The sequence below is a fragment of the Nostocoides sp. F2B08 genome (genome assembly GCF_009184895.1).
Taxonomy (GTDB): domain Bacteria; phylum Actinomycetota; class Actinomycetes; order Actinomycetales; family Dermatophilaceae; genus F2B08.
In genome coordinates, this window is record NZ_WESE01000009.1 from 173,015 (window position 1) to 230,685 (window position 57,671).

At 70.9% G+C, this 57,671-nt stretch carries 50 protein-coding genes (2 of these 50 running past the window's edge); 28 read left to right on the forward strand and 22 right to left on the reverse strand.

Features of this window, described 5'->3' with window-relative positions:
* Both GA707_RS17245 and GA707_RS17250 read left to right on the forward strand, forming a co-directional pair.
* Positions 1-1,514: the 3' portion of an acyl-CoA carboxylase subunit beta gene (locus GA707_RS17245; protein ID WP_152179677.1), read on the forward strand. 112 nt of this gene lie to the left of the window's left edge; only the last 1,514 of its 1,626 coding nucleotides appear in the window; its start codon lies beyond the left edge, outside the window; it ends in the stop codon at positions 1,512-1,514.
* A complete protein-coding gene (locus GA707_RS17250) occupies positions 1,511-1,732 on the forward strand; it encodes an acyl-CoA carboxylase epsilon subunit (protein ID WP_152179678.1) in 222 nt (73 codons plus the stop codon). Before GA707_RS17245 ends, GA707_RS17250 begins: the two co-directional genes overlap by 4 nt.
* A gap of 125 nt (positions 1,733-1,857) precedes the next feature.
* Here the strand turns inward: GA707_RS17250 and GA707_RS17255 are convergent, their stop codons facing one another.
* The gene (locus GA707_RS17255) at positions 1,858-2,808 is read right to left on the reverse strand and encodes a DUF559 domain-containing protein (protein WP_152179679.1); all 951 of its coding nucleotides are present in this window, start codon (positions 2,806-2,808) and stop codon (positions 1,858-1,860) included.
* A gap of 86 nt (positions 2,809-2,894) precedes the next feature.
* A complete protein-coding gene (locus tag GA707_RS17260; RefSeq protein WP_226963907.1) occupies positions 2,895-4,577 on the reverse strand; it encodes a DUF885 domain-containing protein in 1,683 nt (560 codons plus the stop codon).
* Positions 4,578-4,660: 83 nt separating this feature from the next.
* Here GA707_RS17260 and GA707_RS17265 point away from each other — a divergent pair, with 83 nt between their 5' ends.
* Positions 4,661-5,311, forward strand: a complete 651-nt coding sequence (locus GA707_RS17265) for a nucleoside triphosphate pyrophosphatase (RefSeq protein ID WP_226963908.1) — start codon at positions 4,661-4,663, stop codon at positions 5,309-5,311.
* On the opposite strand, the gene GA707_RS17270 is transcribed toward GA707_RS17265, so the two are convergent.
* The 3 genes from GA707_RS17270 to GA707_RS17280 are packed head-to-tail and all read right to left on the reverse strand — an operon-like array spanning position 5,295 to position 11,676.
* Entirely contained in the window at positions 5,295-6,320 is a 1,026-nt protein-coding gene (locus GA707_RS17270; RefSeq protein WP_152179681.1) for a dihydroorotate dehydrogenase-like protein, read from the reverse strand. The genes GA707_RS17265 and GA707_RS17270 overlap by 17 nt on opposite strands.
* Positions 6,311-9,949, reverse strand: coding sequence for a pyruvate:ferredoxin (flavodoxin) oxidoreductase (nifJ, locus tag GA707_RS17275; protein ID WP_152179682.1), 3,639 nt, complete (start codon positions 9,947-9,949; stop codon positions 6,311-6,313). The genes GA707_RS17270 and nifJ overlap by 10 nt, the downstream gene beginning before the upstream one ends.
* Complete coding sequence (locus tag GA707_RS17280) at positions 9,946-11,676, reverse strand: NAD(P)-binding protein (RefSeq protein WP_152179683.1); 1,731 nt, start codon at positions 11,674-11,676, stop codon at positions 9,946-9,948. Before GA707_RS17280 ends, nifJ begins: the two co-directional genes overlap by 4 nt.
* A gap of 140 nt (positions 11,677-11,816) precedes the next feature.
* On the opposite strand from GA707_RS17280, the gene GA707_RS17285 reads away from it, so the two are divergent.
* The gene (locus GA707_RS17285) at positions 11,817-13,706 is read left to right on the forward strand and encodes a Na+/H+ antiporter (RefSeq protein WP_152179684.1); all 1,890 of its coding nucleotides are present in this window, start codon (positions 11,817-11,819) and stop codon (positions 13,704-13,706) included.
* Between the two features lie 133 nt (positions 13,707-13,839).
* Here GA707_RS17285 and GA707_RS17290 read toward each other — a convergent pair whose 3' ends face one another.
* The 5 genes from GA707_RS17290 to GA707_RS17310 form a co-directional block, all read right to left on the reverse strand.
* A complete protein-coding gene (locus GA707_RS17290) occupies positions 13,840-16,755 on the reverse strand; it encodes a tetratricopeptide repeat protein (protein WP_152179685.1) in 2,916 nt (971 codons plus the stop codon).
* 74 nt (positions 16,756-16,829) lie between these two features.
* On the reverse strand, positions 16,830-17,726 hold the full coding sequence (locus GA707_RS17295) for a hypothetical protein (RefSeq protein WP_152179686.1): 897 nt from the start codon (positions 17,724-17,726) through the stop codon (positions 16,830-16,832).
* Between the two features lie 98 nt (positions 17,727-17,824).
* Positions 17,825-18,538, reverse strand: a complete 714-nt coding sequence (locus GA707_RS17300; RefSeq protein ID WP_152179687.1) for a hypothetical protein — start codon at positions 18,536-18,538, stop codon at positions 17,825-17,827.
* 139 nt (positions 18,539-18,677) lie between these two features.
* Positions 18,678-20,255 carry an acyl-CoA carboxylase subunit beta gene (locus tag GA707_RS17305; RefSeq protein ID WP_226963909.1) on the reverse strand — a complete coding sequence of 526 codons (1,578 nt, stop codon included), beginning with the start codon at positions 20,253-20,255 and terminating at the stop codon, positions 18,678-18,680.
* Positions 20,252-21,439, reverse strand: a complete 1,188-nt coding sequence (locus GA707_RS17310) for an acyl-CoA dehydrogenase family protein (protein WP_152179688.1) — start codon at positions 21,437-21,439, stop codon at positions 20,252-20,254. The genes GA707_RS17305 and GA707_RS17310 overlap by 4 nt, the downstream gene beginning before the upstream one ends.
* An 85-nt stretch (positions 21,440-21,524) precedes the next feature.
* On the opposite strand from GA707_RS17310, the gene GA707_RS17315 reads away from it, so the two are divergent.
* From GA707_RS17315 to GA707_RS17330, 4 genes are all read left to right on the forward strand, one after another.
* Positions 21,525-21,971 (forward strand): MerR family DNA-binding transcriptional regulator, encoded by a 447-nt coding sequence (locus GA707_RS17315; protein WP_152179689.1) that lies wholly within the window; start codon positions 21,525-21,527, stop codon positions 21,969-21,971.
* Positions 21,972-21,975: 4 nt separating this feature from the next.
* Positions 21,976-22,200, forward strand: coding sequence for a hypothetical protein (locus GA707_RS17320; RefSeq protein ID WP_152179690.1), 225 nt, complete (start codon positions 21,976-21,978; stop codon positions 22,198-22,200).
* A gap of 208 nt (positions 22,201-22,408) precedes the next feature.
* The gene (locus GA707_RS17325) at positions 22,409-23,335 is read left to right on the forward strand and encodes a MoxR family ATPase (RefSeq protein ID WP_152179691.1); all 927 of its coding nucleotides are present in this window, start codon (positions 22,409-22,411) and stop codon (positions 23,333-23,335) included.
* Positions 23,336-23,345: 10 nt separating this feature from the next.
* Positions 23,346-24,734 (forward strand): VWA domain-containing protein, encoded by a 1,389-nt coding sequence (locus tag GA707_RS17330; protein ID WP_152179692.1) that lies wholly within the window; start codon positions 23,346-23,348, stop codon positions 24,732-24,734.
* A 43-nt stretch (positions 24,735-24,777) separates the two neighbouring features.
* On the opposite strand, the gene GA707_RS20950 is transcribed toward GA707_RS17330, so the two are convergent.
* From GA707_RS20950 to GA707_RS17340, 3 genes are read right to left on the reverse strand one after another with little or no spacing between them, the layout of a single operon-like run.
* Positions 24,778-24,924 (reverse strand): hypothetical protein, encoded by a 147-nt coding sequence (locus GA707_RS20950; RefSeq protein WP_193315396.1) that lies wholly within the window; start codon positions 24,922-24,924, stop codon positions 24,778-24,780.
* A gap of 33 nt (positions 24,925-24,957) precedes the next feature.
* Positions 24,958-25,521, reverse strand: a complete 564-nt coding sequence (locus GA707_RS20955) for a GDYXXLXY domain-containing protein (protein ID WP_193315397.1) — start codon at positions 25,519-25,521, stop codon at positions 24,958-24,960.
* Positions 25,521-26,711 (reverse strand): DUF2157 domain-containing protein, encoded by a 1,191-nt coding sequence (locus GA707_RS17340; protein ID WP_152179694.1) that lies wholly within the window; start codon positions 26,709-26,711, stop codon positions 25,521-25,523. Before GA707_RS17340 ends, GA707_RS20955 begins: the two co-directional genes overlap by 1 nt.
* A 91-nt stretch (positions 26,712-26,802) precedes the next feature.
* Here GA707_RS17340 and GA707_RS17345 point away from each other — a divergent pair, with 91 nt between their 5' ends.
* The 8 genes from GA707_RS17345 (at position 26,803) to GA707_RS17375 (ending at position 36,661) form a co-directional block, all read left to right on the forward strand.
* Entirely contained in the window at positions 26,803-28,413 is a 1,611-nt protein-coding gene (locus GA707_RS17345; protein ID WP_152179695.1) for a S10 family peptidase, read from the forward strand.
* Positions 28,414-28,422: 9 nt separating this feature from the next.
* Positions 28,423-30,180 (forward strand): S49 family peptidase, encoded by a 1,758-nt coding sequence (locus tag GA707_RS17350; RefSeq protein ID WP_152179696.1) that lies wholly within the window; start codon positions 28,423-28,425, stop codon positions 30,178-30,180.
* 82 nt (positions 30,181-30,262) lie between these two features.
* Positions 30,263-30,766 carry an MFS transporter gene (locus GA707_RS21405; RefSeq protein WP_226963910.1) on the forward strand — a complete coding sequence of 168 codons (504 nt, stop codon included), beginning with the start codon at positions 30,263-30,265 and terminating at the stop codon, positions 30,764-30,766.
* 21 nt (positions 30,767-30,787) lie between these two features.
* The gene (locus GA707_RS17355) at positions 30,788-31,936 is read left to right on the forward strand and encodes an MFS transporter (protein WP_226963911.1); all 1,149 of its coding nucleotides are present in this window, start codon (positions 30,788-30,790) and stop codon (positions 31,934-31,936) included.
* Positions 31,937-32,146: 210 nt separating this feature from the next.
* Entirely contained in the window at positions 32,147-33,922 is a 1,776-nt protein-coding gene (locus GA707_RS17360; RefSeq protein WP_152179697.1) for a biotin carboxylase N-terminal domain-containing protein, read from the forward strand.
* A 242-nt stretch (positions 33,923-34,164) separates the two neighbouring features.
* Positions 34,165-34,395: a hypothetical protein gene (locus tag GA707_RS17365; RefSeq protein WP_152179698.1), complete on the forward strand. Its 231-nt coding sequence runs from the start codon at positions 34,165-34,167 to the stop codon at positions 34,393-34,395.
* Positions 34,396-34,507: 112 nt separating this feature from the next.
* Positions 34,508-35,764, forward strand: coding sequence for an IS256 family transposase (locus tag GA707_RS17370; protein ID WP_152179699.1), 1,257 nt, complete (start codon positions 34,508-34,510; stop codon positions 35,762-35,764).
* Positions 35,765-35,914: 150 nt separating this feature from the next.
* Complete coding sequence (locus GA707_RS17375) at positions 35,915-36,661, forward strand: ATP-grasp fold amidoligase family protein (protein ID WP_193315398.1); 747 nt, start codon at positions 35,915-35,917, stop codon at positions 36,659-36,661.
* A 47-nt stretch (positions 36,662-36,708) separates the two neighbouring features.
* On the opposite strand, the gene GA707_RS17380 is transcribed toward GA707_RS17375, so the two are convergent.
* From GA707_RS17380 to GA707_RS17405, 6 genes are all read right to left on the reverse strand, one after another.
* Positions 36,709-37,098 carry a DUF4260 domain-containing protein gene (locus GA707_RS17380; RefSeq protein WP_152179701.1) on the reverse strand — a complete coding sequence of 130 codons (390 nt, stop codon included), beginning with the start codon at positions 37,096-37,098 and terminating at the stop codon, positions 36,709-36,711.
* Positions 37,099-37,195: 97 nt separating this feature from the next.
* Positions 37,196-37,585 carry a hypothetical protein gene (locus tag GA707_RS17385; RefSeq protein WP_152179702.1) on the reverse strand — a complete coding sequence of 130 codons (390 nt, stop codon included), beginning with the start codon at positions 37,583-37,585 and terminating at the stop codon, positions 37,196-37,198.
* Between the two features lie 4 nt (positions 37,586-37,589).
* Entirely contained in the window at positions 37,590-38,432 is an 843-nt protein-coding gene (locus GA707_RS17390) for an FHA domain-containing protein (RefSeq protein WP_152179703.1), read from the reverse strand.
* Positions 38,433-38,897: 465 nt separating this feature from the next.
* Positions 38,898-39,617, reverse strand: a complete 720-nt coding sequence (locus GA707_RS17395) for a hypothetical protein (protein ID WP_152179704.1) — start codon at positions 39,615-39,617, stop codon at positions 38,898-38,900.
* A gap of 277 nt (positions 39,618-39,894) precedes the next feature.
* Positions 39,895-40,341 carry a hypothetical protein gene (locus tag GA707_RS17400; protein ID WP_152179705.1) on the reverse strand — a complete coding sequence of 149 codons (447 nt, stop codon included), beginning with the start codon at positions 40,339-40,341 and terminating at the stop codon, positions 39,895-39,897.
* Between the two features lie 68 nt (positions 40,342-40,409).
* Positions 40,410-41,276: a hypothetical protein gene (locus GA707_RS17405; protein ID WP_152179706.1), complete on the reverse strand. Its 867-nt coding sequence runs from the start codon at positions 41,274-41,276 to the stop codon at positions 40,410-40,412.
* Positions 41,277-41,407: 131 nt separating this feature from the next.
* Between GA707_RS17405 and GA707_RS17410 the strand changes: the two genes are divergently transcribed.
* Positions 41,408-41,749, forward strand: coding sequence for a metallopeptidase family protein (locus tag GA707_RS17410; protein ID WP_152179707.1), 342 nt, complete (start codon positions 41,408-41,410; stop codon positions 41,747-41,749).
* A gap of 39 nt (positions 41,750-41,788) precedes the next feature.
* On the opposite strand, the gene GA707_RS17415 is transcribed toward GA707_RS17410, so the two are convergent.
* Positions 41,789-43,213 carry an NAD(P)H-quinone dehydrogenase gene (locus GA707_RS17415; RefSeq protein WP_152179708.1) on the reverse strand — a complete coding sequence of 475 codons (1,425 nt, stop codon included), beginning with the start codon at positions 43,211-43,213 and terminating at the stop codon, positions 41,789-41,791.
* A 77-nt stretch (positions 43,214-43,290) separates the two neighbouring features.
* Here GA707_RS17415 and GA707_RS17420 point away from each other — a divergent pair, with 77 nt between their 5' ends.
* From GA707_RS17420 to GA707_RS17460, 9 genes are all read left to right on the forward strand, one after another.
* A complete protein-coding gene (locus tag GA707_RS17420; RefSeq protein ID WP_152179753.1) occupies positions 43,291-44,187 on the forward strand; it encodes an ABC transporter ATP-binding protein in 897 nt (298 codons plus the stop codon).
* Positions 44,184-45,788 (forward strand): ABC transporter permease, encoded by a 1,605-nt coding sequence (locus tag GA707_RS17425; protein ID WP_152179709.1) that lies wholly within the window; start codon positions 44,184-44,186, stop codon positions 45,786-45,788. The genes GA707_RS17420 and GA707_RS17425 overlap by 4 nt, the downstream gene beginning before the upstream one ends.
* A 92-nt stretch (positions 45,789-45,880) precedes the next feature.
* Positions 45,881-46,669, forward strand: a complete 789-nt coding sequence (locus GA707_RS17430) for a purine-nucleoside phosphorylase (protein WP_152179754.1) — start codon at positions 45,881-45,883, stop codon at positions 46,667-46,669.
* Between the two features lie 12 nt (positions 46,670-46,681).
* Positions 46,682-48,460 (forward strand): phospho-sugar mutase, encoded by a 1,779-nt coding sequence (locus GA707_RS17435; protein ID WP_152179710.1) that lies wholly within the window; start codon positions 46,682-46,684, stop codon positions 48,458-48,460.
* Positions 48,457-49,668 (forward strand): hypothetical protein, encoded by a 1,212-nt coding sequence (locus GA707_RS17440; protein ID WP_152179711.1) that lies wholly within the window; start codon positions 48,457-48,459, stop codon positions 49,666-49,668. Before GA707_RS17435 ends, GA707_RS17440 begins: the two co-directional genes overlap by 4 nt.
* Before the next feature lie 59 nt (positions 49,669-49,727).
* The gene (locus tag GA707_RS17445; RefSeq protein ID WP_152179712.1) at positions 49,728-50,330 is read left to right on the forward strand and encodes a DUF4129 domain-containing protein; all 603 of its coding nucleotides are present in this window, start codon (positions 49,728-49,730) and stop codon (positions 50,328-50,330) included.
* On the forward strand, positions 50,327-51,583 hold the full coding sequence (locus tag GA707_RS17450; protein WP_152179713.1) for a DUF4350 domain-containing protein: 1,257 nt from the start codon (positions 50,327-50,329) through the stop codon (positions 51,581-51,583). The genes GA707_RS17445 and GA707_RS17450 overlap by 4 nt, the downstream gene beginning before the upstream one ends.
* Positions 51,580-52,644: a MoxR family ATPase gene (locus tag GA707_RS17455; protein ID WP_152179714.1), complete on the forward strand. Its 1,065-nt coding sequence runs from the start codon at positions 51,580-51,582 to the stop codon at positions 52,642-52,644. The genes GA707_RS17450 and GA707_RS17455 overlap by 4 nt, the downstream gene beginning before the upstream one ends.
* Positions 52,645-52,653: 9 nt before the next feature.
* Positions 52,654-53,949, forward strand: coding sequence for a DUF58 domain-containing protein (locus GA707_RS17460; protein WP_152179715.1), 1,296 nt, complete (start codon positions 52,654-52,656; stop codon positions 53,947-53,949).
* Positions 53,950-54,073: 124 nt separating this feature from the next.
* On the opposite strand, the gene GA707_RS17465 is transcribed toward GA707_RS17460, so the two are convergent.
* Positions 54,074-55,069, reverse strand: coding sequence for a stage II sporulation protein M (locus tag GA707_RS17465; protein WP_152179716.1), 996 nt, complete (start codon positions 55,067-55,069; stop codon positions 54,074-54,076).
* An 86-nt stretch (positions 55,070-55,155) separates the two neighbouring features.
* Here GA707_RS17465 and GA707_RS17470 point away from each other — a divergent pair, with 86 nt between their 5' ends.
* Positions 55,156-56,025 carry an RDD family protein gene (locus GA707_RS17470; protein ID WP_226963912.1) on the forward strand — a complete coding sequence of 290 codons (870 nt, stop codon included), beginning with the start codon at positions 55,156-55,158 and terminating at the stop codon, positions 56,023-56,025.
* Positions 56,026-56,047: 22 nt separating this feature from the next.
* On the opposite strand, the gene GA707_RS17475 is transcribed toward GA707_RS17470, so the two are convergent.
* Positions 56,048-57,190 carry a hypothetical protein gene (locus GA707_RS17475; protein WP_152179717.1) on the reverse strand — a complete coding sequence of 381 codons (1,143 nt, stop codon included), beginning with the start codon at positions 57,188-57,190 and terminating at the stop codon, positions 56,048-56,050.
* Positions 57,191-57,340: 150 nt separating this feature from the next.
* Between GA707_RS17475 and deoC the strand changes: the two genes are divergently transcribed.
* On the forward strand, positions 57,341-57,671 hold the 5' portion of the coding sequence (gene deoC / locus GA707_RS17480; RefSeq protein ID WP_152179718.1) for a deoxyribose-phosphate aldolase. It continues 674 nt past the right edge of the window; the window shows 331 of its 1,005 coding nt (coding positions 1-331); the start codon lies at positions 57,341-57,343; its stop codon lies beyond the right edge, outside the window.

The window sequence follows — 57,671 nt, forward strand, 5'->3', positions numbered from 1 at the left end:
CCGGCTCCGAGCGCGCGGTCGAGAAGCAGCACGCCCGAGGCAAGAAGACCGCCCGCGAGCGCATCGCCATGCTGCTCGACGAGGGCACGTTCATCGAGATGGACAAGTACGCCCGACACCGCTCGAACTCGTTCGGGCAGGAGAAGAACCGGCCCTACGGCGACGGTGTGGTCACCGGATATGGCCAGGTCGACGGCCGCACGGTGGCCGTGTTCGCGCAGGACTTCACCGTCTTCGGCGGCTCGCTCGGTGAGGTCTTCGGCGAGAAGATCGTCAAGGTCATGGACTTCGCGATGAAGATCGGCTGTCCCGTCGTCGGGCTGAACGACTCCGGTGGCGCGCGGATCCAGGAGGGCGTGGTCTCGCTCGGCCTCTACGGCGAGATCTTCATCCGCAACGTGCACGCGTCCGGCGTGATCCCGCAGATCTCGCTGATCATGGGCCCGTGCGCTGGCGGCGCGGTCTACTCCCCCGCCATCACGGACTTCACGGTCATGGTCGACCAGACCTCGCACATGTTCATCACCGGCCCCGACGTCATCAAGACCGTCACCGGTGAGGACGTCGGCTTCGAGGAGCTCGGCGGCGCCAAGACGCACAACACCAAGTCCGGTGTCGCGCACTACATGGGGACCGACGAGGAGGATGCCATCGAGTACGTCAAGTCGCTGCTGTCCTACCTCCCGAGCAACAACATGGAGGACCCGCCGGCGTATGAGGGGCTCGGTGAGGACCTCAGCCCGACCGAGGACGACCTGTGGCTCGACACCTGCATCCCGGACAGCCCCAACGTGCCGTACGACATGCACACGATCATCGAGCACGTCGTCGACGACGGTGACTTCCTCGAGGTGCAGCCGCTGTTCGCGCCGAACATCCTCTGCGGCTTCGCCCGGGTCGACGGGATGTCGGTCGGCGTCGTGGCCAACCAGCCGATGCAGTTCGCCGGCTGCCTCGACATCGACGCCTCCGAGAAGGCGGCCCGCTTCGTGCGAACCTGCGACGCCTTCAACGTGCCGGTGCTGACGTTCGTCGACGTGCCCGGCTTCCTGCCCGGCACCGACCAGGAGTGGGACGGCATCATCCGGCGCGGTGCGAAGCTCATCTACGCCTACGCCGAGGCGACGGTCCCCAAGGTCACGGTCATCACGCGCAAGGCCTACGGAGGCGCGTACGACGTCATGGGGTCCAAGCACCTCGGCGCCGACATCAACCTGTCCTGGCCGACCGGGCAGATCGCCGTGATGGGCGCTCAGGGTGCCGTCAACATCCTCTACCGCAAGCAGCTCGCGGCGATCGCGGCCGAGGGTGGCGACGTCGACGCGGCCCGCCAGGAGTTCATCCAGCACTACGAGGAGCAGCTGGCCAACCCCTACGTGGCCGCCGAGCGCGGGTACATCGACACCGTCATCTCGCCGTCCAACACGCGGATGAACGTCGTCCGGGCGCTGCGGGCACTGCGCAACAAGCGCGAGACGCTGCCGCCCAAGAAGCACGGGAACATCCCGCTGTGAGCGCCGAGCAGCGCCCGCCGTTGCGGGTCATCCGCGGCGACGCGACCCCCGAAGAGATCGCCGCCATCGTCGCCGTCCTCGCGGCGGCCGGGGGCGGAAACGAGGGTGGCGGTGACGGCGGCCGGCGGCCGTCGCGCTGGGCCTCCCCAGCGGGTCGGCTGCGCCCCCCGGTCGCGCACGGCCTCGGCGCCTGGCGAGGCTCCGCTCTCCCACACTGACGCAGTCCATCGAGTCGGCCCGCGCGCGACAAACGTCGCAATATCCAGGTTCGTCCCCCCCACGCCTTGTGGATAACCGGCAGGTCACGTGAAACCACAGGCGGGGGTATGCGGTGGTCGGCTGCTCAGCTCAGCGTCACTGATCCGAAGAAGCGGCGGTAGTCCTCCGACATGCCCACATCCAGGCCGTACCCACGACGGGTCAGGGCTTCGCACACCGCGGCGAGCGTGAGTTCGGGCTGCTCGTACAGGCCCTCTGCCCGGACCACGACGAACAGCCAGCCCTGCTGGGCCAGCCACTCACGGCGGACTCGGTCCCGCTCACGCTGAGCGGGACCGTCGTGCCAGCGGCCGTCGTATTCGACCGCGATCTTGTGTGCCACATAGGCAAGATCCAGCCGAAAGAGAACCGAACCGTCGGGCGCTGTGATCTCATGGTTGACCGCAGGCTCAGGTAAGCCTGCGAGCACCAGAAGCAGCCTGAGGTGAGTCTCCGGAACCGAGTCGACGCGGTCGCGCACCAAAGCCGCAGCCTGACGGCCGGCCCGCCCACCATGATGCGTCCACGACTGCGCATACGCCATCAGCTCGGCCGCGGTGGTGACCCCACGCTTGACGAGCTGGTCTCCGAATGCGGTGAGTGCGACGAGGTCGAGATGTACGGCGAGGTGCATGAACGTCATGCCAGGGCTGGTGACCGGCAAGCCGTGCCGACGGGCGCGCTCGATCGGATAGGTGAAGCGATGCAGCTTGAGGTCCTGACGACTCGTCTGCACGCTCCTCGGATAGGCGAGGTGGACGAACGATGAGCGGGGCGCGGTGGCCGACCACAGGCACGCGGCGGTGAAGTGGCTCAGGACGCCTCCTGCAGGTGCGACCAGCAAGGCGGCTCGGGCGAGCACGACGAGCGAGTTGGGAACGCGTCGCTCGATGAAGACGCCGCGCAGCACGCTGCGGAACCGCGAGCTGTAGACCTGCCGTCTGGTCAGGCCAAAACCGTCGGCCATCTCCATCGTGAACGGCCGCTCGGTCCCCGGGATGGTGACCTCTGCCGTGTTGCCGGAGTTCTTGGACACCCCGGCATCGTGGCCGATCTCCGAGAACGCCTCGAAGACTTATCCACAGTCGCCCTCCCAACGGCGGGACGAACCTCCCGCCGACACTAGGGCGCCAGGGCAGCGCGCAGGACGTCGAGACCGACCGAGCCGATGTCGAGCGCGCGACGGTGGAACGCCTTGAGGTCGAAGGCATCTCCCTCACGCGCGCTCAGCTCCCCGCGGATCTGCAGCCACAACCGCTCACCGATCTTGTAGCTGGGCGCCTGCCCCGGCCACCCGAGGTACCGGTCGAGCTCGAAGCGGAGGAAGCCCTCCTCCATGTTCGCGTGCGCGTTGAGGAAGGCCCATGCCTTGTCATAGGTCCACTGCCCGCCACCGACCTCGGCCGGGGCCTCGAAGCCGCAGTGCACCCCGATGTCCAGCACCACCCGCGCGGCACGCAGCGACTGCCCGTCGAGCATCCCAAGGTAGTTTCCCGGATCGTCGAGATAACCGAGCTCGTGCATGAGCCGCTCGGAGTACAGCGCCCAGCCCTCGCCGTGGCCGGAGGTCCAGCACATCAGCCGGCGCCACGGGTTGAGCAGCTCCTTGCGATAGACCGTCTGGGCGATCTGCAGGTGATGCCCCGGGACGCCCTCGTGGTAGACGGTGGTCAGCTCGCGCCAGGTGCCGAACTCGGTGACACCTCTCGGCACGGACCACCACATCCGCCCCGGCCGCTCGAAGTCCTCGCTCGGCCCGGTGTAGTAAATGCCGCCGGTGTGCGTCGGCGCGATCATGCACTCGATCCGACGGACCGGTTCGGGGATGTCGAAGTGGACGTCGGCGAACTCGGCGATGGCCTCGTCGGCCTTCTCCTGCATCCACTCCCGCAACGCGTCGGTGCCGGTCAACCGGTACGCCGGGTCGGCGTCGAGAGCGGCGATCGCCTCCTTGACGTCGACGCCGGGGCGGATCCGCTGCACGGTCGCCTCCATCTCGGCGACGATGCGGGCCAGCTCCTCCTGGCCCCACGCATACGTCTCCTCGAGATCGATGCTCGCTCCGAGGAAGTCACGCGAGTGCAGCGCATAGCGCTCCCGCCCGACCGCGTCGGCCTCGGGTGCGCGCGGGAGGAGACTCTGGCGGAGCATCCGGCTCAGGTCCTGGTATGCGCGGGCCGCCTCCGCGGCCCCCTCGCCCAGGGCGGCGCGAGCCGTCTCGGAGAGCTCGCCGTCGCGGGTCCGCGCCCGGCCGAGCAGAGCGCGGAGATACCCGTCCTCACTCACGACGTCGTCGCACTGCCGAATACATGCCTCGACCTGACGGCGAGCGGCGACGTGACCACGAGAGGCGGCGAGCTCCAGGGTCTCCTGCCAGCCCGTGAACGCCTCCGGCACGGCGGCCATCCGCCGTCCGATGGTCGCCCAGTGCTCGTCGGTCGCCGTCGGCATGAGGTCGAAGATGTCGCGAACCGCCTGCAGTGCAGAGGCGATGTTGTTGAGCGTCCGCTCCTCCTCGCCACTGACGTAGAGCTCCTCGTGCAGCCCGAGGCGCTCCCGCATCGCCGCGACGGTCACCTCGTCGATCTCGTCGACCGGACGTGCGTCGGCGAGCCGGGCGAGGGCGCGGCGGCGGAGCTCGGACTGCGCCGCGAACCCCGCCGGGGACAGGTCGTCGAGCTCGTCGTCGCGGCCGGGCACGCCGAGATAGGTGGCCTCCATCGGGCTCAGTGCCACGCGCTCGGTGAAGTAGTCGGTGGCGATGGCGTCGACGTCGGTCGTCGGGCGGGAGGGGGTCTGCGTCACGGCGCCCACGCTACGTCAGGAGAGCGACAGCCGCTCGACCTCCGACCGCGCCCGGGGCAGGACGCGCCACTACTGTGGGCCTCGTGTCCGCCCCCATCCACCTCGTCCTCGCCTCCGCATCCCCCGCCCGCCGCAGGCTGCTGCTCCAGGCGGGGATCGAGCCGACCGTCTATGTCAGCGAAGTCGACGAGGAGGCCGTCGAGGCGCAGGCGCGCGAGACCTACGGCGAGCTCGGGCCCGCAGACGTCGCCCTTCTCCTCGCCCGCGCCAAGGCCGAGGCGGTCGCGGCCGAGCTGCGCGACGGTGACCACGTCGTCCTCGGCTGCGACTCGGTGCTCGAGCTCGACGGGTCAATCCACGGCAAGCCGGCCGACCCCGCCGAGGCGGTGCAGCGGTGGCAGGCCATGCGCGGCCGCTCGGGCGTCCTGCACACCGGCCACTGGCTCGTCGACGACCGCGCCGCGGGCAGCGGCGGCACGGGCGGCACGATCGGGGCCGCGGTCGACACGGCGGTCCACTTCGCCGACCTCGACGACCGGGAGATCGAGGACTACGTCGCCACCGGCGAGCCGCTGCGGGTCGCCGGAGCCTTCACCATCGACGGGCTCGGCGCCCCCTACGTCACGGGCATCGAGGGCGACCATACGAACGTCGTCGGCCTGTCCCTGCCCACTCTGCGCGAGCTGCTCCTCGACATCGGCATCCACTGGAGCGAGGTCATGACTCCACGGTGAGGTCTCCGTACACCGCCCGCGCCTGGGCCAGCGCCGCGACGTAGCCCGCCCGCTCCACCCGGTCGCCGTCGGCGTCGACGCCCACCGCCAGGGCCCCACGGACCGCATCGAGCGACGCGAACCCCTTGCGCTCCGCCCAGGCCTGCAGACCCGCGGTCAGGTCCACCGCATACCCCGGTCCGTGCCGCAGCAGCGCGGAGGCGCTCATGACCACATCCGCTCCCGCGAGGAGGTCTGCGGCGACGTCCTCCGCGGTCTCGACACCGGTCGTTGCGGCGAGTGACGCGACGCCGAGCCGCCCGTGCAGCAGCGCTATCCAGGTCCTGGCGAGCCGGCCCTCGTCGCGCGTCGAGAGGGTCGGGTACGGGTGCACCGTGAGCGCCTCTACGTCGACGTCGGGTTGGACGAACCGGTTGAACAGCACCAGACCGGAGGCCCCGGCCTCGACGATGGCGGCCGCCACCGCGGCCGTCGAGCTGAAGTACGGGCTGAGCTTGACGGCGACGGGCACGGAGACCGCGGCGACGACGTCGCCGACGATGTCGAGATGCCTGGCCTCCACCTCGGCGCCGGTGAGCGAGGTGCGGCCGGGCACCGCATACACGTTGAGCTCGATGGCGGCCGCCCCCGCGGTCTCCATCGACCGCGCGATGCCGGTCCACCCGCCCGGGGTCGAGCCGTTGAGGCTCGCGATGACGGGGATCTCGAGTGCCGCGGCCGCCCGCTCGACGTGGCGCAGGTAGGGTGCGGTCCCGCCGAGGTCGACGTCCGGCCCGCCGGGCAGATAGCTCTGCGCCTCGCCCCACGCGTGCTCGTGGCGCTCGGTGAGCTCGAGGTCCGCGAGCTCCTGCTGGCGCACCTGCTCCTCGAACAGCGAAGGGAGCACCACCGCGCCGACCCCTGCGTCCTCGACCATCCGCAGCCGGTCCAGGCGGGAGGTGACCGGTGAGGCCGAGGCGACCAACGGGCTGCGCAGAGTCAGACCGAGGTATGCGGTGGTCAGGTCCATGACGGGCTCCTCTCTCCGTGGGCCGGTGTGGCAGCCCGCTTCCGCCGCGGGTCGGGGGCGAACTCGGCGGCACCGCGGGTCGCCATCTCCTCGTACACCGCCCACCGCTGGTCGACCGCCTGCTGACCGAGCGCGAGAAGGCGCTCGGCCTCGTCCGGGTTGGCGTTGCGGAGCATGCGATACCGCAGCTCACGGTAGATGTAGTCGGACAGTGGGATGGACGGTCGCGACGAGTCGAGCATGAACGGGTTGTCGCCGGCGTCGCGCACGGTCGGGTCGTAGCGAACGAGAGGCCAGTGACCCGAGCGCACCGCTCGCTGCTGCTGGTTCAGTCCCTCGCTCATCTCGATGCCGTGGGCGATGCAGTGGCTGTACGCGATGATGAGCGACGGCCCCGCATACGCCTCGGCCTCGCGGAAGGCCCGCAGCGTCTGCTGCGGATCCGCGCCCATGGCCACTCGGGCGACGTAGACGCTCCCGTAGGCGATCGCCTGGAGCGCGAGGTCCTTCTTCGCGACGGTCTTGCCTCCGGCGGCGAACTTCGCCACAGCACCCATCGGGGTCGCCTTGGACGACTGGCCGCCGGTGTTGGAGTACACCTCGGTGTCGAGGACGAGGACGTTGACATTGCGACCGCTCGCGAGGACGTGGTCCAGCCCTCCGGAGCCGATGTCGTAGGCCCAGCCGTCTCCGCCGACGATCCAGACGCTGCGACGGACGAGGTGGTCCATGACGCTGCGAAGGTCGGCCACCCGAGGGTCGTCGATGTCGGGTAGTCGGCACTCGAGCTCGGCGATCCGGGCCCGTTGGGCGGCCAGCTCGGACTCACGCACCTGCGGAGCGTCGAGGATGGCGTCGACGAGCTCGGGGCCGATCCGTTCGCGCAACTCGGCGAGCCGGGTGCGGGCGAGGCGCGTGTGCAGATCCGCGGCGAGCTGCAGGCCGAGCCCGAACTCCGCGTTGTCCTCGAAGAGCGAGTTCGACCAGGCCGGGCCGCGCCCGGCGGCGTTCGTCGTCCATGGCGTCGTCGGCAGGTTGCCGCCGTAGATCGAGGAGCAGCCGGTGGCGTTCGCGACCGTCGCGCGGTCGCCGAAGAGCTGGGTGAGCAGCTTCAGGTAGGGCGTCTCGCCGCAGCCCGAGCAGGCACCGGAGAACTCGAACAGCGGCTCGAGGAACTGCGTTCCGCGGACCGTCCCGAAGTCGACCCGGGTCCGGTCGTTCATCGGCAGACTCTCGAAGAAGCCCACCTCGCTCGCGCTCGTCGCGTGCCGGGGGCCGGCCGGAACGAGGTTGATGGCCTTGCGGTCGGTGCCTGGCACGGGACTCACCGGGCACGCCTCCACGCACAGCCCGCACCCGGTGCAGTCCTCGGCGTAGACCTGCAGCGTGTAGCGCGCGTCGGGCAGGCCGGCCGCGTTGAGCGGTGCCGAGGCGAAGCCCTCGGGCGCATCGGTCAGGGCGTCGTCGTCGTAGAACTTGGCTCGGATGACGCTGTGCGGGCAGACGAACGCACAGTTGCCGCACTGGATGCAGCTGCCCGGGTCCCACTCGGCGACGAGGTCGGAGATCCGCCGCTTCTCGTATGCGGTGGTCCCGCTGGGATAGGTGCCGTCCACCGGCAGCGCGCTCACGGGCAGCTCGTCACCGCGCCCGGCCATCATGGCGGCTGTGACGTCGCGGACGAAGGTCGGCGCATCGGCGGGGACCAGGGCGGGGGGCGAGGTCGTCGACGCGGCTCCGGCGGTGACGTCCACCTCGTGCAGGTGGGCCAGGGCGGCATCCACCGCCGCCTCGTTGCGTGCGACGACATCGGGTCCGCGCCGGGCATACGTGGACCGGATGGCCCCCTTGATCCGCTTGATCGCCTCCTCGCGCGGCAGCACACCGGAGATGGCGAAGAAGCACGTCTGCAGGACAGTGTTCGTGCGACCGGGCAGACCCGCTTCGCGCGCCACGAGGTCGGCGTCGACGACGAAGAGCCGCAGCCCCTTGGCGACGATCGCCTCCTGGACCGACCGGGTGAGGCCGGGCCAGACCTCTTCGGTGGGCACGGCGGTGTTGAGCAAGACGACCGCGCCCGGTGCAGCCACAGCGAGGACGTCGAGGGTGTCGAGCAGCCCGGCGTCGTGGACGCCGACGAACCCGGCCGCGGAGACGAGGTACGGCGCGGCGATGGGTTGCGGTCCGAAGCGCAGGTGCGAGACGGTCGTGCCGCCGGACTTCTTCGAGTCGTAGACGAAGTAGGCCTGCGCGTACCGATCCTCGTCCGCGCCGAGGATCTTGATCGTGTTCTTGTTCGCGCCGACGGTCCCGTCCGAACCGATCCCGTAGAAGACGGCGCGGATCGTGTCGTCCTCCTCGATGTCGAGGCCGGCGTCGTAGGGGATCGACGTGCGCGAGACGTCGTCGGTGATGCCGACGGTGAACCGCCGCGGCGGCTCCTCCTGGGCCAGGGCGGCGAAGACGCCCGCGACCATCCCTGGGGTGAACTCCTTCGACGACAGGCCGTAGCGGCCGCCGACGACCCGTGGCATCGTCGCCCGCTCACCGCGGGCCACAGCCTCCGAGAGCGCCGAGACGACGTCGAGGAAGAGCGGCTCGCCCTCCGAGCCCGGCTCCTTGGTGCGGTCCAGGACGGCGACCGCGCGGGCGCTCGCCGGGATCGCGGCGCACAGCTCGGCCGCCGGGAAGGGCCGGTAGAGCCGCACCCGCAGCACACCGAGCCGCTCCCCCGCCGCGGTGAGGTGACGGACCGTCTCGGCCGCCGTCTCCCCGCCCGACCCCATGATGACGATGACGCGGTCCGCGTCGGCGGCCCCCGCATACTCGACGAGGTCGTAGTGGCGACCGGTCCGCTCCCCGAGCTCCCGCATGACGTCCCGGACGATGCTTGGGGTGCGTGCGTAGAACGGGTTGACCGTTTCGCGGCCCTGGAAGTAGACGTCGGGGTTCTGGGCCGTCCCGCGGACGACGGGCCGGTCCGGGCTGAGCGAGCGCATCCGGTGCTCCCGGACGAGCACCTCCGGCACGAGCGCACGCAGGACGTCCTCGCCGAGGAGGTCCACGGTGCTCAGCTCGTGCGAGGTCCGGAAGCCGTCGAAGAAGTGGATGAACGGAACCCGGCTGCGCAGCGTGGCGGCGTGGGCGACGAGCGCCAGGTCATGGGCCTCCTGGACCGAGCCGGACGAGAGCAGCGCGAACCCGGTCTGGCGGACCGCCATGACGTCCTGGTGGTCGCCGAAGATGGACAGGCCCTGGGCGGCAAGGGACCTCGCGGCGACGTGAAGCACCGTCGAGGTGAGCTCCCCGGCGATCTTGTACATGTTCGGGATCATCAGGAGCAGGCCCTGGGACGCGGTGAAGGTCGTCGAGAGCGCGCCGCCCTGCAATGCCCCGTGCAGCGCGCCGGCGGCGCCGCCCTCGCTTTGCATCTCCACGACCGTCGGCACCGAGCCCCAGAGGTTGGGCTCCTCGTGGCTGGACCACTCGTCGGCGAGCTCGGCCATCGTCGAGCTCGGTGTGATCGGGTAGATGCTGCACAGCTCGCTCAGCTTGTATGCGACGCGCACCGCCGCCTCGTTGCCGTCGATCGTGGCCCGGTCGGCGCGAGCGGCCTCGGTGCCCGTCATCGGCGCACCTCGCTCGGAGGCGAGACGGGCGCGGGGGTCTTCGGGTCGGTGACGCGGGACGGGTCGGGTGGTGGCAGGAAGACGTTGTGCGGCAGCGGGTCGTCCTCGCCGATCATCTCGATGGCGTGGACAGGGCACTGGCGGAAGCACGTACTGCAGCCGGTGCAGGCGTCGTAGTCGAAGCGGTAGCGGTGGCCGACCCCGAGCTTGACGATGGCGTCCTCGGGACAGGAGCCGAGACATCCGTCGCACTCGAAGCAGTTGCCGCACGAGAGACACCGCCCGGCCTCGAAGCGGGCCTCGGTGGGCTCGAGTCCGGCGACGACCTCGTCGAAGGCCGCGACCCGGGTGCCCGGATCGAGCTCGCCCTGTTCCCGGCGGGTGTGGTCGCCGAAGTACCACAGGTGCAGGACGTCGAGGTCGGCGCGCGGGTGCTTGGGGGGCGGCGCATACGCCCCACCGCGCAGCCACGCGTCGATGTTGCGGGCCGCCTTCTTGCCGTGGCCGACCCCCATTGTGACGGTGCGCTCACTCGGCACGGCGTCGCCGCCGGCGAAGACGCCGGGCGCACCGGTCATGAGCGTCACGGGGTCGACCTGGACGACGTCGCCGTCGAAGGCGATGCCCGGGAGCGTGGCGAGGAAGCGCGTGTCGCTCTCCTGGCCGAGCGCGAGGATGACGGTGTCGGCGGCGAGGGTCTCGTACTCGCCCGTCCCATGCGGGCGGCCGTTCTCGTCGAGCGCCTGGATCTCGACGGTGAGCTCGCGCTCGCCCATCGAGGCGATGGTCCGCAGCCAGTTCATCCGGATGCCCTCGTCCTCGGCGTCGCGGGCTTCCTCCTCGTGAGCGGGCATCTGCTCGCGGGTGCGGCGGTAGACGATGATCGTGTCGTCGGCGCCGAGCCGGCGCGCGACGCGGGCCGCGTCCATGGCCGTGTTGCCGCCGCCGTAGACCGCGACCCGGCCCTGCAGCTGCGGCTGGTCCCCGGACTCGACACCGCGCAGGAAGGAGACGGCGTCGAGGACCCTGCCTGCATCCTGGTTGGGGATGTCGACGCGCTTGGACAGGTGGGCGCCGACGGCCACGAACGCGGCGTCGAAGCCATCCCCCCTCATCTCGGCCTGCAGGTCGGTGACGACGTGGTCCTGCTCGAAGTGCACACCGAGCCGGTGCAGGCGGCGGATCTCGGCATCGAGAACGCGTCGCGGCAGACGATAGCTCGGAATCCCGTAGCGCATCATGCCGCCCGCGAGCGGGCTGTTGTCGCGGATGACGACCTCGTGGCCGAGCATCGTGAGGTGATAGGCCGCGGAGAGCCCGCTCGGGCCGCTGCCGACGACGAGGACGCGCTTGCCCGAGCGCTCCGACGGACCGGTGAAGATCCAGTCGCGGTCGATGGCGAGGTCGCCGAGGAAGCGCTCGACCGCGTGGATCGAGACCGCCCCGTCGAGCTCGGCGCGGTTGCACGCCGTCTCACAGGGGTGGTAGCAGACGCGTCCGTGGACCGCCGGAAAGGGGTTGTCCCTGGTCAGTTCGCGCCAGGCCTCCTCGTGCCGGCCGGCCTTGGTGTGGGCGAGCCAGGCCTGGATGTTCTCCCCCGCCGGACACCCCGCGTTGCACGGCGGGAGCAGGTCGACATAGACCGGCCGCTGGGTCCGGACCGGGCCGGCTCGGCGCCGCCCTGTCCCCAGGGCCGACAGGGGGGCGATGTCCCGCCGCTCGTCCACGCTCGATCATCCTCGTTCCGCGCCGGGAGCCGCGCGAGAGCCGCACAGCCCTACAACTACGAACTGTAGTACATCGGCGTCCATGTCCGACCCCGCACCCGTTGTCCCGATGGCGGCGCCCGACAGGGGAGAATCGCCCCGTGGAGCTCGCCGTCCTTCTCGTCTCGATCATCGCCACGGTGATCGCCGTGACGAAGGCGTGCGAGCACGTCCCCGTCCCGCCTCCGCTCGCGCTGCTCGGCGTGGGGGTGTTGGGGTCCTTCCTGCCGTTCGTCCCCGAGGTCACGCTGACGCCCGAACTCGTCCTGTTCGGGATCCTGCCGCCGCTGCTCTACAGCACCGCGATCACGACATCGCTCTACGACGTCGCCGCGCATCGCGTGACGATCGTCAGCCTCTCCGTCGGCCTGGTCCTGTTCACCGCCCTGGGCGTCGCTCTCGTCGTGTATGCGATTCTCCCGGTCCCCTTCTCCCTCGCCTTCGCGGTGGGGGCCATCGTGGCCCCTCCCGACGCGGTGGCGGCGACCGCCGTCGCACGCAGGATCGGCCTGCCGAGACGGATCACGACGATCCTCGAGGGTGAGTCCCTCGCCAACGACGCGATCGCGCTCGTGTCGCTGCGGACGGCCATCGCGGTCTGGGTGGCCACGTCCACCCTCGGAGAGGAAGAGACCCTCCAGTGGTGGACCCCGGTCGGGGACTTCGCCTGGGCCGTCGTCGCCGGCATCGGGATCGGCCTGCTCACCTCGGTCGTCATCGGGGCGGTGCGGCGACACATCCACAACCCGGCGATGGACACCGCGCTGTCCTTCGTCGTGCCGTTCGCGGCCTACGTTCCCGCCGAGCAGGTAGGCGGTTCCGGGGTGCTCGCGGTCATCGCCTGCGGACTCGTCCTCGCTCACCGGGCCCCGGTCCTGCAGTCGGCGGCGTCGCGGATGTCGGAGCGGACCAACTGGGCGGCCATCACGTACATCCTCCAGAACGCCGTGTTCCTCCTCATCGGGCTCCAGATGGCCACCATCCTGCGGGCCGTCGAGGCCGGCGGGCTGACGGTGACCCGAACGGTCGTCCTCGGACTGGTCGTGCTGGCCACCGTCCTCGTGCTTCGTCCGATCTACATCTTCCCCATGGGCCGCATCTCCCGGCGTTTCGACGGGGACGCCGAGCGCTACTCCGACTGGCGGGAGCTGCTCGTCTCGTCGTGGTTCGGGATGCGCGGGGTCGTGACCGTCGCGGCGGCCCTGACCCTGCCTGCCGAGGTGCCGTTCCGCAACGCCCTCGTCATGGTGGCGCTCATCGTCACCGTGGGGACCCTCGTGCTCCAGGGACTCACCCTGCCCACTCTGGCCCAGCGGGTGGGGGTGTGCGCGCCCGACGCCCGCGAGGACGCGCTCCAGGAGGCGGCGGTGCTCCAGGCCGCCTCGGCGGCAGGGATGCGGGCCATCGAGGACGAGGCGGAGGGCGACTGGTCCGACGTCGTCGACCTGCTCCGCCGCCAGTCGACCGGTCGGGCGAACCGGGTGTGGGAGCAGCTCGGCGCCGGTGGCCCCGAGGCGGACGAGACGCCGACCCAGGCGTACGTCCGGCTGCGGCTGCGCATGCTGACCGCCGAGCGGGACGAGGTGCTCCGGATCCGCGACACGGCCCAGGTGGACAGCGTCGTCCTGGACACGGTGATGCGTCAGCTCGACGCCGAGGAGGCCGCCCTGCTGTACGCGAGCGATCGGCAGGTTGCCGTGCGCGACGAGCTCGCGACCCCCTCCCGGCTCGCCGGCGAGTGCGAGCACCTGCTCGACGAGCCGCAGCATGCCGCGCCGCTCACCCCGGAGGGCTGCAGCGCCTGCCTGCGCGAAGGCTCGACCTGGGTCCACCTGAGGCTGTGCACCCGGTGCGGCGAGGTCGGCTGCTGTGACTCGTCCGCGGGCCGGCACGCGACCCGGCACTTCGAGGAGACCGGACACCCGGTCATGCGGAGCATGGAGGCCGGCGAGACATGGCGCTGGTGCTACGTCGACGAGCTTCTCGGCTGAGCCGGCCCGCACTGCAGCGCACGGGTGTCTCGTCGCGTGTTTGGTGCGCTGCCCTGTGTTCGGTGCGCTGTAGCGCGCCGAAACCACTGCACCGGCCCGGTTCCGGAGGAACGGCCCGCCCGAGTCAGCTCCGTCACCAGGCCGGCTGGGCCCGGCGCAGCTCCCGCGTGGCGAAGGCGAGTGCACCTTCGACGGTGTCCGGCGGCGCATCGCCCGACTCACAGGGTCGGTGGCCGGAGGCGGCCGACGCGGCGAGGGACGCGCGTTCGGCCTCGATGCGGTGCGCCTCCAACGGGGTCAGCGGATAGTCGTGCTCCTCGCGCACCGCAGCGACGAGATCCAGCAGGCTCCGCGCGTCGCACGGTCGTCCTGATGCACCGAGCACCGCGGCCGCACCCTCGATCGCGGCCAGCTGCAGATCCAGGCCGAGCGACCGGCTGAGTTCCACCGCCTGGAGGGCATCCCCGGCGGCTCCTCCCAGGTCCCCCCGATGGGCCCGGCACCACGCGAGCTGGGTGAGAGCGGTCGCAATGCCGGGGTGGAAGGTCAGCTCCCGGAAGATGGCCAGGGACCGTTCGAGGAGCACGATCGCCTCGAACACCCGGCCCTGGCCGATCCGGACGGCGGCGAGGGTCTCGGCGGCCTCCCCGATGCCCTCGGGAGTGCGCAGTCTTTCGAAGATGCCCAGACCCCTCGTCAGGAACTCCTCGGCCTCGACGAACCGCTCCTGGGCCGCGGCGGTGAAGCCGAGGTTGTTCAGCGTGGAGGCCTCTCCCCACGAGTTGCCGGCGCGCCGCATCAGCTCCAGTGCCCGCTGGAGCTCGGCGGTCGCCTCATCGTGCTGGTTCCTGACCGCGAGGACCGCGCCGACCCGAAGGCGGAGCTCGCCCTCTCCCACCTCGTCCCCGGCCCGCTGGAATGCGGCGGCGGCCTCGTCGACGCGCGCTCGGTCGAGCACCCAGTGGCGCCGGACCTCGAGCGCCACCTGCTCGGAGAGGACGGCGGCGAGCAACGTGTCGTCGCCGTGTCCGCGGGCTACTCGCTCCACCGTGTCGAAGTCAGCCCCAGCGGGGGCGAACGCGCCCTGCTGCAGCCCGAGCCGCGCACGCACGAGCATCAGCCAGGCCCGCAGGAGCGGGTCGGTGGGGCCGGCTGACAGGACCCGCCGCACGAGGTGCCGGCCGGTCGTGATCTGTCCCCGCAGCCACCAGTACCCATGGACGCCGACGGCGATCCGTCCCGCCCGGTCGGGGTCACCCTGCTCGATGCACCATCCGATGGCGGCGGCGATATCCGCCGCCTCGTCCTCGACGTGGTCGAGGCACTCCTGTTGACGCGGACCGAACAGACACCCCGCAACCTCCTCCGCGAGTCGTTCGTAGTGCCGGGCGTGCGCGTCCCGGCAGCGCGACAGATCCTCGGCCACCTCGCGGACGTACTCCTTGACCGACTCGAGCATGCCGAACCTGGACCTGCCGTCGGCCGTCGGCCGTCGACGGACAAGGCTCTTGTTGACCAGCGAGGTCAGTGTGTCGAGCACCGACTCGGCGTCCTCGTCGGCGCAGACCTCCTCGGCCGTCGAGAGCAGCACCGGGGCGGCGAAGACGCTGAGCCGCTCGAGCAGGCGCTTCTCCGGAAGGGTGAGCAGCTCATGGCTCCAGGCGATCGCGCCTCGCAGGGTGCGCTGCCTCTCCGGAAGGTCGCTCGGTCCCCCGGTGAGCACGCCCAACCGACCCTCCAGTCGTCCGGCCAGCTCCTGCGGGGACAGCACGGCGGTGCGGGCGGCGGCGAGCTCGATGGCCAGGGGCAGGCCCTCAAGCCGACGTGCGATCTCGACCAGGGCGGGGACGTCGTCATCGGACACGGCGAAGTCGGGACGCACGGCTCGGGCCCGCTCGCAGAACAACCGCACCGACTCGATGTCGCACAGCCGGTCGGCGTCCATGGGCCGGGCCGTATCGGGCAGCGGGAGTGGTGCGACGGGATAGGCCTGCTCCCCGCGCACGCCCAGCACCTCTCGGCTCGTCACCAGGACCGAGACCCCGGGCGCGGTGTCGAGCAGCTCGGTCACGGTCTCCGCGGCCGCGACGACGTGCTCGAAGTTGTCGAGCACCACCAGATGCCGCTGACCGCGGGTGTACTCGGCGATCGCCACGGTCGGTCGGCGGTCCCTGACGTCCGCGAGCCCCATCGCCTCCGCGATCGCGGCGCCCACGAGACACGGGTCGTCGATCTCCGCGAGACGGACCAGCCACACCCCGTCCGGGAACTCCGGCATGGCGAGTCGGGCCAGCCGCTGCGCGAGGCGGGTCTTGCCGGTTCCGGCCGGGCCCGTGAGCGTGACCAACCGACTCCTGCGGAGCATCGACTGCAGCTCGTCGAGCTCACACTGGCGTCCGACGAAGCTGGTGCGTTCGCGCGGGAGGTTGGTCGGCACGACGTCGGTCGAAGCCAGCGGAGGGAAGTCGAGCACGAGTCCCGGCCCCGTCAGCTGGAACAGGTGCTCGGGGTCCGAGAGGTCCTTGAGCCGATGCCGGCCCAGGTCCACTGTGGCGAGGTCCGCCGGGAACGGCGTCGCCAGTGCCCGGGTCGCGTCCGAGAGGAGGATCTGCCCACCGTGCGCCACGGCGGAGATGCGCGCGGCACGGTGCACGTCGTGGCCGACGTACGATCCGGGGCCTCGGTCCGGCGTTCCGGTGTGCAGCCCCATGCGGACCCGGATCGATACGCCCTCCGGCCACGGATGGCCGGCCAAGCCCCGTTGGGCCTCGGCCGCGGCGCTGAGCGCGTCGCGGGCCCGCGTGAAGACGGCGAAGAGGGCGTCCCCCTCGGTGCCGAACTCGTATCCGTCATGCCGATGGATCGCATCCCGGAGGATGGCGAAGTGCTCGGCGAGCACGTCCGCGAAGGCCGAGCCGAGCCGCTCGACGAGCCGGGTGGACCCCTGCAGGTCGGTGAAGAGCAGCGTGACCGTGCCACTCGGCAGCCGGGTGTCGTGGCTGCTGAGCGCCTCGCCGACTGCGCTGGCCGCCGCGCCCACGACCCTCATGATCCCTCGCCCATCGGTCCGCGTCCAGCACGGTGGCCGGCAGAGGGGCCGTCAGGTGGAGCCGACGTCGGAGGTCAGAGACGCTCGCGGCAGACGTCGATCGCCAGGTCCAGGGCCGCGGCCGAGACCTCCGGGGACATGCGCACGAGCACCTCCCGCGGCGTCCCGTCGAGCCGGATACCCACGAGGAAGGAGGTCGCTCCGGCCGACTCGCCGAACACATGTCCGTCGCATCGGGCCGGACGGGCGGCCAGCACCACATCGACCGGCTCACCGTCGGCCGACACGGTGACACCGGGCGCCCACGGCTCGCCGACCGCCGTGAACACCGGTGTCCCCGCGACGCTCTCGATGACGTATGCGCCGCTCCCCTCCCCCGAGGGCGTCGCCGTGAGGACGAGGTCGGCCCCCGCGACGGAACCGCCCTCGTCCCGAGCTCGCACGTCGGTGAACCGCAGCTCCGCCACCGCGGCGACGTCGAGCTCGGCGCACCGTCGCTCGACCCAGCGGGTGACCACGCCGACCTCGTCGCGCACCGGCACGTCGACGGTGTGCTCCCCGACCCGGACCGCCAGCCGGCCCGGTCCGGTGACCGGGTCGCTCGCGGGACCACCGCATACCGGATCCACGAGCGGGAGGGGGAACCGCCGCTCGCCACCGGGTGGGACCGCCCGCAGCCGGTCCGCGACCAGCGGCCGGCTCAGCCGCGGGTCGACGAGCTCGATCGACTCGGGGGCCACCTCGGCCGAGCCCTCGTTCGCGAGCACGACAGCGATCCGGTCCCGCGCGGTGTCGCGGCTGTCCTGGGTGAGCTCCGCAGTGAAGGTCGGCGATCCGACCTTCTCAACGGACTCGGCCGACTCCACTGACTCGACAGGGTCGATCTGCCCGCTCGAGCAGGCGGCCAGGGCCGCCAGCAGCGCCGGCAGTGCTGGCAGGAGGAGGCCGAGGACGCGGACCCGGAGGGGCACGCCGTCAGGTTAGACCGGGCGGGTCCGGGTGTCACCGCCGCGGCCCGGGGCGTGCCACCGCGGCCCGGCCGGGAGGGGCGGGCCGCCGTGGGGTCGGGTCACATGTGCAGCAGGCTGGCCGAACGCACGTCCTGGATCGCGCCCTCCTGGGCTGTCTCGTCGAAGAGACCTCCCGGCAGGCCGGTCACTGTGATGTGGGCCTCCGCCGGCCGCATCGAGGCCTTGGTCCGGTCCATCGTCCAGGAGTCGCCGTAGGTGTAGCGGGAGTGCGACTTCACATTCTCCAGCGGCCCCGTTGCGGTCCACGTCGCGGTGGCACTCAACGTGACGGTCACACCGTTGGGCATCTCCTCGCCGGTCTCCTCGTCGTAGACGACCACCATGGCCTCGCAGGTCGGGATCTCCAACGCGGCGGTGGACAGATCACGCGCGATGGTGAAGCTGAACTCCTCGCTCACGCACCACAGCTCTGCCTGGTAGGGCTCGTCTCCGGGCTCGACGCCGGGCATCATCAGGGCCATCGCCACGAAGGCCGGCTGGGGCATGCGTTCAGGCTTGACACCCTGCACGCGGTACACAGCGGTCGCGTCCGCGCCCATGACAGCGAGGACCCGCGGCACTCCCACTTCCGGGTTCAACTCGTCGAAGTCCTCGTCGAACCAGGTGGCGTCGGCCATCATGCCGCTGAAGGTGTAGGACTCGTGGGTGGGGGCGGGCGCCCCCGTGGCACCGACCGGGACGGTGAGGATGGCCATGAGTCCTGCGACGGCCGCCACTCCGGCCCTCCGGAGCATAGTGGTGTGAATCTTCATGACATCCGCCTCCGATCCAACGGTTCGGGTGGCGCGCGAGGTGCGTGCCACCTCACTTCGGATGCTACGACCGCTGCCCCGCGGCGGCGGGTCATGGTGAGTCCCGTCACCCGCGGCGGCATCGTCGCGGTCGGCGGTCTCAGACCGGCGGGACGTCGCGGCGCTTGGCGGCGAAGTGCCGGTCGCGGTGTGCGGCGTAGCGGAACCGCTTGAGCAGCTCGTCGCGCAGGTCGGCCGGGTCGACGATGTGGTCGAGGACGAGGTCGGCGGCGAGCCGTTCCAGGTCGACGTCCTCCTCGTACTCGCGGCGCATCCGCGCGATGAACTCCTCACGCTCGGCGTCGTCGGTGAGCGAGGCGATCTTGTTCGCGTAGACCGCGTTGACCGCCGCCTCCGGGCCCATGACGGCGATCCGTGCGGTCGGCAGTGCCAGGGTCGCGTCGGGGCCGAAGCCCGGGCCGCCCATCGCATACAGGCCGGCGCCGTAGGCCTTGCGGACGACGACGCAGATCTGCGGGACGGTCGCCGAGGAGACGGCCGAGACCATCTTGGCGCCATGCCGGATGATGCCGCCGCGCTCGACCTCGGAGCCGATCATGAAGCCCGGCACGTCCGCGAGATAGAGCAGCGGCATGGAGTATGCGTCGCACAGCCAGATGAACCGGCTCGCCTTGTCCGCGCTGTCGGTGAAGAGAACCCCGCCCTTGACCATCGAGTTGTTCGCGACGATGCCAACGGTCTCGCCGTTCAGCCGGCCGAAGCCGACGACGAGCTCGGCCGCGAAGAGCGGCTTGATCTCGAAGAAGCTGTCCTCGTCGACGATCCCGTCGATGACGTCGTGGATGTCGAACGGCTGGCTCTCGCGCTCGGGGACGGTGGCGTCGGTGAGTGGCGCCGACGGCGGCTCGGGGTGGTAGGCCGGCGGGGCCTGTCGCCAGTTGTCCGGCACGTAGGAGAAGTAGAGCCGGGCCAGCTCGATGGCCTCGGTGTCGTCGTGGGCGAGCAGGTCCCCGACGCCGCTGACGGTGCAGTGCATCCGCGCGCCGCCCATCTCCTCGAGCGAGACCTTCTCACCGACGACCATCTCGGCCATCCGGGGGCTGCCGAGGTACATCGAGGCGTTGCCCTCGACCATGATGATGAGGTCGCAGAAGCTCGGGATGTAGGCGCCGCCCGCCGCCGAGGGGCCGAAGAGACAGCAGATCTGGGGCACCTTGCCAGAGAGCGCGACCTGGTTGTGGAAGATCCGCCCGGCACCCCGCCGGCCGGGGAACATCTCGACCTGGTCGGTGATCCGGGCACCGGCGGAGTCGACGAGCCAGAACACCGGCAGCTCCTCGCGCAGCGCGGTCTCGGTGGCCCGGACGATCTTCTCGACCGTGCGGGCCCCCCACGAGCCCGCCTTGACGGTCGGGTCGTTGGCGATGACGACGACGGGCCGGTCCTCGACCGTTCCGCGGCCGGTCACGACGCCGTCGGCGGGCAGACCCGCGGCCATGGCGTTGGCGTAGCGACCGTCCTCGACGAACGACCCCTCGTCGAGGAGCAGCGCGATCCGGTCGCGCACGTAGAGCTTGTTCTGTCCGGCGAGCTTGGCCGCGGCCCCCTCGGTCGGCGCGGCCGAGGCGCGGTGCGCCGCCTGAAGCCGCTCGCGGACGTCCTGGACCCTGGGGTCGCCCTGCGTGGTGGGCAGCCGGCCGCCACTCGTCTCGCTCACGCGGGCAAGCCTAGGCCCCGGGCGATGACCATGCGCTGGACCTCGGAGGTGCCCTCGCCGATCTCGAGGATCTTGGCGTCGCGGTAGAAGCGGGCGACGGGGTACTCCTCCATGAAGCCGTTGCCGCCGAAGATCTGGGTCGCGATCCGGGTCGCCGAGACGGCCGCCTCCGAGGTGTACAGCTTGGCGATCGAGGCTGCCTGCTTCACCTTGGCCACGCTCGTGCGGCCGGCCTCCTGCTCGTCCTTGAGCCAGGCCGCCTTGTAGGTGAGCAGCCGGGCGGTCTCCTCCATGACGGCGAGGTCGGCGACCTGGAACGAGACACCCTGGTTGACGGCGATCGGCTTGCCGAACGCCAGCCGGCTCTGGCTGTATGCGGCGGCCTCCTCCCGCATCCGGGTGATCAGACCGAGGGCGAGGGCGCTGATCGCGATCCGGCCGTCGTCGAGGGTCTTGAGGAACTGCTTGAAGCCGTGCCCGCGCTCGCCGAGAAGGTTCTCGGCGGGCACCCGGCAGTCGCTGAACGCGAGGCCGTGGGTGTCGGAGATGTTCCAGCCGAGCTTGTCGTATGCGGGGGCCACCTCGAACCCGGGCGTGCCGCTCGGGACCATGATGGCCGAGATCTCGGCCTTGCCGTCCGACGTCGTACCGGTGCGGGCGGTCACGGCGACGACGGAGGTGATGTCGGTGCCGGAGTTCGTGATGAAGGCCTTGGCGCCGTTGACGACCCACTCGTCTCCGACGAGCTCGGCCTTCGTGCGGGTGGCGCCGGCGTCGGAGCCGGCGTCGGGCTCGGTGAGGCCGAAGCCCGCGAGCGTGCGGCCGGCGACGAGATCGGGCAGATAGGTCTGCTTCTGCTCGTCGGTGCCGTAGGTGAGGATGGGGTTGATCCCGAGACCCACCCCGGCCGAGAGCGTGATGCCGATCGACTGGTCGACGCGGCCGAGCTCCTCGATCGCGATGCAGAGGTTGGTGAAGGCGCCGCCGTCGGAGTCCTCGAGGGAGCCGCCGAACTCCTCCGGGACGACGAGTCCGAACAGGCCGAGCTCGCCCATCTTCGGGATCAGGTCGGTCGGGAAGTGGTGCGCGCGGTCCCACTCGTGGACGTGCGGCTCGACCTCGCCGACGGCGAAGTCGCGGACGAGGGAGCGGAACTCCTCGTGGTCGGGGCCGAGCTGGAACATCGCGGGGGTCTCCTCGTCGAGATGGGTGTCGTCAGCGGAGGTGTGCGCTTGACGTTTACGTCAACGTAAAGCATGCTCGGGTGTCATGGCAACCCGGACCGGCGAGACGACGACCGCGATGCGAGAGACGTGGACGATCGCGGAGATCGCCGACGAGTTCGGCATCACCCACCGCACCGTCCGGCACTACGAGGACCTCGGTCTCATCTCCCCCGAACGTCACGGCACCCGCCGGATCTACCACCGCCGCGACCGCACCCGGCTCGGCCTCATCCTGCGCGGCAAGCGGCTCGGCTTCCCGCTCGAGGAGATCCGCACGATCATCGACCTCTACGACGCCCCGCGGGGCAGGCGCTCCCAGCTCGAGTACGTCCTGAGCCAGATCGACGAACGACGCGCCGACCTCGAGCAGCGCCGGGCCGACATCGAGGCGGCGCTCACCGAGCTCGACGGCTTCGAGCGACGATGCCGCGAGGAGCTGACACAGCAAGGGCAGGGTCCCACCCCGTCGGCGAGACGCGTGGGACAGTAGTGACATGAGTGACGACGGCCCCACCGATGAACGCTCCGCCCTCGCCTGGATCATGTCCGGCACGGTCGGCGCCCTCGTCGTCGGCGGCTTCGCCAAGCGTCTGATCGACAAGCGCCGAGAGCGTGCCCTGAACGAGCTCGACGAGTCGGCGCACCGGGAGTCCGCCGACACCGAGCAGGACGAGCAGGGTTCCAACGGCCTCGAGGAGGCCGAGGGGCACCCGAGCTGAGCGGCCACGCGGGCGCGACCAGCGCATACGCCCTGAACCTCGTCCCCGGCCTCGAAGCTCGGCCAGCGCTCCCGAACTGCGACCCACCCCCTGCACCTGCAGGCGCGAGGTCGCACGTCGGGTGCAGGGCCTGCGGAACGGGTGCTGACTCGCACCTCGGGGCGGGGTGCGCGAGTCCACGCACCCGCGAGCGCCGACAATGGGGGGCATGACGCACCCCGCACCCGATGACCGACCTTCGCCCGATGGTCGCCGAGCGGTCTCGGTCGACCAGGTCAGAGACGGACTCGAGCAGGCCGGCTATCTCGCCAGCGAGGCGATCGCGACCACGGTCTTCCTCGCCGACCGCCTCGGCAAGCCGCTCCTCGTCGAGGGTCCGGCCGGCGTCGGCAAGACCGAGCTCGCCAAGGCCGTTGCCCGCAGCCGAGGGGCGCGGCTGATCCGGCTGCAGTGCTACGAGGGCGTCGACGAGGCCCGCGCCCTCTACGAGTGGAACCACGCCAAGCAGCTCCTGCGCATCACCGCCGAGCGCCAGGGCGGCGGCGCGACCCACCCGGAGGCGCACTCGGGCTGGGACGCCGTCCGCGACGACATCTTCACCGACGAGTTCCTCCTCGCCCGGCCGCTGCTGGCGGCGATCCGGTCCGACGAGCCGGTCGTCCTCCTCATCGACGAGCTCGACAAGGCCGACGTCGAGATCGAGGGCCTGCTCCTCGAGGTGCTCAGCGACTTCGCGATCACGGTGCCCGAGCTCGGCACCATCGAGGCGACCCACACTCCCTTCGTCGTCGTGACCTCGAACGCCACGCGTGAGCTGTCCGAAGCCCTGCGCCGCCGATGCCTGTTCCTCCACATCGACTACCCGACGCCCGAGCTCGAGCAGCGCATCGTCGAGGCCGCCGTCCCCGACCTTCCGCAGGCTCTCGCCGAGTCGGTCGTCCGGCTCGTCGCCCGGCTGCGCGAGCTGCCGCTGCGCAAGGCGCCGAGCATCTCGGAGACGATCGACTGGGCGCGGACCCTGCTCGCCCTCGGCGCCGAGGACCTCTCCCCCGAGATCGTCCGGGACAACCTCGGGGTCCTCCTCAAGCATCGCGACGACATCGACCGCGCCTCCGCGGCGCTGGCGGTCGGCTGAGCGGACGACGGTGACCCAGCCCCCCATCCACCGGCACCTCGTCGACTTCGGCCGCGCGCTGCGACAGCACGGCCTGGTCGCCGGGCCGAGCGAGGTGATCGACGCGGCGCAGGTGGCCACCACGCTCGGCCTCGACGACCGCGAGCGCCTGCGCGCCGGACTCGCCTCCGCGCTGCTGCGCCGGTCCGGGGAGCGCAGGGTGTTCGACGAGGTCTTCGACGTCTACTTCCCCCGCGCGGTGGGCGACTCGGCCACCCTCGCCGACCCGCCGCCGTCCTTCGCGACGGCGGACGACCGCCGGGAGCACGCCGCCGGACTCCGCGACGAGCTCGCCCGGGCGCTCGCGACGGACGACCGGGACGCCCTGCAGCGGCTCGCCGAACAAGCCCTCGTCGACCTGGGCAGGCTCCCGAACGAGGCGAGCGCGGGCGCCTTCTCCGCCGCCCAGGCCCTGGACACGCTCGCCCCGCAGACCACCCTCGCCGCCGCTCTGGGAGCGGGCCCGGGCAGCGACGGCCCGCTCTTCACCGAGTCGTTCCGCCGTGACGAGCTCCGTAGCCGGGTCGGCGAGTTCCGCGCCGCCGTCGAGGCCGAGGCCCGCCGTCGCAACGCCGAGGTCCGCGGCCGGGAGCGGATCAGCCGGTATGCGGTGCGCGCCTCCGCGGACCGCACCCTCTTCATCCTCGCCGGCCCACGCGAGCTCGCCGAGCTGCGGGCGACGATCGGTCCGCTGGCGCGCAAGCTCGCGACCCGGATGTCCGCTCGCCGCCGACGGCACCAGCGTGGCTCGATCGACCTGCGCTCGACCCTGCGCCGCTCGATGGCGACGGGCGGGATCCCGATGCGCCCCGCATACCGGCACCGCCCGCCGCACAAGCCGGATCTCGTCGTCCTCGCCGACTTCTCGTCCTCGGTCGCCGGGTTCAGCCGGTTCACGATCCTCCTGCTCCAGGCGCTGCACGCGCAGTGGAGCCGGGTGCGGATCTTCGGCTTCGTCAATGTCACCTCGGAGCTGACCGAGCTCTTCGCATCGGCGCCACCCGGCGCGGATCTGACGGAGGAGGTCCGCGACGTGCGCGAGATGACGCGCTGGCACCGCAACTCGGACTACGGCTCGGCCTTCGCGGACTTCGCCGAGCACCACCTCGACGCGGTGACGCCCCGCACGACCGTCCTCATCCTCGGCGATGCGCGCAGCAACCACACCGACCCGCGCACCGACGCCCTGCACGCCATCGCCGAGCGCGCCCGCGCCGTCGTGTGGCTCAACCCGGAACCGGCCCGATCATGGGGCAGCGGCGACAGTGAGTCCGCGACCTACGGGCGGATCGTCGACATGCACGAATGCGCGACGATAGCCCACCTGCGCCAGGTGGTCGGACGGCTCCTGCCCGTCTGACCGCTCCACGCGGAAGAGCTCCAGAACCGCGAGACGGGCTCGGTCAGAGGTCCAGATAATGTCCGCGCTCGACCCGGCGCCGCTCCCGCCAGGACAGGTCCTCGACGCGGCGCGGCGGACGGCTGGCCCAATAGGCCAGCAGACCGAGGATGAGCACCCCGAACAGTCCGAGGAGCAGGCCGGCCAGCATGTCGTCCAGGGTAGGCCGCGTGCAGGCCTGCAGTCAGCCCTCGTGCGGGATCAGGTCGACGATCGCGGCGTTGCCCCACCGGTCGACGCGCACCGTGGCGATCGCGTCCTGGTCGAGAACGCTCTCCTCGAGGTCGACGGCCTCGCTCTGTCCGACGAACCAGCTCTCGATCCCGCACTCGAGCCGCCAGCCGCTGTCGTCGCATCGCAGGAACAGTCCATCGGGTTCGTTGCGCTGGACCTCGCCGCCCACCCAGACATCGCCCTCCTGCCGCAAGGCGACGTATGCGGTGCCCCGCTCCTCCGGCCCGCTCGCCTCGAACTGCGGGTCGGGCAGGTCGGGGTAGTCCAGGTCGACGTAGGCGCCACGGAAGGGATCGATCGGGTCGACCGGGCCGACCCGCAACGCGACCTCCGTGCCGGAGACGCGCGGTGAGAGCTGCGGCAGGACGGCGACCAGGGTGAGCACGAGCTGCACGACGAGGACTCCCACGAGGATCAGCCAGCCGCGGCGGCCGGGGCCGCGCGCCGGGCGAGCGCCGCCGGAGCGGGCGCCGTCGGAGCGGGGCTGCTCGGTGGTGTTCTGGGCGGTGGTCATCACGACCGCACCTCCGATCCGATCCTGCGGCGGGCCCGTTCGGCGACCACGCCGGTGATGAGCATGACGACTCCGACGGCGAGGAAGAGGGTGGCTCCGGAGATGATCGGAGCGAAGACCGCGAAGCTCTGGAAGGTCGTGAACACGACGACTCCCACCGTGGCCGCCGCGGAGACGACGGGCAGTCCGCGCCGTGCTCCGACGACAGCCCATCCTCCGGCGATGACGAGGAAGACGAGGATGGCCAGACCCGTCCGCAGCCACATCTCGGCCGTGAGCTCGTCGGGGACCATGGCGTCGCTGTAGGTCATCGGCCGCCATAGACTCATCACGAGCCCGAGGACGAGCGCGCCGACGGCCACGCCGAGCTCGACCTGCTCATCGCGCGTAGAGCGCCAGAGCGCTGCGGCTGCCAGGCCGAGGGCCAGGACGATACCCGCGGTGAGGCCCTCGCTCCACCGGTCCGAGCCGCCGGAGTAGGGGATGGCCGCGGCGAAGGCACCGATGAGGGACATGACCGCTCCGAGGCTCAGCCACAGTCGCCCGAACCCGCGCCACGAGTCCGGATGGAGTGCCGCGAGGGCGACGCTGGCCACCGACGCGAGGAGGACCGCACCCGTGAAGGTCACGACGCCGCCTCCGGCGTCCATGACCTGCCAGACATACCACGCCGCGAGAACCGTGATTGCGACGAGGCCGGCGGCACGCGAGCGGCGGGCATACGCATACAGGAGGGCTCCGAGGCCCCACGCGAGGAGGAGGTGCGGACGGTAGGCGGGCACCTGCAGGCTCTGCGCAGCCTGGAAGACGACGGCGCCGGCGGCGAGTGCCGTGAGCAGCTTCAGCGCCGCGCTGACAAGGTCGCGGGTCAGCTCTGCCGCGATCGCCAACCCCGCCCACAGCGCGACGACGAGGAGGAAGCGGACCAGGGGGGACAGCTCGTCCAGGTTGGCTGCGACGAGCCAGATGAGGCCGATCCCGATGAACACCGCACCGAGCCCGAGGATCACCCGGACGGCGGTGAACCGGCGCCCGGCGTCCGCGGTCACGACATACCGGTCGGCGATCGCCGCGGCCGCATCGGGGGTGAGGAGGCCGTCGCGCTCCCACTCACGGAGCTCACCGGTGAGCCAGCGGTGTCGCTCCGCTGTGGTCGGGACAGGTGCTGGTGACGGCGACGCTGCGCTCATGCACCCAGTCAAGCGCCCCGGACGGTGCGCTGTCCTGAGTGCGGCTACTCATGAGTGTCACAACATCTGATCGCCGTACTACGGTCGGGTGATGACAACCGACGCCACCTCCGCTGCGCCCATTCCCGCCGACCAGCCTGCGGGTGGGACCGACGTCGACGCGGTCCCCCGCTCGGATGCCAGGTCCGAGCACCGGCCACCGGCCGGCTCGTCCCGCCGCTCCAGCTGGAGCGGTCCGGACGGCGAGCTCGACTACGAGGCGGTGGCCCGGTGGACGGTTCTGCGGGAGGCCGACGAGCCGGTCGCCGAGATGTTCTCGGTGAGCTATCTCGCCGGGGGCGAGGACTCGGAGCCGGACGTGGACCGACCGGTCACCTTCGTCTTCAACGGTGGCCCGGGAGCGTCGAGCGCCTATCTGCACCTCGGCGCGCTCGGCCCGCGGCGCGTCGCGTTCGCCGACGACGGCACGGCCCCACCGCCGCCGTCGCGTCTGGTCCCCAACGAGGAGTCGTGGCTCGGCTTCTCGGACCTGGTGTTCATCGACCCGATCGGCACCGGCTTCAGCCGGCTCATCAAGCCCGAACCGAACGGCGGGAAGGGCTCCGGTGACGACAAGGCGGCGGGAGGACCCGAGGCGGAGAAGAAGGCGAAGCGGTTCTTCGCCTTCCAGCGGGACCTCGACTCGATCGGCGAGTTCATCCGGCGGTGGCTGACCGCGCACGACCGGTGGGCGTCGCCGATCTTCATCGCCGGCGAGAGCTACGGCGGATACCGCGTCGCGCGCCTGGCCAAGCTGCTCCCCGAGAAGTACGGCGTCGGGCTCAACGGGGTCGTCATCATCAGCCCGGCGCTCGAGTTCTCCCTGCTCATGCCGAACGACTACGACATCGCCGCCTGGGTCGACCTGCTCCCGACGATGGCCGCTGCGGCACACCACCACGGCCTGGGCCGCGCCCTGCCCGGCGATGCCGGCCTCGACGAGGTTCTCCGTGCCGCGGAGGAGTTCGCGACCGCGGACTACGTCGCCTTCCTCACCCAGGGCGCGTCGATGCCCGCCGATCGGAGGCGAGAGGTGCTGCGGCGGTTCGCGGACCTGACCGGGCTCCACCGTGACCTCGCCGAACGGGGTGAGGGCCGCATACCGATCCACCGGTTCGTCCGCGAGCTGCGAGCCGCACACGCCGAGGTCGTCGGCCTCTACGACGCGAGCATGGTCTCGGCCAACCCCTTCCCCGACCGGGACGGCATGACGTGGCCCGACCCCACCCTCTCGGGTATCGAACGGATCTTCGCCGCCGGTGCGAACCAGCAGATCCGCAGCGAGATCGGGGTCGACACCGACCGTGAGTACCTCCTGCTCTCGCACGAGGTCAACGAGTCGTGGGCCGAGGACGGCGAGAAGCCCTGGGCCGCACCTCCGCAGGGAGCCGTCGACGACCTCCGCTACGCCCTGGCCCTCAACCCGCACACGCGCTATTTCCTCTGCCACGGGCGCTTCGACCTCGTCACGCCGTACCACTCGAGCGATCGGCTGGTGAACCTCATGCGGCTGCGGGAGAGCGACAGCGGCCGGCTCACGACCCGGCACTACCCGGGCGGGCACATGTTCTACACGTGGGCCGACTCCCGCCGGGAGTTCCGCGATGCCATGGTCGCGTTCTACCACTCGACGACCGGACGGCCCGCCGCGGCGACGACGTAGGTTGGGGGCATGAAGCTCCCGCCCGTCCTCGAGGACCTGCTCACCCGCATCCCGCTGGGCAACAGACTGCCCGGCGCCCCCGGTGAGCGCGTGCTCCTCGAGCTCGACCTGGGTCGCGGCCTGGCCGAGGCTGCGCCGGCCAACCCGGTCGAGGCGATCCGGGCGCTGCGAACGCCGCAGCTGCGCACCCTGGTGGAGCATCTGCGCCGAGCCGGCACCGACGACTCCGTCGTGGGTCTGATCGGCGTCGTCCACGGCGGTGGACTCACTCTCGCCCAGTCCGACGAGCTGCGCGCGGCGGTCCGCTCCTTCCGGGCCAGGGGCAAGCCGACCCTCGCCTTCAGCCCGGCCTTCGGCGAGCTCGGGGACGGCAGCGTGGGCTACCACCTGGCGACGGCCTTCGAGGAGATCTGGCTCCAGCCGGCCTCCGGTCTGGGGCTGACCGGATTCACCGCCGGGGCGACGTTCCTCCGCGGCACCCTCGACAAGCTCGGAGTCCAGCCCGAGTTCGGCCAGCGGCACGAGTACAAGAGTGCAGCCGACACCTTCCTGCGCACGGGGATGACCGCGCCGCACCGCGAGATGGTCGGCCGCCTCGTCGAGTCGGTGACCGAGCAGCTCGTCTCAGCCGTTGCGGCCGATCGCCGGGTGACCGCCGACGTGGTGCGCTCCGCACTCGACGACGCGCCGCTCACCGCGGAGGACGCGCTCGAGCGTGGCCTCATCGACCACATCGGCTACCGCGACCAGGCCTATGCCGCGATGCGCGAGCGGGTCGGGCCGGACGAGCCCACGCTGCGGTTCGTCGAGCGTCACGGCGTCGGCCGCTTCGACGTCCTGCTCCAGCAGCTGCCCAGGCCGTCGACGAAGCCCCGGATCGCCGTCATCGAGGCGGTCGGCGGCATCCACGTCGGTCACGCACAACCGGGACCGGGAGGACGCCGGGTCGGTTCGGACACGATCGGCGCCGCGCTGCGAGCGGCGGCGAGGGACAAGGACGTCGCCGGGGTCGTGCTGCGGGTCGACAGCCCCGGCGGCTCGGCCGTGGCGTCGGACTCGATCCGGCGCGACGTCCTCCAGGTCCGGGCGGCGGGAAAGCCGGTCGTCGCCTCGATGGCCTCGGTCGCCGCATCCGGCGGCTACTACATCGCGATGCCGTGCGATCGGGTCGTCGCCGCCCCCGGCACGATCACCGGCTCGATCGGCGTCCTCGCGGGCAAGCTCGTCGTCCGGGAGGCGCTGGCCCGGATCGGTCTGAACCGCGAGCTCATCGCGGGGTCACGACGGGCGGCGATGCTCTCGGCGCAGACACCCTTCGACGAGGACGAGTGGGCGGTCCTCGACGCCTGGCTGGACCGGATCTACGAAGACTTCACCGCGAAGGCGGCCGCGGACCGGGAGATGCCGGTCGAGGAGCTGCGGGCGGTGGCCAGGGGCCGAGTCTGGACCGGCGCGGACGCCCTCGAGCGGGGGCTGGTCGACCGCCTGGGCGGTTTCGGCGACGCGGTCGCGGAAGTCTGCTCTGTCATCGGAGCCGACGTCGACGACGTCCAGGTCCTCCCGTTCCCGAAGCCGCACCCGCTGAGCGCCCTGCAGCCGCCCGAGAGCTCGGAGTCGGTCGGCCTCGCCGCCGCTTCACCCGCTGAGGGGCCATTGTCGTGGCAGCTGCTCGTCGAGGGTCTGCAGCGCGTGACCGGGTGGCAGGCCCCCGGCGTGCTCAGCCTGCCGCCGGTGCACCTGCCGGGCTTGTTGCCGCCCCGGTGGTGATCCGGGTCCCCCGGCGCGAGCGCGGGAAACCACCCGGAAGGGGGGTGTCCGGCTGCGGTCCGGGTGGCTGCAGACTGACGGCATGACCGGCTCCCGCGACACGGCCGCCACCGCCTCCGGAGTCGTCTTGGCGGTTCTGGCGTCCAGCCAGTTCCTCATGACCCTCGACAGCTCGGTCATGAACGTGTCGATGTCACAGGTCGCTGAGGATCTCGGAACCCCGATCACCGGGATCCAGACCGCGATCACCTTGTACACGCTCGTCATGGCGAGCCTGATGATCACCGGCGGCAAGGTGGGGTCGGTCCTCGGACGCCGTCGAGCCTTCGCGATCGGGCTCGTGGTGTACGGCACGGGGTCGCTGGTCACCGCAGTGGCCCCCAACCTCACCGTCCTGTTGATCGGCTGGTCGCTGCTCGAGGGCATCGGGGCGGCGCTCATCATGCCCGCGATCGTCGCGCTCGTCGCCGGCAACTTCGCGCCGGAGAAGCGCGCGGGCGCATACGGCCTCGTCGCGGCGGCCGGCGCCATGGCCATCGCGGCCGGCCCACTCATCGGCGGGGCGGTCACGACATTCGCGTCCTAGCGCTACGTCTTCGCCGGCGAGGTGGTCGTCGTCGTCCTGATCCTGCTGCTCATGCGACGGGTCGCCGACGTGCCCCGGTCTCCCGCGCAGCTCGACCTGGTCGGGTCCGCACTGTCGATCGTCGCCCTGGCCACCATCGTGTTCGGTGTGCTGCGTTCCGCGGAGTGGGGGTGGGTCGCCCCCCGCGCAGGAGGACCGGAGATCCTCGGCGCCTCTCCCGTGATCTTCCTCATCGCTGGAGGGCTGGCAACGCTCTACCTTTTCGCCCTGTGGGAGAGGCGGCTGGCCGAGACCGGTCGCGAACCGCTGTTGCCGCCGGACCTGCTGAAGACGGTGCAGCTGCGGGTGGGCATCGTCATGTTCTTCGCCCAGTTCCTCATCCAGGCGGGGGTGTTCTTCGCCCTTCCGCTGTTCTTGACCGTCGTGCTCGAGCTCAGTGCCCTCGAGACCGGCCTGCGGGTGTTCCCGCTCTCCATCGCGCTGCTCGTGACCGCGGCGGGCATTCCCAAGGTGCTCCCCGAAGCCAGCCCTCGACGCGTCGTGCGGGTCGGGCTCGTGACCCTCGCCATCGGAACCGGCGTCCTGGTCGCCGGGATGAACCCGGGCGCCGACGCCGGAGTCGTCGCGATACCGATGCTGCTCATCGGAGCGGGGCTCGGCGCCCTGGCCTCGCAGCTCGGCGCGGTGACGGTCTCGGCCGTGCCCGACGAACGCAGCCCCGACGTCGGCGGACTGCAGAACACGGCGACATCACTGGGTGCGTCCCTGGGCACGGCCCTGATCGGCTCGATCCTGATCGCCTCGCTGTCGGCGTCGGCCCTCGCCGGACTGCAGGACTCGCCGGAGGTCTCGGACCAGATCGCGGAGCAGGCGACGGTCCAGCTGGCATCGAGCGTCCCGTTCGTCTCGGATCCACAGCTCGAGGCGACGCTCGACGAGCTCGGCATCACGGGAGCCGAGGCCGAGGCCATCGTCGAGGTCAACGACGCTGCGCGGTTCGACGGCCTACGGGCCGCGTTCGCCGCAGCGGTCCTGGTCACCCTCGCAACACCGTTCTTCACCGGCCCCCTCCCCACCGCCGCGGTGGGGCGGCGGGCGGGACTGGAGGAGTCCGGGCCTTCGGGAGGGTCCGGCGCCTCGGCCCCGGACAGCGGACCGGCGCCGGCCTGACCTCTGGGGACCGTGGTCGGACCACCGGGTGTGGCGAGACTCACGGTGCGGACGTGGGCGGTCAGCACCCTGGCCAGGGGCCGGCAGCAGGCCCCTGGCCTGCGCCTTTGAGTATCTCGAACCGCAGGGGTATGCGGTGGCCGACTACCGCATACCGACCCGTCGGACGTGCCCCGCCAGGGGGTGAGGGCTACCGATAGCATTCGGGCCATGGCCATCAGCAAAGTCCTCATCGCCAACCGCGGCGAGATCGCCGTCCGCATCGCCAGAGCCTGCAAGGACCACGGGATCGCCTCCGTGGCCGTCTATGCCGAGCCGGACCGGGACGCGCTGCACGTGGCCGTCGCCGACGAGGCCTACGCCCTCGGCGGCACGACCCCTGCGGACTCGTATCTGCTGCAGGACAAGCTGATCGAGGTCGCCCACGAGGCCGGTGCGGACGCGGTCCACCCCGGCTACGGGTTCCTCGCCGAGAACGGCGGGTTCGCCAAGAAGGTCATCGAGTCGGGCCTGGTCTGGATCGGCCCCGGTCCGGAGGCGATCGACGCCCTCGGTGACAAGGTCAAGGCCCGCCACATCGCCCTGAAGGCCAACGCCCCACTCGTCCCCGGCACCGCGGACCCGGTCGACGGACCCGACGAGATCATCGCCTTCGCCGAGGAGCACGGGCTGCCGGTGGCGATCAAGGCGGCGTACGGCGGCGGCGGGCGCGGACTCAAGGTGGCCCGGACGATCGAGGAGATCCCCGAGCTGTTCGACTCCGCGGTCCGGGAGGCCGTCACCGCGTTCGGGCGCGGCGAGTGCTTCGTCGAGCGCTTCCTCGACCAGCCGCGGCACGTCGAGACCCAGTGCCTGGCCGACCAGCACGGCAACGTCGTCGTCGTCTCGACCCGTGACTGCTCCCTCCAGCGCCGGAACCAGAAGCTCGTCGAGGAGGCACCGGCGCCGTTCATCACCGAGGAGCAGCACGCCGAGCTGCTGCGCGCGAGCAAGGCGATCCTCACAGAGGCCGGCTACGTCGGCGCGGGCACGTGTGAGTTCCTCGTCGGTCCCGCCGGCGACATCTCCTTCCTCGAGGTCAACACGCGTCTGCAGGTCGAGCACCCGGTGACCGAGGAGGTCACCGGCATCGACCTCGTCCGCGAGATGTTCCGCATCGCCGACGGCGAGTCGCTCGACTATCCCGACCCCGTGCCCCACGCGCACTCGATCGAGTTCCGGATCAACGGCGAGGACGCCGGCCGCGGATTCCTGCCCGCGCCTGGGACCGTGTCGAAGATGACCATCCCGCACGGCCCGGGCATCCGCTGGGACGCCGGGATCGTCGAGGGTGACACCGTCGCGGGGGCGTTCGACTCGATGATCGCGAAGCTGATCGTCACCGGCCGCAACCGGAGCCAGGCGCTGGAGCGGTCCCGCCGCGCGCTCGAGGAGCTCGTCATCGAGGGGATGCCCACGGTGGTGCCGTTCCACCGAGCGGTCGTCTCCGACCCCGCGTTCGCGCCGAACGACCCGAACGAGAAGTTCTCCGTGCACACCCGCTGGATCGAGGACGAGTTCGACAACACGATCGCGCCGTACGCCGGCCCGACGGGCGAGGCCGAGGAGGCCGAGCCGCGTCAGACCATCGTCGTCGAGGTGGGCGGCAAGCGTCTGGAGGTCAGCGTGCCCGGCGGGCTGTCGTTCGGCGGCGGTGGCGACGGGGCGGGCGGTGGCCGCAAGAAGGCGCCGAAGCGCAGCGGTGGCGGCAAGTCCGGCTCCGCGGCGTCCGGGGACGCTGTGACCGCCCCGATGCAGGGCACCATCGTCAAGATCGCCGTCGAGGAGGGCCAGCAGGTGGCCGAGGGCGAGCTCGTGCTCGTGCTCGAGGCGATGAAGATGGAGCAGCCGATCACCGCGCACAAGGCCGGCACCGTCACCGCCCTGTCCGCATCCCCCGGTGAGACGGTCAACAGCGGCACCGTGCTCTGTGAGCTCAAGGACTGACCTTCACCGCTGGTGGCCTGACCTGTGAGTCGCGCGGGTCGCAGTGCCCCCCTTCCTTTGTTCGCGCGGTTGAGGTCTCGCTCCTGAGCCCGGGGCGATAGTCAGTGGACGCAGAGCGTGCTGGGCACCCCCGGAAGCGCGCATCACGGTGACTCAGATGTCCGCCCAAGGTCGATGATCCACTGCGCCGCCACACCTCTCGGCTCACCGCTTTGCTCCGTAGGAGCAGATAATGTCGAGTCGTGACCATCGCTCAGGTTGCCGACCAGGACGTCGCAGTTCTTCGGACCGAGTATCACGCTCTACACGAGGAGTACGTTGACACAACTCGTCGCCTCAAAGAGATCGCCGATCTCCTCCGTCACACATCGTATGAGTCTACGGAACCCGAAGTTCTCGCTCTCTATCTGGAGGTTCTCAAAACACTCGGTTCCCACAACTACACACACCTTGACCTTGCGGGCACTAGTTGAGTCCATAGGGTTGGTGTACGACGACCTGGGGTGACGGCCTATGGATGTAGGTGCGGTCACCGCGTGGTCCTTCGAGTGATCTTCCACAACCGTCTCGAAGAAAGGCACAGCGATGACCGCTGCCCCCATTATCGACCCTGCCCGTTTCCTGCATGACGAGCTGTCCCAGGCCAGCCCGGATCTGATGCGTGAGCTGCTGGCCACGTTCATCAACGCGCTTCTTTCGGCGCAGGCCGATGCCGTGTGCGGCGCGGAGTACGGCTCCCGCTCGGCGGAGCGGGTCAACTCCCGCAACGGGTACCGGCATCGGGATCTGGACACCCGTGCCGGCACCATCGATGTGGCGATCCCGAAGCTGCGTTCGGGCAGCTTCTTCCCGGAGTGGCTGCTGGAGCGGCACCGGCGTGCCGAGGCGGCACTGACCACGGTGGTGGCGACCTGCTACCTGCTCGGGGTCTCCACCCGCCGGATGGACAAGCTGGTGCGCACGCTGGGGATCACCGGCTTGTCGAAGTCGCAGGTCTCGCAGATGGCCAAGGATCTCGACGCGCAGGTCGAGGCGTTCCGGACTCGGCCGTTGAACGAGGGCCCGTACACGTTCGTGGCCGCGGACGCCTTGACGCTCAAGGTCCGCGAGGGCGGTCGGGTGGTCAAGGTCGCGGTCATGATCGCCACCGGCGTCAACGCCGACGGCTACCGCGAGATCCTCGGGATCCACACCGCCACAACAGAATCCGAGTCAGGCTGGTTGGGCTTCTTCCGCGACATGGTCGCCCGCGGCCTGTCCGGGGTGGCGTTGGTGACCTCCGACGCCCACGCCGGGCTGGTCGAAGCGATCGGGGCCACCCTGCCCAACGCATCCTGGCAGCGGTGCCGCACCCACTACGCCGCCAACCTGATGACCGTGACCCCGAAGTCGCAGTGGGGCTGGGTCAAGGCGCTCCTGCACAGCGTGTACGACCAACCCGACGCCGAGGCCGTGCACGCCCAGTTCGACCGCGTCCTCGAAGGCCTGTACGAGAAGCTGCCAGCGGTCGGTGACCACCTCGAGAGCGCCCGCTGCGACATCCTCGCCTTCACCGAGTTCCCCCGCGAGGTGTGGCGTCAGATCTGGTCGAACAACCCTCAGGAGCGCCTCAACCGGGAAGTGCGCCGGCGTACTGACGTCGTCGGCATCTTCCCCAACCGCGACGCCATCATCCGCCTCGTCGGCGCCGTCCTGGCCGAACAACACGACGAGTGGGCCGAACAGCGCCGCTACCTCGGCCTCGAAGTCCTGGCCAAAGCCCGAGCCGTCCTCACCGACCGCGAAGCCGGCCCCCAACAGGAGGTGAACTCACCCAAGACCGCCGCCCTGATCGCCTCCTAAAACCACCCCCTCACCGATCACCGACGTACACCACCGATCCGGACTTGACCTGCGGCACTGGCGCGCAGACACCGCATGCCAGACCTGCCGAACGTAGATTCGTTCTGGCGTCAGATAGTCCTGAGACGCCGCAAGAAGCAGCTTGGTCCCGTGCCCGAGAAGAAGCTCGGTATCGACAAGACTCTGGACACCGAGTTCGCCCGCACACGAGGCATGAGCACCATAACCACCCACTTCCGGGGTCCCTTCGGCTCTCTTCCACGTCTGAGTGTGCCTTGCGTCATCAAACTGACCACGTCCTCCGGTACACGGGGGGCTTTCTATGTCTACCCCGACCGGCTCTTCTCGATCTCTCGTTCTGTCAGCGTCTCCACCTGGGCCGACCTCCAAGCGCTCGCCCAGGAGGAGCTCGAGTCGACAGACCTGGACAGCGTCGAGTGGGAGGTGCAGGCCCTGGTCGAACTCGAAGGACTTCCCGCCCCTGACCTGAAGTTCTATGCGTTCTACGGCGAGATCGGCACAGTGCTGGAAGCCTCTCGCTTCCCGGAGAGCGTATATGCCTATTTCGATGGTTCGTTGAACCCGATCGATTTCAGGCTGGACCACAAGCCGCACTTCGAAGACATCGACAGGACGTCAGTGCGGAGAGGGCTTCTCACCGAGGAGAAGATGGCCCGCGTCAGAGAGCTCTCGCTATCGATTCCGGTTCCTTTCATGAGGATGGACTTCCTCCATTCTGACGACGACCTCGTCTTCTGCGAGTTCTCCGCAGCACCCGGCATGTCCCACTGCCTGACCCCGGAGCACGATGAGCGACTCGGCAGGCTCTACGCCGAGGCAGAGGTGCGCCTCGTCAACGATCTCTTGGCAGGCAAGAGCTTCGGCTCTGCTCGATGACGTCTGCTCCGAGCGCCCACGGCCGGGGTCCGGCACCTGCCTCAGGCTCAGGCCTTGGGTCGCACGTTCCCGTGCTGCCCCTGGCCGATCTCCCCTAGGTGCGTGTGACTGAAGCGATCGGTGAACTTGAGGCCGTATCCGAGGAGGCGATCGACAGCGATGTGGAAGGCCCAGGTCAAGCCGACGAACGCCGGCCAGCGAGCGTCGCTGACCAACGTCAACCCCAGCAGCGCGGCTGGTCCAAGGTAGTTGTGGCCGAGGTTGTAGGTGATCGCGCCGAGTCTGGGTGAGGCTAGGTAGCCCGCCATGGAGAGATCCCAGAGCAGGAAGACTGCCAAGAGCCACCACCAAGCGAACCCCAGCTGGACGAAGGCCACCACAACGAGTACTGCGACAGCGCCGCTTTCGACGCGTTGAAACCACACCGGCAAGGGCATGCGCACAGCATGCCACCCGTCATGGCCACCCGATCGCGGCTACCTGCCGCTGAGTCGAAGGTCCGTCAGCGCGTGGGCCGAGCGGCCCGGTTGCGGGCTATGCGAGTAGCGCCAAGACCGGCGCACCGAGGCCGCCGAGCCATCCTGCAAGGGCCTGGAGTGGCCCCAACAGCGCCGCGCCAGCGGTGGCGACTGCTCCTGCCGCGGTGAGCAAGCGAGTGAGTCGTTCGAGAGCCTGCGCGACTCGTGCGCGGTCGGGTTCTGGTTCGCTGTGCAGTTCCGACTCGATCTCGTCGACGTGTTCGTTGGCCACGACAGCGGTGTTCTGGTCGAGTGTGACCCGATCGAGTGCGGCGCGCAGGTCGCTGACTGCATGCAGCGCGTCCTCGGTGGTGACGAGGGTGCCGTACTGGCCCCCTTCGATCCGTTGGTTGCCGGCGACGTTGTTGACGACGCCGGCATTCTGGCTGCCGATGTTGAAGGTCATGTGATCACCAGGGGGCGGGATGCGGTTGAGGGAGTTCGCGGTCGAGCCGACGGCGGCGCGCCGATGCGACAACGTGTAGTGCGATACCGAACACGAGGAGCATGGACCCGATGCCGCTCAGGCCGAATCCGAGCAAACCGGAAGGAATCCCGAGGATCGGCGTGCCGTAGAAGTCGCTGAAGTCCGGCGGTGCCGGCGAGGGGTCCCCGAGGGCGTCATTGATGCGCGCCAGGGTCTGCAGCACGGCAAAGCCGGCCATGGCGAAGCCAATCGTGAAGACGATCAGTCCCGTCCAGACCAAGAACCGTGCTCGGGTCTTGGTGGCGGCGATCTCTCGGAGGAAGCTCGCCCGCTCCTGTCGCACATATGACACGTAGCTGATGCGTTGGTCGCGTCCAACATTGCTGATAACCCCTGCCCGTTGGTCCCGCACGTCGAACCGAGCCGCGTCAGCGGGAGGATCGACTGGCGAAGACATGGGCGCCTGAGGCGGGCTGTTCTCCGGGGAGGGTGCCTTCTGCTCACTGTGCGAGTCAGCGTCGAACCTCATCTCCACGTCGGCGAATTTGATCAGGTCGCCAGGTGCCAAGGGGACCGCACCGCGCAAGGCATGGCCGTTGACGGCTGTTCCAGCTCTCGAGCCAAGATCTTCCAGGAGTACCTGTGCGCCTTGGCGACGCACGACGGCATGCGAACGACTGACATAGGGGTCATCGATCCGCACATCGCTGTCCTCGGCTCGACCGATGACCACCTGGGTACCGGGTAGCGAGATCCGCTGGCCCCGGAGCCGGTCGGGCGCGAGAACGACCAGAACCGGATCGCCCGTCCTAGAGTCTGCGGTCATCGTCGTCCCCCTGGGTCGTCGGATGACTCATTCATTCATCCCACCTCGGCAGCGAAAGGTCAAGGGGCAGTGGGCATCAGATCGTTGTCTCGGCAGCGGAGCCAACAGGAGTAGCGTGCGAGGGTGGAGTTCGTGGTTGTGCATGGGCTCAGGGTCGCCTATGAGCGAGTCGGCGGCGGCCGACCCGTCGTTCTCGTGCCCGGCGCACGTCGCCGCCGTGCACCACCGTCACGGTCGGTACCAACTCGTCGCGCACGGGCTCGACCGCTACCTGGTCCCCGAAGGCGTGAAGAGGGTGGACGCCGACCGGATCCGAGTCGCCGGACGCGGAATCGCACACACCCAGCCCGCCTTCGCATACCTCTTCGTGCAACGGGGATCTTCTGAGACACCGAAGCGTCGATCCGGCTGCGGTGGGCCTGGTCAAGGAGGCTGATCGGCGATGTCGCTGACCCACCCGATCGGCTACTTCTTCAATCGACGGCTACCGCCGTGCCAGTCCTCCTGGCCGCCGACCTCGTCGGTCCTGACACCGAGGGCCGGCAGTTGAGGTGTCTCACGCAGACTGCGCTTGAGCTCGGCGAAACCGGGGAAGCCGGCAAGACCGACGACGTGCTCCCACAAGCGAACAGCGTCCTCCCGCTCGGGGAGCCGGCTGATCACCGGGCCGAAGAACGCCACTCCGTCCGGGGGTTGGAAGTGGATGATCGGGGTGCCGACGTCCCGTCCGGTGAGGCTCAGTGCCTCGTCGGTCTCTGCCTGGATCACAGAATCCAGGGTCGTGTCCTCCAGCGCACCTGCCAGCTCAGCAGGAAGACCGGTGCGTGCCAGGATCGGTGCGAGGAAGGCCTCGGTTCCAGGCGCGGCACCGGGTTCCTCCGACGGCCACGTCTCGAAGATCTGATCGCCGAAGGCCGCATACAGGGTGTCCACCGCCTCATCGCCGAGCAGTTCACGGGCCCGCGCGGCGACCCGCAGGAGCCTCAGACCCGCGGTGTGTCCCGCCTCGTACTCCGGCGGGAAGTGGGCGTCGTAGTCCACGGTCGCGTTGACCAGCCGCAACGAGATGAACCGCCACCGGATCGCATACTCGCGCTCGAGGCTGACCAGGCGGACCCACTTGCTGGTCATCCACGCGAACGGGCAGACCGGGTCGAAGTAGAAATGGATGTCGGCGCCACTCATGCGTTTGCTCCGCACTGGAAGGGGTTCGTGGGGCGGTCAGGTGCCTGACCATTGTGCCGCGCTGAGCACCCGCTCCTCGCGATAGCGACCGACGACTCTCATATCGGCCTAGCGTCCAGCCCCGACACAACGCACGGCCACCCGGCATGGATTCGCTCCATACGTCGCAACACCCAGAAGCGGCGGGTCACCCGGCGGCCCAGGTATGCGGCGACGCGCGACCACGACTGCGTCGACCGCGGCCCCGGGATCGATGACGACCAGCAGCGGAGGCTGGTCAGCCCTGCTCTTCCGAAGGCCGGTCCAGCGAGTGCAGCAGGGTGTGCTGAACCTTGCTCCACTGTGCGCTCCAGGCCTGCAGCGGCGCCAAAGATCGCTCCAGAATCTCCAGCTGGTCGTTCAGAACGGCCAGCTCAGCGGTGATGGCCTGGATGGTCAGCCTCTTCGCGTGGATCTCCTTGAGGACGATGTCGAGCTCGGCGCCGACCTGGGGCGCCGACTCGACCGCTGTACGCATGGTCTCGAGCATGTGGATGGCCGAGGTGAGGACCGGCTCGGGCATGACGGCGTGTGCGCCTGCCCCGCCTGCTTGGGCCACCTGCTCCATCAACGCTCGCGTGCTGCTCAGGAACAGATCCGTCGCCGAGTGCACGATGCCCTTGTGCTCTTGCGGGGGCCCGTTGCGGGACTTCTCGGCCCCGACCACGTCGTCGTCCTGCTCCATGTCTCCCATTGTGGCTCAGGGTCAACGCGTCTCGTGGTCGCGAATGGCGTTCGGGTACGAGGGCTTGCTCACGGCTGAGTGTCCTGGACGATGAACAGGCCGTCCACAGGCGACTCCGGGCACAGCGTCGTCCATTGATCGACGACGGGGCCGCTGTCCTCCGTCGCGCTCCCGGCGAACGAGACGGGATCGCCGTGCATGGCCATGTTCGTCTCGGTGCCATCGGGGAAGGACGAGAGGATCATCGCGTCATCGCCGTCCGGGTCCCGCTTTCCGCGAGCGTTCGGGAGGACCAGACCGACAACCTCGCCCTCGCGGACGACGGTCGCGCACCCGTCCGCGGTCATCGTCACAGTGCCCTCGATGAGCGCCTGGTCGCCCCCTTGAGCGGGGTCCCACGAGAAGGTGGGCACCGCATACCAGCCGAGTTCCCCGGCTGAGGCGGCGCGAGTCGGAACCGGCTCCGGGGGAGGAGGCGGATCAGCGGTCGGGGCCGGGTGGGCGGGCTCGTCGTTGATCCAGGCGAGGTCGCCCCCGCTGTATGCGCCGCACGGCTCGGTCCATGCCTCACCGGGGGTGACCCATCCGCCGCCGTAGGAGAACTCTTCACCCTCGACCGCGAACACCTCTCCTGACCCCTGTCTGATGACCGCCCGCACCCCGTTCGCGAACCGCACTCCTTGGGCATCGGGAAAGACCACGGGCGTGGCGAGCGCTTCCTGGCCGGACTGATAGATCAGGGTGCAGCCGTCGTCGGTGAACGCGAGCCGCCCCGTCACCAGGGCATCCATCCCGTCGCCGGTCCAGTCGTACGTCGGCACCTCGAAGGTCTCAGCGCCGGACGGTATGCCTGGCGCCGGTCCGGCGTCGCCGCATCCGGTCACGCTCAGCGCGATCAACCCCGCGCTCGTCAGCACCGCCCGCCGTGTGCCCACACCAGGCTCCTTCCATGAGGCCATCCGAGCACTCTGACGCGGGCTCCGAGCGCGCGGTTCCACCGGAGAGGCCGGCGGTCGCGACGCCACCACTCGGCAGGGCGACGACTCGCCGGGTGGACACTGGGTCCATGGTCGAGGTCGACCCGGAGCGTTTCGAGACGATGGTCAGCGACGCGCTCGACGGTATCCCCGCAGAGCTGGGCGAACTCATGAGCAACGTGGCCGTCACGGTGCAGCACCATCGAGGCCCCCCGGGGCTCCTGGGGCTCTACCAGGGGGTCCCCCTGACCCGGCGGTCGTCGTTCTACGCCGGCGCACTGCCGGACCGGATCACGATCTACCGGCAGGCGATCTGCGCGGTGTGCACCAGCGAGTCGGAGGTCGTCGAACGGGTTCGCCGGACGGTCGTTCACGAGGTGGGCCACCACTTCGGCATCGGCGACGCTCGCCTGCGCGAGCTCGGATGGTGAGCGTCGGACGCGCGGACCGGTGCTCTCGCCGTCAGGGACTCAGTCGGTGGCGTGCAGGCGTCGGGCCGCCTCTGCGATCGACCCCGACAACGACGGGTAGACCGTGAAGGTCGAGGCGATCTGGTCGACATTGAGCCGGTGCGCCACCGCGAGAGTGACCGGGAAGATCAGCTCGGACGCCCGGGGTGCCACGACGACGCCCCCGAGCACCGATCCCGAGCCGGGCTCGGCGAACAGCTTGACGAAGCCGTCGGTGATACCCAGCATCTTGGCCCGCGGGTTACGGGAGAGAGGCAGCATCAGGACATCCGCGACGACGTCACCGGCGTCGACCTCGCGCTGCGAGACCCCCACCGTGGCGATCTCGGGGTCGGTGAAGATATTGGCGCTGACCACTCTCAGGTTGAGCGGCGTGACGGCATCCCCGAGAGCGTGCGACATCGCGATGCGGCCCTGCATCGCCGCCACCGACGCCAACGGCAGCACTCCGGTGCAGTCGCCGGCGGCATACACCCCGCGGACCGACGTGCGCGAGACCCGGTCGACGACGATGTGACCGGTCTCGGCCAGCTCGACCCCCAGCTCCTCCAGGCCCATCCCGGACGTCTGAGGGATCGAGCCGACCGCGAGCAGCGCGTGGGAGCCGCGCACCTCACGCCCGTCCTCGAGTCGGACGATCACGCCCTCCCCGTCGTCGTCGGAGACCCGCTCCACCGCGGCCATCCGGGACCGGCCGAGCACCTCCATCCCGCGCTTGGTGAACACCTCCTCGATGACCTCGGCCGCGTCGGGATCCTCCCCGGGCAGGACCCGGTCGCGCGAGGACACGAGCACGACGTCCGAACCCAACCCGAGATAGGCCTGGGCCAGCTCGGCGCCGGTGACGCCGGATCCGACGACGACGAGCCGCTCCGGCAGCTCGCGGAGCTCATAGATCTGCTGCCAGGTCAGGATGCGCTCACCGTCCGGCACCGCGGTGTCCATGACGCGGGGAGTCGCGCCGGTCGCGATGAGGACGACGTCGGCATCGATCTCGTCGGCGCCCCCGGTGCCGCTGTCGCCCTCGACGAGCACGCGTGTCGCCGACAGCAGGCGAGCCTGCCCCGAGACCGTGCGGACCCCCACCTCGCGGAGCCGGGTCGCGATGTCGGCGCTCTGGGCGCCGGCCAGGTCCAGCACCCGCGCGTTGACCTCGGCCAGGTCGGCCCGGGCGTCGCTGACCGAGTCGCCCTCGACGTCCTCGAGGTGGACGCCGAGCTCGATCGCCGTCTCGAACTCGGACAGGTAGTCGGCCGTGGAGATGAGCGCCTTGCTCGGCACGCAGTCGGTCAGCACGGCGGCTCCCCCGACCCCGTCCCGCTCGACGATGGTGACCTCGGCTCCGAGGTGGGCGGCGACGAGGGCCGCCTCGTACCCGCCCGGTCCACCGCCGATGACGACCACGGACGTCTTCTGCGCACTCACTCCCCCATCCAACCATCAGCGAGCGCGCGGACAGACCCGCCGAACCCGCGTAAGTTGGCATCGTGCATCCGATCGAGATGGTCGACACGGTCAAGCGGTTCGGAGCCACGACGGCACTCGACGGGCTGACGATGGAGGTCGCCCAGGGCGAGATCCACGGGTTCCTCGGGCCGAACGGCGCGGGCAAGTCCACCGCGATCCGAGTGCTCCTCGGTCTCCTGCGTCCGGACTCGGGCAGTGCGCGGCTCCTCGGCGGCGACCCCTGGTCGGACGCCCCTCGCCTGCACTCGCGCCTCGCCTACGTACCCGGCGATGTCGCCCTGTGGCCGGGTCTGACCGGAGGGGAGGTGATCGACCTGCTCGGCCGGCTGCGTGGAGGCCTCGACGAGCGCCGGCGCGGCGAGCTGCTCGACCGCTTCGACCTCGACCCGACGAAGAAGGGCTCGACGTACTCCAAGGGCAATCGACAGAAGGTCGCCCTCGTGGCCGCGCTTGCATCCGACGTCGAACTCCTCCTCCTCGACGAGCCGACCAGTGGTCTCGACCCCCTCATGGAGGCGGAGTTCCGTGCGGTCATCGCCACCGAGCGCGACCGGGGCCGGACGGCGCTGCTCTCCTCGCACATCCTCTCCGAGGTCGAGCACGTGTGCGACCGGGTGTCGATCATCCGGGACGGTCGGGTCGTCGAGAGCGGCACCCTTGCCCAGCTGCGCCACCTCACGCGGACCCAGGTCTCCGCCGAGCTCGCGGCCCCGGTGCCGGACCAGCTCCGGGCCCTGCCAGGCCTGCACGACGTCGTCATCGAGGAGAACCGCATCCAGTGCCAGGTCGACGACCCGGCCCTGAGCGACCTCCTGGCCCGCCTGTCGGCGGTCGGCGTCGTGTCGCTGACCTCGCACCCGCCGACCCTGGAGGAGCTCTTCCTGCGGCACTACGGACCCGGGGATGCCACCAGCGACCCGAGCCCGCGATGACCGGCCGGCTCACCGGCCTGGGTGCCCTGGTCCGGCTCGGGCTGCGCCGCAACCGCTGGTCCTACCTGGCCTGGGTCCTCGGTCTGGGTGTCGTCGCGCCCGCGACGGCCACCGCATACGAGACGATCATCGACCCCGCCAACGCGGACGTCCTCATCGCGACGATGACGGCCAACCCCACGATGCGCGCGATGCTCGGACCGCCGTTCGACCTGTCGACGCCGGGCGGGTTCACGGTGTGGCGGGTCGGCACCTTCATCGTGACGATGGCGGGACTGATGGCCCTGCTCGGTGTGATCCGCTCGACCCGCGCCGAGGAGGAAGAGGGCCGCATCGAGCTGGTCCGCTCGGGTGTGGTCGGTCGCGACGCCCCGTTGCTCGCCGGCTCGCTCGTCGCCCTCGCCGCGTGCGGCGCCCTCGGTCTGCTCCTCACGGTGTCCATGACGGCGGTCGGCACCCCGATGGTCGGGTCTCTCGCCTTCGGCCTGGGGACGGCCCTGGTCGGTTCGGTGTTCGTCGGCGTCGGCGCGGTGACCGCGCAGCTGTCCGCGACCGCACGCGGCGCCCGTGCGCTTGCGCTCTGGGTCCTGGCCGCCGCATACGTCCTGCGCGCCCTCGCCGACGGTGCCGCCGAGGACAGTGCGATCCGCACCTGGGCGTGGCTCTCACCCGTGCAGTGGATGGCCTTCGTCCAGCCGTATGCGGGGGAACGGTGGGCGGTCCTCCTTCTGCCCGCGGTGCTCACCGTGGCCCTGCTCGCCCTGGCCGTCGCGCTCGAGGGTCGCCGCGACCACGGCTCCGGGCTGCGCGCCACCCGCGCGGGACGGGAGCGGGGCGGGCCCGGGCTCGGGTCGCCGCTCGGGCTGGCCTGGCGGCTGCACCGGGGCTCGCTGCTCGGCTGGACCGTGGGGATGGTGCTCTTCGGCCTGGCCATGGGCTCGCTGTCCACGAGCTTCGGCGACATGCTGAGCGAGGCGCCAGTCCTCGAGGACATCTTCCGCCGGATGGGCGGGGGGACCGAGCAGCTCACCGATGCCTTCTTCGTCGCCATTCTCGGGATCGTCGCCGTGCTCATGGGCGTGCTCGCGGTGCTGGTGTTCCAGCGGCTGGCCACCGAGGAGCGCCGAGGTCACGCCGAGCTCGTCCTGGCCACGTCGGCCACCCGGCGTGGGCTGCTCGGCTCGCACGCACTGCTCGCCGCCGTGGTTCCGGTCGTGCTGCTCACGCTCGTCGGGGCGCTCCTGGCCGCGGCCTACGCACGCAGCACCGGCGACTGGTCCCAGCTCGGCCGGGTGGCGGGAGCCGCGCTCGCGCTCGCTCCCGGCGGCCTGCTCGTCCTCGGCCTCGCCGTGCTGCTGCACGGGTGGGTGCCCCGCTTCGCGTGGCTGGTCTGGGTCGTCGTGGGATGGAGTCTTTTCATGATCTGGGTCGGGGCGACCCTCGGCCTGCCCGAGTGGCTGACCCGGCTCACCCCCTGGGCGCCGCTGCCCCAGCTGCCGGTCGACGCGATGAGCTGGCCGCCGGTGCTCGGACTGCTCGCCGCCGCCGCGGTGCTCGGCGCCGTCGGCTCGGTCGGTTACACGCGGCGGGACATCACCTAGGTCGGGGTCACGACGGGCGCCCAGTCGATAGGCTCCCAGGCGTGAGCGAGAACTCGAAGGCCCCGGACCTCAACGACCCGGCCACCGACCCCATGGACGTCGCCCGTGCCGCGGCCGCCGTCATCGCCGAACGCACCGGCGTCGAGCGACATCACGTCGCCCTCGTCCTCGGTTCGGGCTGGCGGGAGAGCGGCGACCGGATCGGCGAGACCCTCGTCGAGATCGACAACACCGACGTGCCCGGCTTCGCCCAGGCGGCGGTCAAGGGACACAGCGGGTCGATGCGCTCGATCGCCATCGGCGACACCGGCCGTCGCGCGCTCGTCTTCGGCACCCGGACCCACTACTACGAGGGCCGCGGCGTCCGCGCCGTCGTGCACGCGGTCCGCACCGCCGCCGCGGCCGGCTGCTCCACCGTCGTGCTCACCAACGGCTGTGGCGGCCTGCGTGAGGAGTGGCCCCCCGGGACACCCGTGTTGATCAGCGACCACATCAACCTGACGGCGGTCTCCCCCCTCGAGGGCGCGACCTTCGTGGACCTCACTGACCTGTACTCACCCCGGCTCCGGGCTCTGGCGCGCGAGCTGGATCCCGACCTCGACGAGGGGGTCTACGTGCAGTTCCAGGGGCCCCAGTACGAGACGCCCGCCGAGGTCCGGATGGCTCAACGCGCCGGAGGTGACCTCGTCGGCATGTCGACGACTCTGGAGGCGATCGCCGCGAGGCACGCCGGACTCGAGGTCCTCGGCATCTCGCTCGTGACCAACCCGGCGGCCGGCATCAGCAAGACCCCGCTCTCCCACGAAGAGGTCCTCGAGGAAGGGCAGGCGGCCGCCGGACGGTGCGGCAGCCTGCTGGCCCGGATCGTCGCCAGGATCTGAGGGGAGGCGGCGATGACCTATTCGGGAACCCACCAGGGCGAGGCACCCTCGGAGGACGCCAGCCGGAGCGAGCTCATCGAGGTGGCCCGGGCCTGGCTCGAGGACGACCCCGACGAGCGCACCCGTGAAGAGCTGACCGGGATCATCGCCCGGGTCGAGGAGGGCGACGACGTCGCCCGAGCGGAGCTGCTCGACCGCTTCTCCGGGATGCTCGAGTTCGGCACCGCCGGCCTGCGGGGGCGCCTCGGAGCGGGCCCCAACCGGATGTGCCGCTCGGTCGTCATTCGCGCCGCCGCCGGTCTGATCGCCTATCTGACGGAGTCGGTCGACTCCCCTCTCGTCGCCGTCGGTCACGACGCGCGGTACAACTCCGACGTCTTCGCGCGGGACACGTGCGGCGTCGTCCTCGGCATGGGCGGACGCGCCGTCTGGCTGCCGCGGCCCCTTCCGACGCCGGTCCTGGCGTTCGCGGTGCGTCGGCTCGGCGCGCAGGCGGGAGTCATGGTCACGGCCAGCCATAACCCGCCGGAGGACAACGGTTACAAGGTCTACCTCGGCGACGGGTCCCAGATCGTCTCACCCGTCGATGTCGAGATCGCGAGGCGGATCGCGCGCGTCGAGACCGTGGCCGACGTCCCCCGCTCCAGCGAGGGCTGGAGCGTCGCCGACGAGAGCCTCGTGGACGACTACATCGCGCGGGCCGTCTCCGTGCTCGACCCGGCGACCCCGAGGGACATCTCGGTCGTCCACACCGCCCTGCACGGGGTCGGCACCGAGACCATCCAGCGAGCCTTCGCCGAGGCCGGCTTCGCCGAGCTGCTCCCGGTGGCGAGCCAGGCCCAGCCCGACCCTGCGTTCCCCACCGTGTCCTTCCCCAACCCGGAGGAGCCGGGGGCCATGGACGCCGCTCTCGAGCTCGCCGAGCAGACCGGACCCGATCTCGTCATCGCCAACGACCCCGACGCCGACCGCTGCGCCGTCGCCATCCCCGGACCCGGCGGCTGGCGGATGCTGCGCGGCGACGAGGTCGGCGCGCTCATCGGCGCGCACATCATCGCCCGGGGCGTCCCGGACGGCGCCGTGTTCGCGAACTCGATCGTCTCCTCCCGTCTGCTCGGCGCCATGGCGTCGGCCGCGGGCATCGCGCACGAGGAAACCCTCACGGGTTTCAAATGGATCTCGCGCGTCGAGGGGCTGCGCTACGGGTACGAAGAGGCCCTCGGCTACTGCGTCGACCCCGACGGCGTGCGCGACAAGGACGGCATCACCGCCGCGCTCCTCATCGCCGAGCAGGCGGCCGTGCTCAAGTCCGAGGGGCGAGCCCTCAGCGACGTCCTCGACGACCTGGCCCGCGCCCACGGCGTCTACCACACCGACTCGTTCTCGGTCCGGGTCGAGGACCTCTCGCTCATCGAACGGATCATGGCGCGACTGCGAGAGGACCCGCCGACCGACATCGGCGGCATCACCGTCGAGCGCATCGACGACCTCGCCAGGGGAGACGGTGGGCTACCTCCGACCGACGGACTGCGCTACCTGCTCTCGGACCGGACCCGCATCATCGTCCGCCCCTCCGGGACCGAGCCGAAGGTCAAGATCTACTGTGAGGTGATCGAACCCGTCGCGGACGACCTCGCCGGCGCCCGCAAGCACGCGGTGTCGCGGATGTCAGCCGTCCGGGAGACGATGGAAGGCCTGACCAGCCTCGAGGGACCGGACGCGAGTGACCGGGCCGCGATCGAGGAGAGCACCGCGACCGCGGAGACGACCGAGGAGAGACACGACCCGTGAGTTCCCCAGGAGGATGGGCCGCGCCCGGGCAGTCTCCGTCCCAGCCCGAGCCCGGCCCCCGGCCTCCGCAGCCGCCGCACCCGGCGGCACCACCGCATACCTCGTCCGAGGCAGGCGGGCCGCCGGCCGTTCCCCCGGCGGCGGGGCCGGCCCAGCCGCCTCCGAGCGCCGGGCCGGGCCTGCCACCGCCGACGATCACCTACCAACCGGGCGTGATCCCGTTCCGGCCGCTCGGTCTCGGCGACATCTACGGCGCGGCCTTCAAGATCATCAAGGGCAACCCGGCCGCCACCGTCGGCACAGCGCTCATCATCGCGCTCATCGCCCTCATCCCGACGACGCCGCTGGGGCTCTGGGTGGCCCGCCAGGGCTCGAGCGACTGGCTCGACCCCACGGCGCCGGTCGACGAGAGCGCCGGAGCCGACGTCATCCTCGTCACGGCCGGGCAGTACATCCCGACCATCGCCGGCTCGCTCGCCACGGTCGCCCTGGCCGGGTTCATCGCCTATGTCACCGGGCAGGCCGTCCTCGGCCGCAAGGTCAAGCTGCCCGAGGCCTGGCGCGGAACGCGCCCGCACCTGCTGCGGGTCATCGGGGTGTCCCTGCTCGTCTCGCTCGTCGTGTTCCTCGTCGCCGCGGCCTTCCTCACGCCGGGGATCGCCCTGATGATCGTCGGACTGACCGGCGGCGACGACGGGTTGGTCATCGGCGGTCTGGTCACCCTCCTCGGGCTCGGACTGCTCCTGATCCCCACCCTGTTGTTCCTGTGGACGAAGTTCGCGTTCGTCGGGCCGGCGGTCGTCCTCGAACGCGCCGGCATCGGGCCGTCGATCCGGCGGTCGTGGCAGCTGACCCGCTTCCCGGGGTTCTGGCGGCTTCTCGGCATCCGCCTCCTCACGACGATCCTCCTGTCGGTCATCGCCCAGATCCTCGTGATCCCGCTGACGCTGGCGCTGACCGCCGCCATCCTCGTCGGCGGGATCGGCCCGGACGGTCTCGTGACGATGCAGGTCGTCATCGGCGCGCTGGTCACCCTCATCTCGGCGGCTGCGACGACCCCGGTGACGGCCACGGTCGACACGCTGCTCTATGTCGACCAGCGGATGCGCACCGAGGCGCTCGACGTCCACCTCCTCCAGACGGTCGAGGGACGCGCGCCGCTGCCGTGGCAGCCGGCGCCGGACCCCCTCGCCCGATCCGCCGCCTGACCGTGCCCCCGCTGGTCGACGCACCCCCGCTGGACCCGTCGTCCGGCGAGGGTCGACGCATGCTCGCCGACGAGCTGAGCCGACCCGAGTACGCCACCGACGAGAGCCCGCTGCGCCGGGCCGTGCGCACCGTCGTCGAGTGGTTCACGGACCTCTTCGACGGCGCCTCGGGCGGACCGATCTCCTACTGGTGGTATGCGGTGGTCGCGGTCGCCGTTCTCGGCGCCCTCGCGCTGGGCGTGTGGGCGGTCATCCGGCTCGAGCCGGCCCGCCGCGCCCGCCGGACCACGGCGGGCGGGGTCTTCGACGAGGCGGGCCTCGGGGCCGCGGAGTACCGACGGCGGGCCCGCGTGGCGCGCGACGCCGGCGACGGGGCCACGGCGGTCCTCGACGGGTTCCGAGCCATCGCCGCCGAGGCCGTCGAGCGCTTCGTCCTCGACGACCGTCCCGGCGCCACCGCGCGCGAGATCGCCAGGTCGCTGGAGTCCTCGTTCCCCGTCGAGCGCGACACCCTGGAGAGCGCCGCGGTCACCTTCGACGCGGTGCGCTACGGGGGCCGGGGCGCCGGGCTCGCCGATGCCGACGCCGTTCTCGCCCTCGACGAACGGCTCCTCGCCCTCACGCCGTCCGTCCCTCCGGAGCCGACCCGGGCGCCGGCATGAGCACTCCCGTCCTCGAGCGACGCGCAGGCTCCTACGACGCGATCGGGCCGACCCGCTCGGCCGTCACGGACCGGGCTCGCGGGATCCTCCCCTGGGTCGCCCTCCTCGTGCTCGGTGCACTCGCGCTCGCGGCCCTGGGCGCGCGGTCCGGACCCGAGGCCCGCCTGCTCGATCCACGCTCACCCGCCCCCGAGGGTAGCCGGGCGGTGTCCGAGGTCCTGGCCCGGAACGGTGTCGAGGTCGATGTCGTCGGCACCGTGGCGGAGGTCGCCACGGCCGACCTGTCCGCCACGACCGTCGTCGTCACCGCCGACGGTCTGCTCTCTGCCGAGCGGCTCGCCGAGCTCTCGGCCGACGCCGTGGACGCCGACCGCCTCGTTGTCCTGCTCACGGCGCCCCGCTTCGTCGCTCCGCTCGCGCCCGGGCTCGCGGCGTTCTCCGTGCCGGACACCATCTCCGGCCCCGCCGCCGGCTGCCCCGTCGAGGCGCTGCGACCCGGGGACGTCGTCAGCGGCGCCTCCGTCATGATGCTCGCATCCGAGGGAGGCGATGCGCCCGACGAAGGCAGCGCGCCCGACGGATCGGCGGTCGTCGCCGCCCAGACCTGCCTGCCCGCGCGAGGCATCCCAGACGGCGGCAGCCTGTTCGCCCGGCTGCCAGCCGCGCCGGACCGCCCCGAGACCCTCCTCGTCGGCTTCTCGCCCGGCCTGACCAACGAGCGGATCACGAGCGAGGACAACGCCGCCGTCGCGCTACGCCTGCTCGGGGGGTCCGAGAACCTCGTCTGGCTCATCCCGTCCGGGCTCGACGCGCCCTCCGGTGCCGGCTCGGACCGGGTCTCCCCCTGGCCGCCCTGGGCCACTCCCGTCGCCCTCGTCCTTGCCGGCGGAACGGTCCTGCTCGCGCTCGTGCGCGGGCGTCGCCTCGGTCGACTCGTTCCGGAGCCGCTGCCCGTCATCGTGCGGGCCGCCGAGACGACCGAGAGCCGGGCCCACCTCTACCGCCGCTCCCGCGACCGGGCCCGGACCGCCGCCATCCTCAGGCAGGGAACCCGGTCCCGACTGCGCCGTCGCCTCGGGGTCGACAGAACCGCCTCTGCGCACGACCTGACCACCGCCGTGGCCGCCGCGACCGGCGAACCGCACGACCGCATACATCGGATCCTGGGGGACGATGTCCCGGCGACGAACGCCGACCTCGTCGCTCTCGGCTCCGACCTCACCGACCTCGAACGAAAGGTGCAGCTCAGATGACCGACCCGACCCCCGCCGTGCCGGAGCACGCCCCGGCCGACCCGGGCGAGCCGGCCCCGCCCCCGCAGCGCCCCGGCTCCGCACCCGAGTCTGGTCCCGAGTCTGTGGAGAGCGCGCGGGCCAGGGCCGCGCTGATCGCCGTGCGCGACGAGGTCGCCAAGGCCGTCGTCGGGCAGGAGGGCGCCGTCTCCGGGCTCATCGTCGCGCTGCTGGCGCGCGGCCACGTCCTGCTCGAAGGTGTGCCCGGCGTCGCCAAGACCCTGCTCATCCGCTCCCTCGCGGCCGCGCTCGACGTGACGACCAAGCGCGTGCAGTTCACCCCCGACCTCATGCCGGGCGACCTGACCGGATCGCTCGTGTTCGACTCGCGGATCTCGGACTTCGTGTTCCGCGAGGGTCCGGTGTTCACCAACCTGCTCCTCGCCGACGAGATCAACCGGACGCCCCCGAAGACACAGTCGGCGCTCCTGGAGGCGATGGAGGAGCGTCAGGTCAGTGTCGACGGCGCGCCGCGGCGGCTGCCCTCGCCGTTCCTCGTCGCGGCCACCCAGAACCCGATCGAGTACGAAGGCACCTACCCGCTCCCCGAGGCGCAGGTCGACCGGTTCCTCCTCAAGCTGACCCTCTCGGTCCCCGGGCGAGAGGACGAGATCGAGGTCCTGCGCCGGCACGCCGCCGGGTTCGACCCGCGCGACCTCGCGGCGGCCGGACTGCGTCCGGTCGCGAGCGCGGACGACCTCGCCGCAGGTGCCGCCGCCGTGCGCGAGGTGGAGGTGCGTCCCGACGTGGCCGCCTACGTCGTCGACATCGCGCGCGCCACGCGCACCTCCCCCTCCCTGTCGCTGGGGGTGAGCCCCCGCGGCGCCACAGCGCTCCTGACGACCGCGCGGGCGTGGGCCTGGCTGTCGGGCCGGACCTTCGTCACCCCAGACGACGTCAAGGCGCTGGCGCAGCCGACGCTGGCGCACCGCCTCAGCCTCACCCCCGAGGCCGAGCTCGAGGGCGTCGGCGTCGCCGCCGTCCTGGACTCGGCACTCGGTTCCGTGCCCGTCCCCCGCTGACGACCGCCCATGGCCCTGACCCACCGCGCCCTCTGGCTGATCCCGCTCGGGGTCGTCGCCGCCGTGATCTGGCCGTCGCCCGGGACGGTGCGCATCTGGGCGGTCGCCTCGGTCGCGGTGCTGGCGCTCGACGCGTGGCTCGCTCCCCGGCCGGACGATCTGCGGGTCGCGCGCGCCCCGATCCCGGCACGTCGGTTGGGTGAGTCGGGCGAGTCGCTCCTCACCGTGACGAACTCCGGCGGGCGGCGAGTGCGGGGACTGCTCCGCGACGCCTGGCAGCCATCGGCCGGCGCGGTCGGCGACCGGCACGAGGTCGATCTCGTGCCCCGCGAGCGGGTCCGGATCGCGACCCGGCTCCAGCCGACGAGGCGCGGTGACCGGATCGCCGACGCCGTCACCATCCGGTTGCGCGGCCCCCTCGGCCTGGCCGCACGCCAGCGGTCCTTCGTCGTGCCGGGGACGCTGCGAGCGCTGCATCCGTTCGCCTCCCGCAAGCACCTGCCGAGCAAGCTCGCGCAGCTGCGGGAGATCGACGGTCGCTCCGCGGTGCGGACCCGCGGGCAGGGCACGGAGTTCGACTCGCTGCGGGACTATGTCGAGGGCGACGACGTGCGCTCGATCGACTGGCGGGCGACGGCCCGGCGGCAACACCTCGTCGTGCGCACCTGGCAGCCCGAACAGCACCGCCGGATCGTCATCGTGCTCGACTCCTCGCGTACCTCAGCGGGTCGGGTCGGCGACGCTCCGCGACTGGACGCCGGCATGGACGCCGCGCTCCTGCTCGCCGCGCTCGCCCAGCACGCGCGCGACCGGGTCGAGGTGGTCGTCGGGGACCGCCGGATCCGGGCCCGGGTGGGAGGCGGCACCCGCGGGACGGCTTCCCTGAAGGACATCGTCGAGGCCTTCGCCGGGGTCGAGCCCGAGCTCGTCGAGGCGGACTGGCCGGCACTGCTGTCTGCGGTCAGTGCCCGCGGCAACCGGCGCGCGCTCGTGGTCCTCGTCACGCCGCTGGAGTCGGCGGCCGTCGAGTTCGGGCTGCTGCCGTCGATCCCGGGCCTGGTCCGTCACCACGAGGTCGTCGTGGCATCGGTGGCCGATCCGGCGGTGTCCGCGCTCCGCGAGCGACGCGGCGATCTCGAGAGCACCTACGCGGCGGCCGCCGCCGAGCGCACCGTCGCGCTGCGGGCCCAGACCGCCGACGCGCTCCGCAGGCTCGGCGCGCACGTGCTCGACGCCGACGCCGACACCCTCCCCGTCGAGCTCGTCGACTACTACCTGCTGCTCAAGGCCCACGGGCGGCTGTGAGGGGCGGCCGACCTTATATCACCGCCGGAGAGAAACGTCGGCTTCACGAGACTCCGGATGTCGTGTCGAGCGCGAGCTTCTCGTGTGGAGCGAGCGAGGAGCGACAGCCGAATGCCGGGACCTGTCAGGCCGCCACCGGAGCGTAGTCACCGCGCTCGGGCGAGGCGATGTCGCCGGTCTCCCCTGCCAGCACCGCGCGCCGGCCGAGGACGAAGACATAGGCGAAGAACGCGAGCTCGGCCATCACACCGATCGAGATCCGGGCCCACGTCGGCAGGCCCGACGGCGTGACGAACCCCTCGATGAGGCCGCTGACCAGCAGGACGAGCACGAGACCGAGTGCGACGGCGATCGCTGTGCGGCCCTCCCGGGCGAAGGACTGCAGCCGCGTCATCGGCCCCGGTTCGATCCAGGACCAGAACAGCCGGAGCCCCACCCCGCCGGCGACGAAGATGGCCGTCAGCTCGAGCAGACCGTGCGGGAGGATCAGCCCGAAGAACAGGTCGAGGCGGTCGTACGTCGCCATCAGCGCGCCCGCGACCCCCACGTTGACCATGTTCATGAAGAGGACGTAGATCACCGGCGCCCCGAGCACCCCGAAGGCGATGGCCTGCGCCGCGACCCACGCGTTGTTCGTCCACACCAGGGTGGCGAACTCGCCGTGCGGGTACTCCGAGTAGTAGTTCTCGAAGTCGGTGTTGACGTAGGCGTCGATCTGTCCCGGAGTCAGCTGGGAGGTGTAGACCTCGGGGTTGGCGTGGGCGTACCAGCCGACCCCGAACGCGAACGCGACGTTGACGACGAGGACGCCGATCCACCACCACCGCATGCGGTACAGCGCGGCGGGGAACGTCACGGCGAGGAAGCGGCCGAGCGCGCTCCACGAGCCTGTCCGGGAACCGGCGGTGTGGATCCGGGCGCGGCTGAGCAGGCCCGACAGGTAGCGCACCAGCTCGGGGTCCGGATTGACCGAGCGGAGCGTGGACAGGTCGGTCGAGACCTCGGTGTACAGCCGGAGCAGCTCGTCCGACTCCGCCCCGGACAGCCGGCGTCGGCCGACCAGGTCCTCGAGGCGACGCCAGGCATCGTGCCTGGCGGACACGTATGCGTCGAGGTCCATGGCCGCCAGTATGCCTGCCGTGCCGGCTGGTCACGCCGCGTCGACCGCCCCACCGGCGACTGCCCGCACGTCCGTACAGTGACGGTATGCGAGCCGCACCCGGGGCCTGGACCGCACCCGCCCTCGACCAGCGGGCGCACATCGGCATCGGCGAGTACGCCACGGACGGCGCCGTCACCAGCGAGGCCGTCGAGGTCGACCTTCCGGTCGCGACTGTCCTCCAGCGCTGCCTCTCGGGGCTCATCGACCTCGTGGTCCTCGTCGTCGCACTGTTCCTCGCCAGTCTCGTGATCGGCCTGGTCATCGCAGAGGTGAGCAACGCCATCGCCCAGTCCCTCTTCGTCGTCACGCTCGTCCTGCTGGTCCTCGGGATCCCGATCACGACCGAGACGATCACGCGTGGCAAGACGGTCGGCAAACTGACGACCGGGCTGCGAACGGTCCGGGACGACGGCGGCCCGATCGGCTTCCGCCAGGCCGTGGTCCGCGGCCTCATCGGGTGGGTCGAGATCTACCTCGCCCAAGCGACGATCGCCCTCGCCGCCGTCCTGCTCACCTCCCGCAACCGACGCGTCGGCGACCTCGCGGCAGGTACCTACGTCATCAACGAGCGGCAGACGATCCGACTGCCTGTCCCGACGGCGATGCCGCCGCAGCTCGCAGGGTGGGCCGCCGGTGCGGACATCGCCGCCCTGCCCGACTCACTCGCCCTGGCGACCCGCCAGTTCCTGCACCGAGCACCCACGCTGACCCCGCAGTCCCGCGCGGCGCTCGGGACCGACCTGGCCAGGCAGGTGGCCCGGTTCGTGGCCCCGGCTCCACCGCCTGGGCACCACCCCGAGACGTTCCTCGCAGCCGTCCTCGCGGATCGCCGTCGACGTGACGGAGAGCGACTCGAACGCGAGGGACGTCTGCGGGAGCGGGTCGTGGTGGAGGGCGAGCGGCTCCCCGACTGAGCGACCGCCGGTACCACGGAGGTCAGTAGCGCAGGAGCGCCGCGACCGGCGCGCCCCCGGGCAGGTCGTCGAGCATCCGGACCGAGCCACCGAAACGCAAAGTGGCCCGGGCAGCCGCATCGGCGAGTCCGCACAGGTCCTCCCGGTCCCGCAACGGGAGGACGACCTCCGGCCGGCCGGTTCCGTTGGAGTAGCACCCGTGGGACGTCATGAGGAGCGTGTCGACCCGTCCTTCGTTGGCCATCGTCAGAACCCGGTCGGCGCCCAAAGCGCCCGATCCGTGGGCCTGCTGCTCGTTGAACCGGTCGCGAAGCTTCATGGTCTCCGCATCGAGACGCGCGGACACCAGGTCCCAGGCCGCCACCCTGAGGTCGTCGTCGCTCATGTCGTCGGGGTTGCGGTCGATGGACTCGGCGAGAAGGTGCGGGTAGGAGCCGATCTCGCGGTAGACGGCGACCCACTCGGGGAGCCCGGCGAGGATCATCGGGATGGTCCGGCCCGCGAGATGCGACTCGACGCCCTTCGCCACCTCGCGGAAGAACTCGACGACCTCCTCCTTGTGGGCGTTGTCGAGCGAGCTCGAGCCGTAGTACACGGCACCGCCGGCAGCGGACCGTCCCGAGGCGTTCGGGCGGGGGACCGAGTCCGACTGCGGCCCGTCGGCCTCGAAGACATCCTCGAAGGCGGTCGGCACCGACGGCAGCTCCAGCTCGCCGATGCGGTCGCGACTGCCCCGAAGGACGCGCACCCGGCGCTGGCTCAGCGTCAGGACGACGTAGTTGCGGTCGGCCAACAGCGGCAGGAGCGGACTGAGGACGAACCCGGGTCCGACGGCCGCGAGCTCGGGCAGGTCGAGCGGAACCCGGTAGGTGGCATGCCACCCCGGTCGCAGGAACATCGCCAGTCCCTCGGCCATGTGGCTCCAGGCCAGGGCGTCACCATGGAGGTCCCACGCCGGCGCCATCATCTCCGCCACGTCCGAGGCGCCGAACCCGTCGCTCCGCAGCGTCTCCTCGACCGCGGTCACCAGGTTCTTCCACCGGATCCGATCCTCGTCCCTGGCCTTCGCTCCGCTCACCCGGTGGGTCGGCGCGAAGAGGGAAACCCGCGTCCCGTCGCCCTCCCCCACCAGCTCCTCGAACTCGGTACGGGTCATCAGATCCATGGCGTGCTCTTCCTCCTTCGGTCGGGCTCTTTCGAGCCTAGACCCGGTCCATGTCCGACGCACCCAACGGAAGGCAACCGATCCGCGCCGAGGTTCATCCGTTCCCCGCGACCGACCGCACCGTCGTCCGGCGCGCGTAGACTCCGGCAGGTGAGCACGTCGACGACGACCGACAGCGCGGCGCGAGCCCGCGACCTGCTCGGAGTGAGCGGACTGACCAACCGAGCCCTGGCCGCGTGGCTGCACGGACTCCCCGGGGTGGACCAGGTGGGCTGCGAGGCCCGAGCCGCCGGCTTGAAGACCCGAAGCATCAAAACCGACAGCAAGCGGTGGGCCATCGATCTCGCGATCTCGATGATCGACCTCACCACGCTCGAGGGAGCCGACACCCCGGGCAAGGTCCGCGGCCTCGCGACCCGGGCGCTCGTCCCCGACCCGAGCGACCCCTCGACGCCGAGCCCGGCGGCCGTCTGCGTCTACG

Bases quoted from the DNA above. Each gene is read 5' to 3' on its own strand.
- GA707_RS17470 (WP_226963912.1), top strand. From the start codon at position 55,156: ATGCGAGCCGCACCCGGGGCCTGGACCGCACCCGCCCTCGACCAGCGG.
- GA707_RS20955 (WP_193315397.1), bottom strand. From the start codon at position 25,521: ATGACCACCGCCCAGAACACCACCGAGCAGCCCCGCTCCGACGGCGCC.
- GA707_RS17300 (WP_152179687.1), bottom strand. From the start codon at position 18,538: ATGAAGATTCACACCACTATGCTCCGGAGGGCCGGAGTGGCGGCCGTC.
- GA707_RS17435 (WP_152179710.1), top strand. From the start codon at position 46,682: ATGACCTATTCGGGAACCCACCAGGGCGAGGCACCCTCGGAGGACGCC.
- GA707_RS17385 (WP_152179702.1), bottom strand. From the start codon at position 37,585: ATGACCTTCAACATCGGCAGCCAGAATGCCGGCGTCGTCAACAACGTC.
- GA707_RS17475 (WP_152179717.1), bottom strand. From the start codon at position 57,190: ATGGATCTGATGACCCGTACCGAGTTCGAGGAGCTGGTGGGGGAGGGC.
- GA707_RS17315 (WP_152179689.1), top strand. From the start codon at position 21,525: ATGGCAACCCGGACCGGCGAGACGACGACCGCGATGCGAGAGACGTGG.
- GA707_RS21405 (WP_226963910.1), top strand. From the start codon at position 30,263: ATGACCGGCTCCCGCGACACGGCCGCCACCGCCTCCGGAGTCGTCTTG.
- GA707_RS17370 (WP_152179699.1), top strand. From the start codon at position 34,508: ATGACCGCTGCCCCCATTATCGACCCTGCCCGTTTCCTGCATGACGAG.
- GA707_RS17320 (WP_152179690.1), top strand. From the start codon at position 21,976: ATGAGTGACGACGGCCCCACCGATGAACGCTCCGCCCTCGCCTGGATC.
- GA707_RS17350 (WP_152179696.1), top strand. From the start codon at position 28,423: ATGAAGCTCCCGCCCGTCCTCGAGGACCTGCTCACCCGCATCCCGCTG.
- GA707_RS17460 (WP_152179715.1), top strand. From the start codon at position 52,654: ATGGCCCTGACCCACCGCGCCCTCTGGCTGATCCCGCTCGGGGTCGTC.
- GA707_RS17420 (WP_152179753.1), top strand. From the start codon at position 43,291: ATGGTCGACACGGTCAAGCGGTTCGGAGCCACGACGGCACTCGACGGG.
- GA707_RS17270 (WP_152179681.1), bottom strand. From the start codon at position 6,320: ATGGACCTGACCACCGCATACCTCGGTCTGACTCTGCGCAGCCCGTTG.
- GA707_RS17430 (WP_152179754.1), top strand. From the start codon at position 45,881: ATGGACGTCGCCCGTGCCGCGGCCGCCGTCATCGCCGAACGCACCGGC.
- GA707_RS20950 (WP_193315396.1), bottom strand. From the start codon at position 24,924: ATGCTGGCCGGCCTGCTCCTCGGACTGTTCGGGGTGCTCATCCTCGGT.
- GA707_RS17450 (WP_152179713.1), top strand. From the start codon at position 50,327: ATGAGCACTCCCGTCCTCGAGCGACGCGCAGGCTCCTACGACGCGATC.
- GA707_RS17445 (WP_152179712.1), top strand. From the start codon at position 49,728: ATGCTCGCCGACGAGCTGAGCCGACCCGAGTACGCCACCGACGAGAGC.
- GA707_RS17360 (WP_152179697.1), top strand. From the start codon at position 32,147: ATGGCCATCAGCAAAGTCCTCATCGCCAACCGCGGCGAGATCGCCGTC.
- GA707_RS17410 (WP_152179707.1), top strand. From the start codon at position 41,408: ATGGTCGAGGTCGACCCGGAGCGTTTCGAGACGATGGTCAGCGACGCG.
- GA707_RS17325 (WP_152179691.1), top strand. From the start codon at position 22,409: ATGACGCACCCCGCACCCGATGACCGACCTTCGCCCGATGGTCGCCGA.
- GA707_RS17395 (WP_152179704.1), bottom strand. From the start codon at position 39,617: ATGAGTGGCGCCGACATCCATTTCTACTTCGACCCGGTCTGCCCGTTC.
- GA707_RS17390 (WP_152179703.1), bottom strand. From the start codon at position 38,432: ATGACCGCAGACTCTAGGACGGGCGATCCGGTTCTGGTCGTTCTCGCG.
- GA707_RS17455 (WP_152179714.1), top strand. From the start codon at position 51,580: ATGACCGACCCGACCCCCGCCGTGCCGGAGCACGCCCCGGCCGACCCG.
- nifJ (WP_152179682.1), bottom strand. From the start codon at position 9,949: ATGACGGGCACCGAGGCCGCTCGCGCCGACCGGGCCACGATCGACGGC.
- GA707_RS17345 (WP_152179695.1), top strand. From the start codon at position 26,803: ATGACAACCGACGCCACCTCCGCTGCGCCCATTCCCGCCGACCAGCCT.
- GA707_RS17340 (WP_152179694.1), bottom strand. From the start codon at position 26,711: ATGAGCGCAGCGTCGCCGTCACCAGCACCTGTCCCGACCACAGCGGAG.
- GA707_RS17465 (WP_152179716.1), bottom strand. From the start codon at position 55,069: ATGGACCTCGACGCATACGTGTCCGCCAGGCACGATGCCTGGCGTCGC.
- GA707_RS17425 (WP_152179709.1), top strand. From the start codon at position 44,184: ATGACCGGCCGGCTCACCGGCCTGGGTGCCCTGGTCCGGCTCGGGCTG.
- GA707_RS17290 (WP_152179685.1), bottom strand. From the start codon at position 16,755: ATGAGGGTCGTGGGCGCGGCGGCCAGCGCAGTCGGCGAGGCGCTCAGC.
- GA707_RS17380 (WP_152179701.1), bottom strand. From the start codon at position 37,098: ATGCCCTTGCCGGTGTGGTTTCAACGCGTCGAAAGCGGCGCTGTCGCA.
- GA707_RS17400 (WP_152179705.1), bottom strand. From the start codon at position 40,341: ATGGAGCAGGACGACGACGTGGTCGGGGCCGAGAAGTCCCGCAACGGG.
- GA707_RS17310 (WP_152179688.1), bottom strand. From the start codon at position 21,439: ATGTTCCAGCTCGGCCCCGACCACGAGGAGTTCCGCTCCCTCGTCCGC.